This is a genomic window from Peribacillus sp. FSL M8-0224, from assembly GCF_038003055.1.
In the GTDB taxonomy this organism is placed as follows: domain Bacteria; phylum Bacillota; class Bacilli; order Bacillales; family DSM-1321; genus Peribacillus; species Peribacillus frigoritolerans.
This window is the reverse complement of record NZ_JBBOOJ010000001.1, coordinates 5,678,528-5,736,198: the sequence shown is the minus strand read 5'-3', so window position 1 is coordinate 5,736,198 and position 57,671 is coordinate 5,678,528. Positions and strand designations below refer to the sequence as shown.

Below are 57,671 nucleotides of genomic sequence, written 5' to 3'. Positions count from 1 at the left end.
GCTTCCCCTTTACGAAGTAATCCATGATCAACGAAAATACATGTCAGCTGATCGCCAATCGCTTTATGGATCAATACAGCAACAACGGATGAATCCACCCCGCCGCTCAATGCGCATAACACTTTTTTATCTCCGACCGTTTGGCGGATTTTCTCCATCTCGATTTCAATGAAGTTCTCCATTGACCAGTCACCTTTACAGCCACAAACGCCGAATACGAAATTTTTCAAAATGTCATTACCGTATACGGAATGACGGACTTCTGGATGGAATTGCACAGCATACAATTTACGAGACTCGTCACTCATAGCCGAAATTGGGCAAGACGGGTTCGTCCCATCTATTTGGAAACCTTCAGGCGTTTCCACCACTAAATCACCATGGCTCATCCAGACGATTTGTTCTTTTGGCAGGTCACTGAATAACTTGGACTCATTTTGGATGGCAAGTGTCGCTTTTCCGTATTCACGGTTCTTCGCTGGCTCCACCTTACCGCCAAAATGTTTGGTCATAAGCTGCATGCCATAACAAATACCGAAAATCGGAAGACCCATTTCGAATATGCGTTCATCACAACCAAATGCATTTGCATCATAAACACTGTTCGGGCCCCCTGAGAAGATGATTCCCGTTGGGTTCATTTTCTCAATTTCTTCTGCAGTAATTGTATGAGGATGAAGCTCACTGTACACACCAAATTCACGGATACGACGAGTGATCAATTGATTATATTGGCTTCCGAAATCAAGTACTACGATCATTTCCTGGTTTTTTTGCAATTCTGTTTTCCCCGGCACAAACGTCACCTCTATCAATGTAATTCACTCATAAAATCGAGTGATAATTCTTATAAAAAATATTATCATAAAAAAAGAAAAACTAAAAACCCACCCTCAAAAATACAGAAAAAGTACAGACGAAGGCAGATTTTCAGCTTTCCTGTTAAAATCCGCCTTCATAGTCAAATCATTTACGGTGATTCGGTAGAAACTTTCGATCCATATTATCGAGGATATATGAAGGATATATTAGTTTAAGTTAGTTTTTGTTATTGTATCAATATAATAAAAACCTGGTCAAGAGCTAGTTTTTCTCATTAAGCTTTCCCAACCCTTTTGAAAGTGTTTCCATTCCCCATCTTCCGCGTCTCCACGATATATCATTAACTCGTATCCAGCCGTCAATTCACTCATCTCATCTGTAGCGTACACTGCATCCACATAGGCGGCGTACTCCCTTAAGGTTTGCCCCTCCGGCCGAACTAAACCAGCCCGTTTTAATTGTTTCAATAATATTAAATAAGCTGTCGAGAAATGAGCATCGGTTTTCTTTCTATAACGAAGAATCTGCAGATGAGGAATCCACTTCCTTCTGAGGAAATAACCGATAGAAGCAAAAATCAATCCACCTGATAATGTGATTGCAGACCATTTTAAGAACCCTTTTATGTTCCCAAAACCCGTTTTCACGGAGGATTGAGTTTCCCTATCTGGTGTATCCTGGCGTTCCCTGGTCTCTTTCTTTGTTTGCTCTTCATTAGTCGGAGTTTCTTCAGGTTTCTTGATTGCTTCCTGTTTCAATTCCGAATCGTAAAATTCAACTTCCCCATTGAAACCCTTAGTCGGCTCGAAGGGAATCCAGCCTATCCCTGAAAAATAAACCTCGACCCAGGAATGTGCATTATTATTGGTCACTTTATAAACGGATTCGCCATCAAGGATGGATTTTTCCCCTTCGGTATAGCCCTTTACCCACCTTGCAGGTATATTGGCGGCCCTTAGTAAAACGACCATGGCAGTTGAAAAATTATCGCAATACCCTATCTGTGTCTCGAATAAAAATTGATCGACATAATCTTGATTGCTCTCTGGATACGGAATATCGTCCTTGGAATAAATGAATTCAGCTCCGTCAAAATAATCCTCAATGGCTTTTGCTTTATCGTACCAATTCGTTTCATTCCTTGTAAGCCGGGAGGCCAATTCAAATATCCGGTTTGGCAATCCCTCTGGAAGCTGAGTGTTTTTTTCCATTAATAAATCCATGGAATCGTCGGGTTCCGTCACCTTCCTTAACTCGGCTATATCAAAACTTGGCATATCATAAACCAGTTCATACTCTTTCATGGAAAGTCGTTCGCCATTACCCTGTTCGGAAATAAATTTGTCCCTCTCCTGATAATATTTGAAATCCTGCCCGTTTTTGCCCTCGATCTTTTTTACATACCCGGACTGCGGATGAAGGATATGCGAATATGATTCCGTCATGGATACTTTTGCCGTCATTTCTTCAGTCCTCACCCATTCAGGAACGTCGTAAATATCTAAAGTTGCCATATCCTGCCCGTTGGAAAAAGTGTGAAATTCCGTTTCCGGTTTGGAAACCCACCCTTTACCGGTATAAACATTCTTGTTCTCGACTTTCCAGTAATGTCCTGCAGGAGCATTATTATAAAAAACGATGGAACTATCCGGCTCTATCGAACCGCCAAGATCCGAATCGTCTTCATCATATCCGACACTTTTACGCTTCGAATCACCGTCTTCTTTCACAGCTTTATCAGAATAGGAAGTAATATAAGGCACCGGGTCCGGCCACTGCGGAGAGAGCTTTGGGGCAGCGAAACCGACAAGGACACTTACCAATATCATGCCGGTCAGCATCAAGATCCACTTATTGATGGAAGCCATCGGGAACTTAATCCTCTCCTGTATCGTTAGCCGCAGTAGGGAAAGCAAGCCGAGCATCAAAAACCCGATGATGATGATTCTTATCATTGCCCTATCCCCCGCATAAGGAGTGAATGTATCGAGTACAGATATAAAAATCACCGTTAACATAAAAAAGAAAAAGATGCTTTGCCTCACCATCACCCAGTAATGGATCAAATATGTCACAAGCCAAAGAAGGACAAAAAATAGAAACGTTCGAAATGGATTTGTGATCAACTCCCAATTCCCATCACATATAAAACCAAGATTGCCCTTAAAATCTGCTAGAAACCCTTTCAGCCATGACAATTGATATAAAGCCTCTTTTGAATGGAGGAACTGTAATGAAATCATTATATAAGCACTAATGAGAATAAATCGGATCGACCAATGTATGCGGAAATAATGCAGTAGCAGGGAGTAGAACAAAAATAAGATAAAAATGATGATATTACCTGTATCGGTAAGTCTATCGACAGGCCTTAACCATTCAGTAATCAACAACAAACCAAATACATACATGAGGACGTGCATGAACCTTTCCAATTTTTCGGTAGTGACATTCATTTCACCATCACCTCCGATCTGTCAAACTTTAGATGACCATGTTCCAAAAAGCTAATCTTTATCCCCCTCGAAACAGCTGTAGACATTGAAAACCTTTCCTCATCAGTAAGATCTGCCTGTTTCTTCACGCATAACATCAATCCCTGATTAGGCCGGAAAGCACTCAATAAGTCCACCTTTTCTAAGGTTAAGTCTGAAACGATGAATATCACAGCAGCGTTTGCCGGAAGAATTCCCTTCCGGACATTTTCGTTCAATGCGTTTACAACACCCGGCTCTTCTTTAGCAAGCCGGTAAAAAATCTTTCGTTTCTGTTTGTTGCCTGCTGCTGCCGGTATGATTAACCTCGACCCCATACTCACATACCCAATTTCCATGCCTTTCTTTAACATGGCATGGGCAATGGAAGCTGCCATTTCAATGGATTCTTCGAATAAATCAGAAGGCTTTTCATCAAGCATGATGAATACATCCCGGTTTTTCTGCACCTCGAATTCCTTCGTCATGATTTCACTCGTCCTGGCAGTCGCCTTCCAGTTAATCCAAGACAATTGATCGCCTGGCTGATATTCCCTTACACCGGAGACCACTGAATGTTCCCGTTGTGTTTTTTTTGTTGAAACCACTGCCCCCTGATTGAACACTCGATCAAGATCACTGTAGGCAAGCTCGTGATAACGAGGAAAAACGGTTATTTTCAAAGGTGAACTATATATCGCTTCCTTTTCGACCAGCCCGAAAAAGTCCCCAATCCAAAAGCGGATCGATTGAAACGAATGCTCTCCCCGCTGCAAGTTTTCCAAGGTATATGACATGCTGAAGGTACGCTTGAATCCCGGAAAGATAATTATTTTCCTTTGTAGTCCCCTATCTTCCATCTGCTGAGGAAATTCCTCCTCTACCACCATAAATAATAGGGGCAGCCGGTTTTCACGCGTAAACGTCAATGCTATCTCAACAGATTCACCAGCCTGGCATTCCCTTTTATTGACCTTTCTCTCAACGGTAAAATCATGCAGCGGATAAAACAGCAGGATCAAAGCGTACACAGAAAACGGCAAAAATGAATAAAAAATGAACCAACTGACAAAACCGCCTTGAAACATTGCATAGCAAAAGGAAACAGTCATGAGTAATATAAGTCCGATCACACTGATATTTCCCCTTAGAATGTTGATGAATCTTCGCATTAGGTCACAGCCCGCTTCACAGGCACTTTTGTTGTCGCGACAATTTCATGTATCACCATTCCAGCATCGAAGCCTTCATAATTCGCTTCAGGCTTCAAAATAAGCCGATGGGAAAATACGAAAGGCACTAAATATTGAACATCGTCAGGCAGAACATAGTCCCTGCCCTGGATCAGCGCGTAAGCCTGGGCTGCCTTCATCAATGCTATCGATCCACGAGGGCTCACCCCTAAGTAGACCCCTTCATGTGAACGTGTTTGATTCGCCAATTCAACAATGTACCGTTTTATTGTGTCATCCACTATCACCGCTTTTACCTCAGCCTGTAATTCTATCAATTCATCCAAGGTGATGACGGATTCCAATTCCTCTAGCGGTGCCGTGTATTGAGCCCTATGTAGAACCTCTATCTCTTCTTCCACACCTGGATAGCCCATTTTCATTTTTAATAGGAATCTATCCAATTGAGCCTCCGGCAGCGGATATGTTCCCTCGTACTCGATTGGATTTTGTGTCGCCATTACGAAAAAGGGCTTCTCCAATCCTCTTGTGACACCATCAATCGTCACACTTGCCTCTTCCATCGCTTCAAGCAATGCAGACTGGGTTTTCGGCGAGGTCCGGTTTATTTCATCAGCTAAAATAATATGGCCCATTATCGGACCTGGCCTAAAGATGAATTCTTGTTCCTTAGGATTGAAGATCGAAACGCCAGTAACATCCGAAGGAAGTAAATCAGGCGTGAATTGAATTCGCTTGAAGCTTGCACCTATTGATTTTGCCAATGCCCTTACCATGACTGTCTTTCCCACACCCGGAACATCCTCCAATAAGACATGTCCGCCGGAAAGGAGTGCCACGATGCTTAGTTCTGCTATATCCCGTTTTCCGATAATCACCTTTTCGATATTCCCCAGAACCATTTCCAGTTTTTGATTGACCTGCTTATAAATCATTCTCTACCTCCCGGGATTCACATTATCACTATTATTTCATGTCTTCTCTATATCACATATTTTACATTAAGACCCAATTGAACCTTACATTGTAAGTTTACTAGATTATCGGAAAACCATAAACGAATTTGTTCTAAAATATTAAAGCGGCTTACTGAAAAAGGCAGGGTTAACTGTTTGCTTAGTGAATATGAACCAATGATGACGTCCATTTGTTTATTGAAAAAGGTCCTATCACGCCATGACCAAGGATTGGGGAAGCTGTTGAACTCGCAGACTGTTCATCCTGACTTGTTCAAATAACTGATAGGATACGCCAATAAATCGGCGCATCGCAGTTTGTAGACAAAAGGGTTTCGGAATTAAAAAATTCCGAAACCCTTTTGAAATTCCAATTTTGGCAGTTAAGAGAATTGGGCCGGGAAAAGCGCGTTTAGGGAGACCCCGCAGGCGCAAGCCGAGGGCGGACCGCCCTCGGAAAGCGAGTGCCTGGAGCGGAGATCAACGTCCAAATTGTACAAGCCATAAATAAACGGCAGGCAAACTCCAATAAATCGTCCACCTTTTCATAATTTCCCGCTCCTGTCATCAGGGCAATGAAGCCATGGCCTTCCGATCTGTATATTCTTAAGTTAACTTCTATTCTGTCTTGTTTATGCTAAAATGAATGCAATCCACTCCTAAGATATAAGAGGTACTGATCATGTATAAAAAATTCTTCATTTTGATCTTCGCAGCCGCCCTTCTTTTAGGGCTTATTAAAACCGTTATGGATATGTAGTTAAAACAGCCCGATTCCTGAGGGGAATCGGGCTGTTTTCATTTTCGTTTAACCTCTCCATTCAGCTTCCCCATTTTCGGGATAAGGATAAAAAACAAACAAACGACCAAAAGTGCCAAAACGATGCCTAGCAATATCGTCAGGTCAAAATTAAGCGAAGGCTCTGTTTCTTCTTCGTTTCTCGTTGGAATGCGGACCTCCGAGAATAATCCAAGCTGTTCTGATTTTGAAGCGATGGTATTATTTTGATTCTCCATTACAGGAGACTGAAACAGTGAGTCCTTCACCGAGTCAATGGCATCATATTTCCCTCTTTCAAAAGTGAGGTCCTTTTGTTCTTCAGGCAGTTTCCGCTTCTGTTCCAACAATCCTTCTTCATGGAAATACTCCGTTTGAATATCAATATCGTTTTCTTGATATTCATTGGGCTCCACCATCGGTTCCTCTTCCGCCCCGCCATGAGGTGCATGGCTAAAAAACAGGATGAGCAAGACAGGCATTACGTATTTATTCCACTTCATGGGCCATTGCTCTTCTTTCTGCAAGACGCTTCACTATATATGGAATGACCGTTGCGATAAGCGTCAGTACAATCAAGATGATACTAGCCGGAATGAATGCCGACTGATTACCGAATTGAATGGACATGTATACGTCCGCAACAGGGTGGTCTACATTGAAATTAGGCATGATTAAATCCAATAATGGAATGGTAAAGAAACTGATCAAACCAATCACCAGGATAGCACCGACAAACGGCCCAATCGAGAAGGCAAGTCGGGTAAACGCTGAACAGAAGAATAAAAGCAGGACGGTGAAGACGGTCCATTTAATCTCCTGCATATCTCCCAGTGGATAGATCTTCAAGCCATACATGCTGATGATTAAACCTACGATCAGATTCAATAAGGTAAACAAGGCTGCATGGACCATCATTGGAATGGTTTCATAATGATGCAGGAAGAAACCGATCAATATCCCAGAAATGAGTATGATCACCAACATGACGATCGGCGGGATATTAACCTTTTCCTGATGAAGGACCTCCCCGCTGATTTGTACGGGATTCGCTAAATATTCGTACACATACCCGTTCTCCTGATCATCGACTAGAGTGTTGTTCAAGACGCTATATACGTCCGTCTTGATTTTTTCGGTTGAGTCTACATTTTGGGACCAATTATCATTAAGCTGATCGGCCCTTTCCTGCACGGACCCCACTTTCGCTTGCAGGTCTGCTGTATCCTTCGTGACCGTTTCCTGTCTTTCCGCTACAGAATTGACAAGCTCGGAAATGAAGCCGACAGTTGTTGACGTATTGTCTTGAAGTGATACAAACATTTCTCCATCAAGGTTAACTGGCGGTTCGGCCTCCATCTCAGGAACTTCCATATCACCCGACAAATTGGCAGACACTTCTTGAGCCTTGCCGGAAATTGCCGCCAATTCAGCTAAAGTGGCTTTTTGCCCCGTTTCAACGTTAGCATCATATTCTTTCATATAACCCATAATGGATTCCGAGAACATCCCGAAGTTCTCATTGACTCCTGCTAAACTGGCTTTAACGAGTTTCGCTTCTTCATCTACATTTCCGGAAACCCCATTTTTCAAGTTTTCCAATTCTTTTATATTGGCTGCAAATATCTTATCTACATTTGCTTCGGTGACTCTTTCAGCCAATTCACCATAAGATGAGAGTGAACCGTAATAGGCAAGGAGGGTAGTTGAATCCCGATTGATGATAGGATTCTCGAAGGCCTTCACAAGCACCGCTCGCCTTTCTCCCCCCACCTTTTCTAGAAGTGACTGTTCGAGAGTCTTGATTTCTGCGACGGCCTCTTCGATTGTCATACTCTGGATGTCCTGTAATTTTTGAATATCTTCCTGTGACTTTTTCCATTGGTCGCCTAAATCCTTATAATTCGTGCCGAGTTCATTATAATCAGCTTGTAATTGCGTAAACTGCGCCAGCAGGTCATTATATGAATCTACCAGTGTATTAAACTCCGTTATCACTTGGTTATAATTCCCCGTTCTGCCGCTTACCGTTCCGCTGAGATTATTGATTTCCGTTTGGAGTTCCGCTGTAAGGATGTTGAGTTGTTCAGCAGCTCCTTCACTTCCTTCTGCCGGCACCAAACTTTCAAGTGCCGTGTTGATCCCATTGATTTGATCCAGCAATACCTGCAGAGACAGTTCATCAACCGGGTCCTTCTTGTCAGGTGCAGCAGCTGATTCACCTTTTCCCGTTTCCGTTTCAATATCCTCTATAGGCGTCGTTCCTTCACCTATATCCTCCCCATCACCAGAGCTGCTTGCAAGATTTCCTCTTTGCATAAGCAAGGTTGACTGAAGGTTATCAAGACCCGCCTCTTCCGATTGTTTCAATTGTTCAATCGAGCTTTGTTGATCTTGGGTGATTTTCGTAATTTGTTCTACTTGTTTGTCTTTCATGCTTGTTGAAAATTGTTCCAATTCATTACTGCTGGAATCAAGTTTCTGCTGCATGATTCCAACATTTTCTCTAATGCCTTGATCATTAAGGCTGTATTTCGTATTCATCCCTTGCTGAATCTCTGGTATAGATTTATTCCCCTCATTCAGCACCTTGTCGTATGACTGCACACTCTCCATGACAAGCTGTTGATTTTGGGCAGAGGCCTTCTCAAAAAGGATACTTTGAGCTTTTTGATATTCCTCAAAAGAAACAACATCTTTCACAAATGAAGCCATTTGAGTCTTCGTGTCCCCTATTTCACCCATTGTTTCAGTACTTGTTTTGCCAGCATCTTTCGTCTCGGCAAAAACTCCTTCAAGCATGTCCTTATGCTGCTTGATTTCGCCTGCAAGACTTTCCGAGCTTGGAGTATAAAACTCATACATCGTGTTTTGAAAAGCGATTTCTTTAGCAAGGACATTATCGAACTTCTTACGGATGTCCTCGACCGATTGGGAAACATAGCTCCAATACTGTGTGGAAATATGCTTATTCATTTTGCTCTTTGTTTTCTCTAATTCCTTTTGTACCTTTTCCATGTTCTCTGCATTCAAACTGGGTTGTACCTTGTACTTTATCCCCGCCTTGACAGGCTGTTCATCATCGAACGTATAAATATTCTCTGAAAAATCGGATGGAAAATATATGACTGCATCGTACTTTTCATTTGCAAGTCCACTTTCCGCCGTACTTCTATTTACCACAAACCACTCATATTCAGAATCCTTGTCCAGTGTAGTAACAAGCTCTGAGCCCATGTAAATGGGGTTATTGTTAAATTCTGTCCCATTATCTTCATTTACAATGGCGATTTCGCGAGAAGCCGTTTCCGTCTTTTTCATTGGATTTTGGCCAATATAAGAAAAAAACAAGATTGGCAGCGCTAAGATCACCAGTATTTTACCGATTAACAGCATCGGTTTTATTTTTTCAGACACTCTCTTGCACTCTCCTTCTTTCTTCACTTAGCGGAATTTGGATTTTATACTCCTGGCCATTCAGCACAAAGTATCCGTAACCCGGCTGTATTTCTTCTTCTTTTCTGGAATAGGAGAGGGTGTACAAGCTTTGGTCCGATTTTTTAAGAAGCAAAACAGCCTGTCTGACTTGTTTCAGTTCGGTTGTCAACGAATCATACCCCTTCGTGAAGTCGTTGGCATTTCCAGCGACAATCAGACTAAACCCGAGATGGCTGTATTGTTTCATCAAACTGCTGATCCTATCCTGAATCCTGCCGTCTATCGTTTGTTGGATCCTTGAAATGCTATCTATGACAAATATGACCGGTGGGAATTCCAGTTGCTTCATCGGTGTCAATTCCAATGCCGCAAGATAACTTCGCTCACGTTCTTCAAATATTCCAGTGATATGATCGAGCCATTCGGTTATCCGCTCTTTTGTTTCCACATAGCTCACCTTCTCCTCAAAAGCATAAGAAGATAGGCCGCGATCCACTCCGTCAAATAATCCAATTTCGCCGACCGCCTGTGTAAGCAACGATTCCAGCAGCACTTTAAGGACATTCGTTTTCCCTTTACGTGACTGTCCTACGACAAGCAGGAATGGATTGGAATTCAACTCCACGAATACAGGTGTAACGCTTTCCTCTGAAAGCCCGATTGGAATGGTATCCTTCTTAATCGTTTGTGAGCAGTAACTCTTGAAGCTGCTGGAATCAAGACGTGCCGGTAACATCCGAATCGCCGGCGGTTTGTCCATTTCCTTATATTTAACCTTATGTTCTGCCACAGCTTGTTTCATTTCTTCCAAAACGGCTATATCATCCGCTCCATCGGCTGGTAAGTAAATCTGGGTGAGATAGGTTTGGTCCTTTTTCACCAACGCCCTGCCAGGAACAGGTTCATTTTCATAAGGGGTTCTCCCCAAAACTGAATATTTTTCCGAACTGTCCATTAAGTAATGGACGACCTTCGTCTTAAGGCTATTCATTAACGGCTGGCGAATCGCATTGATTCTCGTTGCCGTTAAAATCATGAAGATTCCAAGTGATTGTCCATCACGTGCAAACTGAACGAATTGGGCTTCCTGATCCTGCATCTCATCCTTCACTATGTCAAAATTGTCGACCACGATATAAATAATCGGCAATTTATCTTCCACCAATGCATTATAGAGCTTTATGTTACTAAGCTCCTTTTCTGAAAAAAGCTGCTTACGCCTTTCCATTTCCGCCTTCATGAATAACATGAATTTTTCGATTTTCCTTAACTCATCGAACCTAAAGTATTCCCCAGTATGAGGCAGCTGGCGCATTGGCAGTAAAGCGCTATTCCCGAAGTCGAAAATATAATAATGCAGTTCTTCAGGAGTGAATTGATCTGCAAAACTAAAGAGAAGTGTCAAAACGGTGGTTGACTTGCCGTACCCGGAAGAACCAAAAACCCCAATATTCCCATCGTCAATCCAGTTATAGACATAATTGGTCTGGCTTTGCAATTCGGGCTCATCCTTCATTCCCAGGTGGAATTGATTCATCGTCAGGCTTCTCTCAGGGTTTCTTGATAAACGATCTGAAAGAGGCGGCAGCCATGGGCTTGCCAACTTCTTAATCTCCATTTCTTCCTGTATCGCCACAATTCGATCCGCCACGGCTTCAATTTCACTAATCTTTTCTTTCCTCTTATTAGTGACCTGTTCCGATACATTTGAGATTTGAACAAGACCGAGGTCCGTGACAAGTGCCACTTCATCCTCAGATCCAACCGTATCCTCTAAATATGGGGCACCGCTCCACGCAGACTGGAACAATTCATAAACCTCGTTATTTCCTACCTGCAAATATCCCCGTCCGGTGACAGTAATATTTGCCGCATCGCTATTTTTAAGAATTTCCTTACTATCACTGGCATCCTGCACTTTCAAGGAAATTTTAAAACGGGCATTGCTCCAAATCTGGTTATCAATTACACCGCCCGGCTTTTGTGTAGCAAGAATTAAATGAACTCCCAAGCTCCGTCCAATTCGCGCAGTGCTCACTAATTCGCGGATGAAATCGGGTTCTTCGTTTTTAAGTTCCGCAAACTCATCTGATATCAAAAATAAGTGCGGTAACGGTTCATCCGCTTTGCCTTCTTTGTATAAGTCCGTGTAATCGTTGATATGATTGACTTCGTATCGATCAAACATGCGCTGGCGTTTCTTCAATTCACTATTGATGGATGCTAGTGCCCTGGCACTGAAGTTCTTGCTTCCCTCAATATTCGTAATGACTCCCAGCAGATGCGGAATCTGCCTGAATGGCTGTGCCATTCCACCGCCTTTATAATCAATGAGCAAAAAGGCAACTTCATGTGGATGATAATGAACGGCTAATGATAGGATGTAGGTTTGCAGTAATTCACTTTTCCCCGATCCTGTCGTTCCGGCAACCAATCCATGGGGGCCATGCGCCTTTTCATGCAAGTTCAATTCAACCCTATCCGTTTTCCCTTTCAATCCAATCGGAACTGCCAAGGATTTGGAAGACAGATTGGTCCGCCAGTTTTGGCTGATGGGCAGATCTTCCACTTCACGAGCTTTCAATAATTCAAGGAATGAAACCGTTTCTGGTATGGAATTGTTCATGCCTTTTTGATGATCTAATGAACGGAGCGTACGTGCATAACGCTCATTTCCTTCTTTTGAATGTGCATCAAGTTTAAAAGGAGTATGAACGGCCTTCGTTTGCTGGATGAGAATCTCACCCTCAAAATCATTAATGTACTTAACAAGCGTATGGACATTTTCTGTCAAACTTTCTTTTGCATCCGCTGCAAAAATCGTCGAGATGCCTAAATCGTCCGTTTTGCCTTCTAAATATTCCAATATGACATGCTCAGCAATTAAATTACGATCCGTGACAATAAAGACAAAGTGGGGAGTGAATCTCACTTTCCCTTTGTTCTCATCCAAATCTCTTTCCCTTAATAGCTGATAAATCGAGGTCAGCAGCTGGTCACGTGATTGCTCATTATATATGAATCCTTTTGCATAGGCATGCGGCAATTGAAAATGAGGGAGCCATTTCATCCATTCCCATTCCTGATAATCCTTTTCCGGAAAGATGGCGACAAATCGAACATCATGATAACTGTGAAAAAAGGCCAGTTGCCCAATCAATTGCTGCAGCTCCCGTTTAACAATCGATTCCTTTCCGACCAGGCCCATCGATCCGTTTGATAAATCGATCGATAACGGAAGATCTTCCAAGTTTTTGTACACATCCACAAGTTCCTGCGACTGCTCAAGTAAATCATCTATATCCCGATTGGACATATCGCTGCTATTTACCGACACCTGATAACTTGAGGGTATGGTCGCCGTTCCGATCTTAAAGTGCAGAGCATCTTCACTTTCCAGAGTTCGTTCCCATATACGATCGCTAATACCATCAGTTAGAAGCTTCATCCTTTCAAAGGAGGGGTAATGATAGAACAGCACATTCTTTTGTTTTTCAGACAGCTCTTGAAGTTCTTCCCTCTTCTGCTCTAGATACCTGGTATATACACGTTGGCGTTTTTCTTCTCTGAATTTTTGCTTCTTTTTGTCTTTAAAGTATTGTACCGTCGAGGTAACTAAAGTCGTCGTGAACATCACAATCGATATGATGATGAAAATGCCCCGCGGCTGAATGACCGTGATGACCCCCATGACGATCAGCATCATTAAGGGCGGCATAAGGATTAACCATAACCCTCTATTATTATCTTCCGCTTCTTGGCTCGGAAAAGATATCGTCACTTTCTCATCCGGCAATTCGTAGATCATCCTTGGTGTCCGGCGATACTGTGGATAGTTTTTTTTCATTTCAGAGATTGGCTTCTTCATTTTAGCTAATGATGTTTCATAACTTTCGGCGCTATGAATCATCAATAAGTCGCCTTCAATCAACCTCAGCACCATATGCGGCCAGCAAACCAGATCACCATTTTGGATGGGAACAGCCTTCGTTACCCTTTCACCATTCAGGAATATCCTGCCATTTTCCTCTGGCATGAGGTGCCACTGCCCTTTATGCAGCACAAGGGAAAAGTCATTGCCGGAAACGGGTCCTTCTTTACGAATGGTCGCTCCCGCCTTGTCCGATAAAGTGATTTCTTTCAAGTTGCCTATATAATAGAGGCTTTCTTCCAATTCCCCTGACGTATAAAAAATCTCGACCGTTTCTTCTCCTTCTTGAAAGGTGAAGCTATGGAATGGCTTTACATCGCCAAGCTTCTTGCCCTCTCTAAACACCTCATATTCATCAAGTCCCTCATTTTTTTTCAGCTTGATAGGACCTTGTTCAAAAGGAATGGAATAAACGGTGATCGTATCCTGTTTTGATGGCCCAATCGAAATTGGACCGTTATGATTATCCTTGATCGTAAAGGATTGGTAGGTCCCACTAGAATAAATCCATAATAAACTCATTAAATCTCACCTCCGCAAAAGGCCCATTGCTCACTCTTTGCTTTTCTCTTTTTCTTCAGTTGATTTTTTGGAGGAATCCTTACTTTCTTCTTTTCCCCCAGAAGCAGGTTCGTTTTCCACTTCTTCTTTTACAGCAGGTTTTGCTTCCGCTGCGCCTTTATCCTCTACATTCGAATCTGTTGCAGCAGGGTTCTGACCTTGCTGTTCCTCCATTTGCTTATCCAATTCCTTTTTTTCCTTTTCATATTGGGACAGCTCAGTATCGACTTCTTTAATTTGCGTTTCCTTTTCTTCCCCAGATAGGCTATCGTCCAACTTAATCTGTTCTTTCTGGTTTACCAGCCCATACATAATCAATTCGCGATCCTCCATGATTCTCGCCAAATCGATCGCTTCCTCGCTCATGCCCCTGCCTATATAAATCCAATATAGGAGATACTGACTATCCGTTTGCAACGTGATTGCATTTTCCACGTTTTTCCTGGCTACTCCCTCTAATGGTTCATAAGTGACGTAGGACTTCGCCAGTTCATATTGAACCACATACGGCATCTTTTTCGGATCGTAGTTTTCCAAACGGTCAATGACTTCACTGTATTTTTGTTTTAAGAAGCTTTCACCGCTTTCTACATATGCTTCCTGCTTAGGGTGGGAGAAGAATAGTGTGTAAATCGTAAACAATAGCAGTGGTACGAGAACGATCACCGTACCCCAAAGTGTATAACGGCCCGTTTTCCATTTCTTTTCAGGGATATGTACAAATGCCTTTTCTTCCTTCTCTAGAGCTTCTATCCGGTTTTGAATGACCGTGGAAAGTTCATCCCAAGTCCCCGATGACAATATACTTTGTGATTCGTTCGATAGTTTCAGTGTTTTATGGTAAAGCAGATACTCCTCGAATGTATGCTGCCCATCCACAAGCGCCGAAATCGTTGCCTTCGTTTCTTTAAATAACTCATCTTGATTATGCTCATAAGGAGGCAAACTGTCTTTTACGCCATAATGCAGGAAATATGGGGTTAAGCTTGAATCAAAAACGATATTTTCCGGACAGACGACTAGTTGCAGGCGATTCAATTCATGATTCCTTATTTTCTTCAGGATTTGATAAGACGATAACCATTTACTCAATGGATTTTTATCTTTAGCTTTGGAAAAAACAAAAAAAGAGGCTGGTGGATTTACTCTGATCTTCACCTCGTCCTCTGTCACTTCTATATGTTTCTGGAGAGCATCATCCGCTTCATGAATAAGCTGTAATTCCAGTGGGTCCTGCATCGATAGTTTTGCCCGTTGGAAAACGAACGAATGCCCCTTATCATCCTTCATCATTGCAGCTTCTGTTTTTTTCTCCAGATATGGTTTCTCATCCATTTTATGTAACTCCTTTACCCCTGCTAAAGGGCTTTAGACTTTTTTCCTATAAAGAGTCCACACCTATCCATTAGAGGATCTCAAGGCGGTCCCCCGTCGTAATTCCGCTATCAAGCAGGGTTTCATAACCTGAACATACGAACTCTTTATTCTGAACCCGCACCCAATAGCCTTCTTTAGGTGCACTGGCAATATCCTTTACCTGCCATATTATCTCCACAACCTTCTTGATGGAGCGGTAATTCGACACTTGCAAATCAAATACTTCCCCTGTATACCTGTTTAAATCGATCGTTAGTTGAATATATATGGAAACCACCTCTTTTAAAGCAAAAAAGCACCACGATCTTCAAAAAGAGTCGCGGCGCTTTTTCCTAGAAATTCTTTTTCTCATTTACCTAATGATTATCCGCGAATTTGACTAGCAATCTGATTATCTGTGTCTTCAAGGATTTGAGCTGATTTATTCAATTGTTGAGAAACTTCATTCAACAAGCGAGCCATATCCATGAATGAAGGCTTTAATTCTTCGTACTGACCTACGAAAGCCTCACTGGAGGAACCTTCCCAAATACCAGTTAAATGATCTCTCATTCTATCTAAACGACCAATCATATCCGTTACTTGTTGGCTCTCATTATCATATTGTCTAGCTACATCTTTCAGTTCTGAAGGTGTTACGCGAATTTGTGACATAGAAAAAATCCTCCTTTTATCTTATATAGTACATTTTAATAGAACCATACATTTTCTGCCATATAAATAAGCGCAAAGTCGAAAAATGGTAAATTATAATTATGCAAAAAAACCTAAATATGGCATTATGAAAGTCTATGTACCTGTTTTCCCAAACCTTTAAACCCATTTTTTAATTAATTTTTAATATTTTACTTTTTTATGGTAAAAAAAGTACCTTATACCCAATATTTCTGAACCGTTATCCATTAATATGGTTTTCACCATAATAATAGTGACTTTCGACTTTCTTTTCTACGAAATTAATCAAACGTTTGATTAAACTCTGAAAAGCAATTTTTATAATTGATCGAATATAAACCATTTACAAAAGGACATCAGAATGAATGGAAGACCATTTGTACCATGCTATTTTCAACTTTATTCTGACAGGAATCCTTGTCATATAGCGAGAATCGATATATCCAACAGAAACAGGCCAGCTTTTCCCAATGATTCAATTACGTTGCTTAGTCATATAACCCGTTCCAAAAAATGCTTCAAAAACCGCTCACTTTCCACATTCGTACAGACACGGATTCTAGGTTCGCCATCCTTTTGACCGATTGTCCTGCCTGCTTCTTCACCCTCGGTCACCACCTTGACGCTCATCCATTCTGTCCTGACAAAACTTGAATCAATCGCAACCCCGACTGCAAGCGGATCATGAAGGGCGCAACCACCCAAACCTGGATGGGAGTTTTCATATGCTTTCATATAATAATCGGTCATTTCGGCTAAAAATTCGGCGCTTTCCTTACCAGTGGCACGCCAATCATCAAGCTTCGATTTCAGTAGGTATGTTTGCAGGGTCACATCAAGCCCCACTAGGGTGATCGGCAGTCCTGAAGTCAATACCTGATGGGCCGCTTCTGGATCTGATATTATGTTCGCTTCAGCATAAGGGGTTACATTTCCTGGTACGTTTACGGCACCGCCCATAATTACGACCTCTTTTACAAGCGACATGATCATCGGCGCTTTATTGATCGCCAATGCGATGTTAGTCAGTGGCCCAACTGCAATGACCGTAATTTCATGCGGTCGGCTTTGCACTTGATCGATAATGAAATCTGCTGCATTTCCTTGTGATGCTTTGATGGTTGGTTCAAACCGAAGGGTATTTCCTAACCCGTCTTCCCCATGAACATGCTTGGGATACCGCTTCTTCCTTCCGCGTACCAAAGTTTGGTCAGCACCTTCATATACTGGTATGCGCCTATTTAATTTCTCCAAGACGGCAAGTGTATTACGGGTCGAATCAACAACGGGCACGTTACCAAAGCAAGTGGTGAATCCGAGCACTTCCAATTCAGGGGAATTTAAAGCATATGCCATCGCCATGGCATCATCTATCCCCGTATCTACATCAAATATGATTGGTTTCAATTTTTCCACACCTTCCAAAATCACTTTTTGCTTTAACAACTCATTGCTTCTCTTATCTCTTCCTTATGTATAAAGAAACACTGTTTTCCAACTGAATTTTAACATTCAACGATAGCCCAGTTCCACAGAAAGTTAGGAATACTCATAATTCACGATAAGTACAGGCGGTACTTGTATCTACCAGTAAAAATAGTTGACCGCCCATAAATATCAATGATATAAAAAGTGAAAAGAAGAAGTTGTACCACGAATTAGTTATGAATACATGCGTACGAATTTATGATATCCAAGGTGGAAAAAGGATGAAAATGTTTAAGTTGATAGAAGATGTCCCATCTGCGTATAAAAAAGGAACAAAATTCTTTTTAATATCGCATTCTGAATTCATTGGCGTGAAAAGCTATGTATTACTGGCAGAAGATTTGAAAGGAAAGATCGAAGTAACGGAAGAGGAATTGAGGAATAAATTCGTTTCCATACATTGATTCCTATATAAACTAAAAAAAGAGGAATTCCATTACTGGAATTCCCTCTTCTTTCTTATTTTAAGTCTTCAATCGAATCAATATCGACGTAATCCGGTACGACCAGACCATTCTTTGTTCCTTTTAAGTTTGGTCCAAGGTCAACCATTTCAGCTTTGTACTTATTATAGTATTCAAGATGTGTTCCCGGGAGCCATGCGGCCACCATGGCGTCCGCACTTCCGTTTGCAACGCCGGCAAACATCGGTCCCACTTCAACCTGACTTAATGTTACATCATAGCCATTCTGCTCCAGAACCTTGCCAATCACATTTGTGCTGGCAATTTCAGTGTCCCAGGCAACATAAACCAGTTTGATTTTTTCACCATTTCCTGTTTGTGCACCTTGAGTCCATTTGGATACTTTGTCCTGATTTTCCTTTATCCATTTTTCTGCTGCTTCTGAAGGAGACATCCCTTCAGAAACTTGGACCATTACATTTTCCATATCTTTAGTATCCCAGAAGAATTGATCAAGGATTTTATAAGCGCCAGGGGCATCCTGTTCAAGTCCTTTTCTGGCAATCGAATTAATATTTTCAGCCCCGCCAAAGGATTCATTCGGGTCTTCAAGATATTTCAAGTCATATTTCGAGAACATCCAATGCGGTGACCATCCTGTAACGACGATTGGTTCTTTTTTATCGATTGCTTTTTTCAATTCAGCAACCATTGCCGCCGAAGACCCTTCAACCAACTTCCAATCATCCAGTTTATAATCATCTATAGCCGTTTTAGTCAACTTCATCAATCCTGCTCCAGGTTCAATACCGATGATTTCATAATCGGCCTTGGCAGCAAAACTATTTTTATCCCCGTTCACAGCCGTATCTTTTGTAAAAGTACCGAATAGCGCAGTACCCACAACTAGTAAGGCCAATATTGTAAAAATGATTTTCCTGCTTACGACATGCTCGTAAGCTGGTTTACGAAGGTTTTGCGTGATACGATCGAGTATGATTGCAATGATTACGATGGATAATCCTGCTTCAAATCCTTGCCCAACATTAATTTGGCTGACAGCCCGGTAGACATCCGCCCCAAGTCCGGGTGCTCCAACCAATGAAGCTGTAACTACCATGGATAGTGCCAGCATGATGCTTTGGTTAACTCCTGCCATAATCGTAGGAGTGGCCAACGGTATTTGTACCTTGAATAACTTTTGGCTGCTGGTTGAACCAAAAGCATCAGATGCTTCTATCAAATCATTAGGCACTTCCTGAATCCCAAGATTGGTCATTCGGATTGTCGGTGCAATCGCGAAAATGAATGACGCGATGATTCCAGGCACTACCCCTATTCCAAAGAATAAAATCGAAGGAATCAAATAAACGAATGCAGGCATCGTTTGCATGAAATCCAAGATTGGGGTAACGATCTTACGTACCGTGTTATTTTGGGCACACCATATTCCGATCGGTATCCCGATCACTATCGTTAAGACTCCTGACAATATAACGATTGCCAGTGTTTGGATGCTTGATTCCCAATAACCAAGATTATCGATCAATAGTAAGCTAATTAATGTAAATAATCCTAATGGCCATCTGCTTGTATAGGTAACCAGAAGGGTCAGGACTATGATTAACACGATGGAAGGTCCAGCACTCATTACATCGACCAGGATATCCAGTAGTCCCTCAATCACATTCGTAATAAGTGTAAATAATCCAGCAAATACAATAGTTATCCAATCCACTAAAGAATCGACCCATGCTCCTAGTGGGATTTTCGGCATATTCATTGAATTATTCACTCTCCATTTCATTCAAGGAATCTTTATTTCCGGCCAAAGCACCGATGACGGCACCGCGAAGAAGAATTCCTTTAATTCTGTTCTGATCATCAATCACTGAGATCGGCAAGCTTGAAGTCGCCATCACATCCATGAGGTTTCCAAGTAATTCATCCTCTTTTACAGTTGGGATATCAGTTGTCATCACTTCAGAAATCGATTGGTTATTACTCATTGCCTGACGTGCCTGTTCAGCAGTCACGGCCCCCAATAACTTCTGCTTCCTATCCACAACGAAAATGCTGGAATACCCTTGTTTGCGCATGATTTCCAAGGCAACCCTCGGGCCTCTGTCCACCGCAATCTTCTCTGGGCGTATCATCACATGAGACGCTGTCAATACTTTTGATAGATCAACATCTTCCACAAACTTCTCGACGAATTCATTGGCTGGATTCATCATGATTTGTTCAGGGGTACCCAATTGAATGACGCTTCCATCTTTCATAAGGGCAATTCTATCCCCGATTCTTAATGCTTCATCAAGATCATGGGTAATGAAAATGATCGTTTTTTTGTATTGATCTTGGATTTGAATCAGTTCATCCTGCATATCCTTACGAATCAATGGATCAAGGGCACTGAACGCTTCATCCATCAGTAGGATATCCGTATCACTGGCGAGTGCCCGGGCTAACCCAACCCTCTGCTGCATACCGCCGCTAAGCTGTGATGGCAGCTGATTTTCGTAGCCTTTCAATCCAACGGCCTCAAGAGCCTTCATCGCATTTTCATGACGTTTCGCTGGATCTACTTTTTGAATTTCGAGCCCGAATTCAGCGTTTTCCAATATCGTTTTATGCGGGAATAAAGCAAAGTTCTGAAATACCATGCTTATTTTCTTTTGTCTGACTTCCCTTAACCGGGAAGCATTCATCTTCACGATATCTTCGTCATCAATTAAGATTTCCCCCAAAGTGGGATCGATCAAACGATTGAACATGCGGATTAAAGTTGATTTCCCGCTTCCGGATAGGCCCATGATGACAAAAATTTCGCCGGGATAAATCTCGAAATTAACATTATTCACTCCGACCGTTTGTCCCGTTTCTTTCAAGATTTCCTTTTTCGATTTGCCTTGCTTCAATAAGTCTGTTGCTGCTTTTGGAGATTTGCCAAAAATTTTCGAGACATTTCTGACTTCTACATACGGCTTCATCAAGTCACCTCATTCTAATAGTTGCCCATATGATATTCAGTTTTGCTGAATTCCCCCGTTTTATGCGAGTGATGATTATTAATGCACAAGTATCTTGAAATAACCGAAATTCTACCCCTTCAAAAAAGCGGAAGTGACACTTATTTAGTGGCACAGGGCATACGTGTATAGAAAAATAATCTATATTTATTATTCCCAAGAAGCAATTCTTTACTTGGATTATATTTTGTGTGATAAATTGAGCATTTCAAGTAGGAAAAAAGAGGTGCAATCACAACTGAGGAAACTAGCAGGCACAACATATACCAACTGTAATATAAACGATTTCCACTTAGAGTTTTGTCCTGATGATGGACTTACGACTACCCTCTAAAGTACTTCATTTCCTTTACCAGGTGGAATGATACTTGCAGTGCAGTATAACACCAAAACGCATAGAAATATGATTATGGGATTCCCAATAGGTCTAATGAGCTTTGCAGGGAAAAGAGGTGCAATACAACTGAGGAAACTAACAGGCACAGCATATACCAACTGAAATATAATGGTTTTTTATTTTAGAGTTTTGTCCAGTCCCAACACACGGAATGAACCTGTATCCCTAAAGTACTTCATTACCTTAACAAAGAATGAATATAAGTTCAAATGATGCGGGACGGAATTCTTGCCTAAAAAGCCCATTTTCCCCATCGATTCTAAAGGTTACGGAAGACTCCAAAAACCTTGATATACCAACACTTCGACTTCCTATAATCATAAACTCCCAACATCGGCCGCAATTTTTTTTCAGTTTTTTTTAATTCTAAAATCATCCAAAAAGTGGGAAAGGTGCTTTTCCGCTTAAAAATCACATGGCAAGGTTGGGATTTCACACATTTTTTTATTGGTATGTTTTATGCAGCCATATTTGAAAATGTGTCACATATACAGAAAAAAAACCTTGAAACAACCATTTCATTTCAAGGTTCATGCATATCATCGATACAAACTATTTAGCATTCCTATGTTCATCAAAATCGATTTGGCATTCCTCTAGCGGAGTTACTTTCGTTTTCTTTATGAACTTATAACCAAGCCACATTACCAAAAAGAACGGGATGCCAAGATAGGCAGCGAACACACTGGCCCAGTTAATGTCATCGCCAATAAAGGCTTGATAGTTTTGCGCCAATAATACGAAGAAACAAAGGGCAAAGGAAAATATCGGCCCGAAAGGAAACCATTTTGATTTATAGGGAAGATCGTCCAGTGAATGCCCTTGAGCAATATAAGCTTTTCTAAACCGGTAATGGCTTGCCGCTATACCGAGCCAAAATATAAATCCAGTGACTCCAACCGCATTCATAAGCCAAATATAAATGACTCCATCACCGAAAATGGAAGCAAAAAAGGCCAACATCCCTACAAGTGAAGTGACAACCAATCCCCAAATGGGAACGCCGCGTTTGTTAAGCTTGCCAAAAATACGCGGTGCCAGCCCTTCTTTTGCCATGGAGTACAACATTCGGCTTGTCACGTAAAGACTCGAATTACCTGCGGATAATACGGCTGTCAAAATGATGGCATTCATCACGGAAGCAGCGAATGCCAGTCCCACTTTTTCAAACACCATCGTAAATGGGCTAACCATGATCGTGTGTCCCTGCAGACTGCCATTCGTATAAGGAACGATCAATCCGATAACCAATATGGCCAGGATATAAAAGAGGAAGATTCTCCAAAAAATGCTGCGAACTGCACGTGGTACATTTTTTGCCGGGTCTTCACTTTCACCGGCTGCAACACCGACTATTTCTGTACCTTGAAAAGAAAATCCAGCAGCAATGAAAATACCCAATGTTGCCAAAAAACCACCGGCAAACGGAGCGTCACCTACTGTGAAGTTTTTAAAACCAATCGCCTCTCCGTTCATGATCCCGAATATCATCAATATTCCGACAACAATGAAAATGATGATGGTCGCCACTTTGATGAGGGAAAACCAATATTCCCCTTCGCCATATCCTTTAACGGATACGTAATTCAATAAGAATATCAAAACTAAAAACAAAGAACTCCATAAAAAAGACGAGCTGTCAGGAAACCAAAACTTCATAACCATCGTTGCGGCAGATAGTTCCGCGGCAAGAGTCATTGCCCATGTGAACCAATAGTTCCAACCAAGCGCAAACCCTAATGCCGGGTCGATGAAACGTGTAGCATAGGTACTGAAAGCGCCGCTGACCGGCATAAATGATGCCAGTTCTCCAAGGCTTGTCATAATGAAATAAACCATTATGCCTATTACGGTGTAAGCGACCAAAGCACCGCCAGGCCCTGCAGAGTGAATGGCTGGCCCGCTTCCGAGAAACAGCCCTGTTCCAATTGCACCGCCCAGCGAAATCATCGTAAGGTGGCGTGCTTTTAGCTTCCTTTGTAAAGTATTTGAAGGCTGGTTTTTTTCATTTATGACAGGTGGTTGCAATTGCCGATTTTCCAAATTAGATTCCCCTCCAAAAATGCATATTTAATCTAGCACGAATAGGTAAAGTCGATCATTCCATCAATAGTCATTTCCTGCATATATTACTATTTCAAGGTCATTTTCTCTAATGCTTAGACCTTTTTTGGATTTCTGGGATCTATGTAGCATTTACATAAAGATGTTAGGCTTAAAACCCAAGTCATAGGGCTATAAGCCTAACGTTCATTCGGGTATTCCGAGCTTCATATTAAGTTGTAGGTAAACTCCTATGAATAAATGAATTCCAGTCAATTTGCAGTAACCAGCTTGCCGTTGCTTCAATATCCTTTGAAAAGATACGATCTTGTGTAATGCTTGGAATGAGCTTTCTTGCTTCCGTATAAAACTCTTTTGTAAACGGGGCCATCTTCTCTATTCCACGGTATTCAACCGCTTGTAAGGCACAAATGAGCTCAATCGCCAAAACACGGCGAACATTTTGAATGATTTGATGTGCGTGCCGTGACCCAATCGTTCCCATACTTACATGGTCTTCCTGGTTCGCTGAAGATGGAATGGAATCAACACTTGCAGGATGTGCGAGTGTTTTATTCTCAGAGACTAGGGAAGCTGCACAATATTGCATGATCATCGCTCCAGACTGCAAGCCAGGTGACGGACTCAAGAATGGCGGTAAATCATTCAGCTGAGGATTGACGAGTCGCTCAATCCGGCGCTCTGAAATATTCGCAAGCTCGGCAACAGCGATTTTCATGAAGTCCATCGCAAATGCAATCGGCTGGCCATGGAAGTTCCCCCCTGAAATAACCTTTTCCCCATCGTCAAAAATAAGCGGATTATCCGTCGCGGCATTCATTTCAATTTCCAATTTTTCTTTTACATAATCAAGAGTTTGCCATGACGCCCCATGCACTTGCGGGATGCAGCGGAGGGAATAAGCATCCTGAACCCGCAATTCTCCTTGCTTGGTGATGAGCTGGCTGCCGCTGATCATGCGGCTAATCCGTTCAGCGACCTCTGTTTGCTGGCGGTAACCGCGTGCTAGATGAACATCCGGATCAAAGGCATCTTCAATGCCGCGTAATCCCTCTAAAGTCAGTGAAGCAATCGCTTCAGTTTGATGGGCCAGCTGTTCGGCTTCAATATAATTTACGAGGCCCATCCCCGTCATGGCCTGTGTTCCGTTAATTAACGCAAGACCTTCTTTTGCTTTAAGTGTCACTGGAAGAATGCCTTCTTTCGATAAAGCTGCGATGGCCTCCATTCGCTCTCCTTTATAAAACACTTCCCCTTCTCCCATCAATACTAGCGCCAAATGCGAAAGCGGCGCCAGGTCCCCGCTTGCCCCAAGAGAACCTTGCTGAGGGATGACCGGGTGGATATGAGCATTCAAAAGATCGATCAAACGTTCAATGACGATAGGACGGACGCCGGAAAACCCTTTTAATAGCGCGTTGGCACGGAGAAGGACCATAGCTCTCGAAACCACCTCTGGAAATGGTTCCCCGACTCCGCACGCATGGGAATGAATTAAATTCCACTGTAGCTGCTCTGCGTCCTCTGCATCAATCAAAACATCGCTGAACTTTCCAAAGCCTGTTGTGATGCCATAGACGACTTTCTTTTGTTTCACGATATTTTCAACCGCTTCGCGGCTTTTTTCCACTTTCTTAACACTCTCGGCTGAAGCAGAGACAAATGCTTCTCCATACAATACTTTTTTCGCTTCTTCAATCGTTAAAGTTTGACCCGTTAACATAATCATTTCCTGCACCCCTATTCTTTTTTAAAACACACAAAAGGAGGCCATATTGACAGACTTATCCAGTCTATCAATACAGCCCCCTATTTCACTAAATAACTATAGGCTTTTAATTATTTAAATGTGGTTAATTCCCAAGCCGACGGCTTCATGTTCAAATCCCCGAACCGGTGCTCCAATCGTTCCATACACGGCGACAGCAATCCATTCACCTTCGGCCCCGTTTTTAAACGGCCTGCCCCGAACGATTGCAAACCGAAGGCCCGCAGTCCTCAAAAGACCGCCAAGCTCGACTTGGCCGCGTGTCACTCCTTGGAGTGCTTCGATGATCGCATGATACAGCGCATGCATTTCACGATACATATCGGGATTGACCAATCCAAGTCTTTTCGCTGATGTCTCAATGGCCGCAACTATTTTCTGCAGCTCCATTGAACCGACTTTACCTTTTCCATAAAGCCAATCCATCCGCTTAAGTTCATTCGTCAATATGACTTCTTCCTCTTCGTCCGCAAACGCGTACATGATTGCATGGCGCCCAATTCTTCTGTCGAATTCCTTTGTCATGCAGGTACCTCTTTTACAATTTTCTAAATACACTAATAACTAAATATCATTGTAAGCGGATACAAGCTGTTCGGTCAATATATTTTTTAAAATAGTTCTTTTAGGGGATGATTCATCACTCCCGAAAGCAGCCGTACAGCCATCATCTATATCCTTTCTAAGGAACAACCATTCCTGCAAAAAAGCCCATCTTCACTAGCGTCCTGGAAAATGGGCTTTTTTCTGAAAACTATAATTAAATGTTTTTCACGAGTAAGTAGATAAAATACGGCGCTCCTAAAATCGAAACGATAATCCCCACCGGCAATTCCATCGGTGCCATGATGACTCTTCCTAATGTATCGGCAGATAACAGCAATAAGGAACCTAAGATTGCAGTCAGTGGCAGTAGTTTTGCATGTCTCGCCCCAACTAATCTCCTGGCTATATGCGGGGCGATCAGGCCTAAGAACGTAATGCCTCCGCCCACCGAAACGCATACACCTGCCAATGCGACTGAAATCAGCAATAAAAGCCTGCGTTCCTTTTCTATCTGTACACCAACTCCAATGGCAATCGGGTCACCCAAGCGCAAAACATCCAATACTTTGGATTTATAAATCGCTAGAGGAATCAATACGACCAACCACGGCAATAACGCCCATACAAAGGTCCAATTCGTCCCCCAGATCGTCCCGGATAACCAGATTAATGCCTTCATGAAATTGTTCGGTTCCATTTTCATCTGGAAGATGACCAGACCTGCACCGAAAGCTGCATTAATTCCTATGCCTACCAATAATAGTCTCGCAGGCGTCACCTGCCCTTTTTTCCAAGATAGTGCATAAATTAAAAAAGCGGCAAGGAATGAACCCACTAAAGCAGTGAAAGGCATGATGAATACCGATGACCATCCATTGAAAAATGCAGTGCCTTGGAAGAAGAACATATATAGTACAACTGTGAACCCTGCTCCTGCATTGATGCCAAGGATCCCAGGGTCAGCTAGGGGATTTTGAGAGATGCCTTGCAAAATGGCCCCTGAAATGGCGATTCCCATACCAACGAGAATAGCTAAAACGATTCGTGGTAAACGAAATTCCAACATCGTCAATTCGTTTTGAGCAGTGCCATTTCCCGATAATGTGCTTATGACGTCAATCAACGGAATCTTAATGTAGCCTGCATTAATACTAATGAAAAAGACTATGACGGTTAAAACGCTAGTTAATAAAAGCAGCTTCTTGAACATTCCCTCTTTTGGGTCTGAATGCTTGGGCATCATAATCCCCTCCCTTCCTTACGTGCTAAATAAAGGAAAAAGGGGACGCCGATAACGGCCGTTATCGCTCCAACAGGCGTCTCGAACGGGGCATTCACCATCCGCCCGACGATATCGGCCACAATCAATAGAACGCCACCCAATATTGCAGAACATGGAATGATCAGTCGATAATCATTCCCTACCAAAAACCTTGTAATGTGGGGGATGACCAAACCTATGAATCCTATCATTCCCGCTATCGATACTGCAGCCCCCGTCAGCAACAACACTACAATCGTTCCTATCAGTTTCACTATGCCTGTATTTTGTCCAAGACCTTTTGCCACTTCTTCACCTAGGCTGAGAATGGAAATAGAACGGGAAAGCGCTAAAGCTAACAATAGTCCAGCCAATATAAATGGAAGCGTAAATAGAATATGCTGCGGCTGCACACTTGAAACTCCCCCAGCAAACCAATAGCTTATATCCTTTGAAATATTGAATTTAATCCCTACTGCCGTAGATAGTGAGCTAAGCAAGGATGTAATGGCCGAGCCGGCCAAAGCAAGCTTTACAGGTGTAACGCCACCTCTACAGGGCATTTAGTATCCAAGATGACGAATGATTTAATGGACATCGGGGAAATCGCACACCATGGTCCAGAGGATTTATTCATAGCGTTCATGACCATTTTTGGCGCCTTCTTCGTCATGTTCCAAATTAATTGGCAATTAGCCATTATCGTATTTACGGTTGTTCCCTTTTTAATAGTCTTATCCGTTTATTTCAGCCGTAAAATGACAAGGGCGTTCAAAAGGATGTTTGGTGATATCGCGAACTATAATGCCCGGATCGAAAACAATATTAGCGGCATCCGTGTTGTCCAATCCTTTACTAAAGAGGCTCATGAAATCCAGCTATTCAATCGCAGCAACTCAGAATTCCGCCTGACAAAGCTCATGGCTTATAAAATCATGGCGTGGAGTACGTCGATGAATTTCATTCTCATGAAATTGGTCGCCTTAACCGTGCTGGGCTGCGGGGCTTGGTATGTCATCCATGGAAAAATGACCTATGGGGAATTCGTGGCATTCATCATGCTTTCCAATATTTTCATAGCACCCATCAAACAAATCAGCTCGATTCTGGAAACCTTGCCGAAGGGTTATGCAGGGTTTAAAAGATACCTGGAATTGGTTGATATGTTCCCGGATATCCATGATGTCAAGGACGCAATCAAAGTTGATTCCGTAAAAGGTGATGTCGTTTTCGAGAATGTTTCTTTTGGCTATGAAGCGGACAGAACGATCCTAAAAGATATCTCATTTTCAGTAACGGCAGGTAACACGATAGCATTGGTAGGTGCTTCAGGTGGTGGTAAAACAACATTATGCAGCCTGCTGCCCCGCTTCTACGATATCCAGTCAGGCAGTATTAAAATTGATGGCATTGATATCAGGGACTACAAATTGACTTCATTAAGAAAACATATCGGGATCGTACAACAAGATGTGTTTTTATTTGATGGAACGATTCGGGATAACATCATGTACGGCAATACCGAGGCAACCGAAGCCCAATTGTACCAAGCCATTGAAGATGCTCAATTAAATGACTTGATCGAACAATTGCCCGAAGGCTTGGAAACGTTGATTGGAGAACGTGGAGTGAAATTATCGGGAGGGCAAAAGCAGCGTGTCTCGATCGCTCGTATATTCCTGAAGAACCCGCCGATATTAATCCTTGATGAAGCCACTTCAGCTCTGGACACCGAGACCGAAAAAGCCGTGCAGAAAGCATTGGAGCGACTCTCGATAAATCTGACTACACTTGTCATTGCACATAGATTAGCGACAATTAAACATGCCGATCGCATCATCGTTGTACAAAATGGGGAAATCATCGAACAAGGTGCACATGATAATTTGCTCCATCAAGACGGCGCATATAAAAACCTGATTCTTGCCCAAACTGTATAGAATAAAGCTTCCAGACATTCTGATAGAACAAGAAAAAAGGCCTCCCGACATTAATGGGAGGCCTTAGATTTTATGGAGATATCCATTTATTCATTCGTTTCCAATGCTTCATAAATCGCAGTTACAACACTTCCATAGCTTCCTGTTTTGAAGAGGTCGCCAAAAAACTGATTGGAATTGGCTACAGGATTGACGAGCGGAGAGTGCTTTTTATTAGTAAGTAAAACGATCCCTAAATCTATTTCCGGATCAATGATCGTGACCGTCCCGGTCCATCCAGTATGACCGTAGGCACTGTGGCTTGCATGAGGACTGAACATCCACTCCATGCTAGCATCGCCATTCCGTCTCCACCCAAGACCATATGTAGGATTCATCTCGGAAGGTGCGACGAATTCATCGATTGTTTTTTGATCAAACAACGTATGTTTACCGTATCCCCCGCCATTCAGCATCACCTGCAGAAGGACGGCCATATCTTTCGTATTGGAGAAAAGGCCGGCATGCCCTGAAACGCCCCCCATCGAATAAAAGGCTTTTTCATCATGCACTTCCCCTTGAAGTGTGTATGTGCGAATGTTAGGGAAATCTATCACGCCATCCCGGGTGTTGCCAAGCAATTCGGTTGCGGCAAAATCCTTTGGCTTAAAGCCCTTTCGCAGAGGATTGAACTTAGTATTTTTCAACCCAAGCGGCTTGTACAATTCATTTTCAACATAGACATCAAGCTGCTGACCCGTTATTTCTTCAACAATGGCACCAAGCAGCATATAATCGACATCACTGTAGACATTCTGTGTTCCAGGTACATATGTCAGCGGTGTCTTGGAAATGAACTCGATGGTTTTATCCCGCTCCTGGGAATAAAGTTCTTTCGAAACCTTTGGATTATGGTATTGCGGATCGGGTCTAAACCCTGCAGTATGATGCAGAACATCAATAACCCTCAGATTGTCCTTTCCTTTGATCACATCCTCCTCCGTGTCTTTGAATTCAGGAATGTATTGCTGCACTCTTGCCTGGGTATCCAGCTTGCCTTCGCTGACTAATTTCTGAATGGCAAAATTGGTTGCATACATCTTCGTGTTTGAAGCAAGGTCAAATAACGTGTCATTTTCCATTTTTCGGAACTTCTTAAGAGGTGTATGTTCATTAAACTTCTGTTTGTACCCGTAGCTTTCATTTTTAACGATCTTTCCGTCCTTTATGACAATCAAGGCAGCACCGGGGAAACCGGCCGTCACTTCCATTTCAATGAGCTGATCCACTTTTTCCAGCTTTTCAGACGAAAATCCCGCTTCTTCCGGTTTATTTACTTTCTTTAATATTGAATACTGACTGGCAGTCTCCTTACTCACAGCGGCTTCATGATTTGAGTTTTCATTAGCAAAAGACACGGAAGGTGCTAATAAGGAAAGTGCCAGAATTGAACTCAGTGTGCAGCTTGTCCATATATTCATCATTTTCCACTCCTTTGAAATCACTTTAAAAAATAAAGAAAAACTTAACCGAAAGATAATATTCTCATTCATTCCGTCCTTTTTTCACCAGGCTTTACAATTCGATAATATGTTCCGGGTTGCGATTCGGATCTCTTATTCTAAGTTGATTAATGCAGATATTTCCCAAAATCGGATAATATTTACAAATAATTCTCAATTTTCAGTATATGTTATTTCGAACATCATTTCAATTTGATCTTGATATTTTTAAAATTATATTTCAAATCTTGATCATAAGTCATCCCCCATTCAAAGAAGTAAAGCCTATGTTCATAAAAGCTCACTATAATCAATGAGCCATTCGAATAAGTCCCAGACATCGATTTCTCCTCTACTAGATTAAAATCACTTTTTCCACAAGGTAAATGTGAAGTATAAATTGATGCAAAATTCGGCTAATGGCTTTTAAGTTCATTGCATAATAAACACAGAAGATATTAATACTATTTGAGAAATAAAGGAATTTCAGCTGCTATCTGAGACAAGTATAGGGTGATGAAAATGTGGAAAACGATTGTTTCCTACCTTCCAGAATGGCAGGTTTTTATACAAGCTTTCATTGTGTTTGTTATTCCGTATCTAATCAGCAAATTGTTTAATTTGCTTCGCACCTCAAAGGATGAGTGATGATGATGAAAGAGTGGCTATCAAAGATTGGTAATAAAGGAAAAGGTACCGATAAAGACAAAGAACAAGCAAATACCTCACAAGATACACCGTGTCAGTTTACCGATAATCTTCCTTTCAATCTTGAATGTATCAAGCAAGAAATTGGCCATAATTGGGATGTCCATTTTCGGGAATTTAATCTAGGGCGAACCGGTATACGGTCAGTTATCATTTTTGTGGATGGACTATCGGATAAAGATCTCATTGATCAGCATATCATGCCATCATTGATGGTTGATTTTTCAGCAGAATATAAACAGAACCTTCCCTACCTCAAGGGAAGCATTTCAAAAGAATTCATAAAAAATGAAGTGTTATCCATTAGTGAAATAGAAGCTGTCCGTTCCATTAAAGAGTTAGCATCTAAAGTGCTAACAGGTTCTGCCGCCCTTTTAATTGATGGATCATTGGATGCGCTGATCCTAGGAACTGCAAAACATAAAACAAGGGCGATCGAGGAACCGGTATCAGAGGCATTAGTCAGAGGTCCACGGGTCGGTTTCACTGAATCATTGAGTGATAATACATCCTTTTTAAGGTGCAGTGGTGAAATTGAGAATTTATCGTTAGTAAAATTCCAAGTAGGAAAGCGTTCAAAAAAAGATTTGGTTGTCGCTTACATAAAAGATATTGTTGATCCCGAATTGGTGCAAGAGGTGGAAAATCGAATTAAGAAAATTGATATCGATAGTGTGCCGGAATCAGGTTATGTAGAGCAACTTATCGAAGATAATTACCTTAGTCCTTTTCCGCAGGTACAGAATACAGAGCGTCCTGATCGGGTGATCGCTGCTTTGATGGAAGGTCGAGTGGCCATCTTGTTAGATGGGACGCCATTCGCTTTGATCGTTCCGGTTACATTGAGCATGATGTTGCAATCACCGGAAGATTATTATGAAAGGTGGATTCCTGGCACATTCATTCGTATGCTTCGTTACCTCGCAGCTATTCTGGCTCTTTTTACACCGTCTTTGTATATAGCTTTCATCTCATTTCATTCAGGGTTGATTCCGACCAAACTGGCCATCTCCATTATCGGAACCAGGTCCGGGGTTCCGTTCCCGGCACTTATCGAAGCATTATTCATGGAAATAGCCATCGAAATTTTGAGGGAAGCAGGACTGCGATTGCCTAAGCCAATCGGTCCCGCAATGGGAATTGTCGGCGGTTTAATCATTGGGGAAGCTGCTGTGCAGGCAGGGATCGTTAGCCCTGTTTTGGTCATTGTAGTAGCCTTAACCGCCATTTCATCATTTTCCATTCCGCACTATAGTATTGGGATTACATTACGGATTCTGCGTTTTCCAGCTATGATTTGTGCTGCTACATTTGGATTATACGGGGTCATTCTCTTTTTTCTTTTAATGGTCAGTCATTTAGTGAAATTAAAAAGCTTTGGTGTGCCTTACTTGAGTCCAGCCGTTCCTTATCGCTTAAGTGAGTGGAAAGACCTGATAGTGCGAATGCCACTTATGATGATGAAACGCCGTCCAAAGATGTTGCATACAAAAAACCCCATACGTAAAGGATAACCTATCGGTGAAAGGGTGGTTAAAGAATGATTCTCAGCCCGAAAGACAAAATTACAACTCCACAAGCAGCTGTCATTGTCATCAACTTCATACTCGGCACAGGATTACTCACCCTACCCAGATCATCTACGGAGAAGGTACAAACACCAGATGCATGGATAAGCGTTATTTTAGGCGGAGTTATCACTATAACCGCGGGACTGATCATGGTCAAATTAAGCCAACAGTTTCCCGAAAAGACCTTCTATCAATACATCAATGAAATTGTAGGAAAATGGCTGGGCGGGTTACTAAGTTTAGTTGTAATATGTTATTTTCTTACCACTTCCAGTTTTCAGCTCCGCGCAATGGCGGAAGTAATAAGGTATTTACTTCTGGAAGGTACGCCTACTTGGGCAATTATTATGATTTTCATGTGGGTAAGTCTTTATCTTATCATCGGCGGCATTAACCCGATTGCCCGTCTTTTTGAAATTATTTTACCTTTGACAGTTATCCTTTTTTTGGTTGTTACCTTCATGAGCTTTAAAATATTCGAGATCGATAATCTGCGTCCGGTATTAGGAGAAGGAATAGTCCCTGTACTAAAAGGAGTAAAAACAACGGCTCTCGCTTTTTCAGGGCCTGAAATCATGCTACTGCTTATTCCATTTATGAATTCACCAAAAAAAGCAGGAAAAGCCCTGCTTGTTGGAGTATCCATTCCATTGATTTTTTACGTGATAACGGTCGTAATGGTTATCGGGGCATTATCTGTTGATGGAGTGGTCATGAGAACATGGCCGACACTTGATCTTATCCGAAGTTTTGAAGTCGCCGGGTTGATCTTTGAACGGTTTGAATCTTTATTGCTCGTTGTCTGGATCATGCAAATATTCGCCACATTTACGATCACATTTTTTGCAGCCTCTTTAGGGCTAGCTCAAATTACGAAAAAAAGCATTCACCCATTCATGTTTGGTTTGCTTCCGATTCTCTACATCCTTGCCATGATTCCGAAAAATATCAATGACCTATTTAAGCAAGGAGATTTCGTCGGCAATATCGCCATGTTTTTATTTGGTTTACTCCCCCTTCTACTGCTTATCATCTCAAGAATAAAGGGAGGGAAAAAATATGAAACAATCACATAGCAATACACGCCCCCTCTTCATTTCCCTCTCCATTCTTTTGTTCTTATCCCTTACAGGATGCTGGAGCAGTCATGAAATTGAAGAGCAAAGTTTAGGTATAGGTTTGGCATTCGATAAGGCCAAGCAGTCCACCATCGAGAAAAAGTTAAACGAACAAGGGGGGGGTTATTCAAAAAGGAACCTGATTACTGCAACCTATCAATTTATCACTCCACAGGTAGCGAGTTCGACAACGAAACAATCCGGACCACAACAAAAATCTTATGTTAATGTTTCTGAAACTGGAGACTCCATGCATCAAATGGTTCGTGAATTATCACTGAGAAGTGAACAACCCGTAACCGCGCACCATATGAAAGTGGTTGTTATCGGTGAAAACCTTGCAAGATCGTATAAGTTGGAACAATTACTTGATCAAAATCTACGGGAAAGTGAGCTTAGACCAAGCTGCCTTGTGCTCATCAGTAAAGGAAGAGCAAGCAAAACACTGGAAACAAAGAAGGCAGGAGAAATTCCAGCGTTCCGTCTCGCTGGCATTGTAGAAAATGAATATCGAACAACGAGGATTTTGCCCCCCATGTCACATATTAAAGTAGAAAGCAAGATCAAATCAGGGTCTAGTTTTCTGATGCAAAAAGTTCTATCAGCAGATGGGCAAGTCAAATTTGCAGGGGCTGCCGTAATCAATGGAAAGACGCACAAAATGACTGGCACTTTAAATGAAGAGGAACTGGAGGGCGTAACATGGATAACAGGTAAGGGAAAAGGCGGTGTAGTGAAAAGCTTTGATAAAGAAACCGGTGAGCCGATTGTATATGAAATAGAGACCATGAAAAGCAGTATTATACCACGTGTTAAAGGAGACAGCATCTCTTTTGATGTAAACATTGAATCAGTGGGGAGACTATCTGAAAACTGGGTAGTTTCAGGAGATACTTTTAAAAATGAATTTCTAAAAAAAGCAGAAAAATCATCTGAAAAAGAAGTGAAACGGTTGGTGGGGAATGTATTGAAAAAAATGCAAAAAGAATACAAAACGGACGTTGCCGGCTTCGGAAATCGATTGAGAATTGAGCACCCCAAAGTATGGAATAAGGTCAAAAAGGATTGGGACCAAACATTTAGTGAAGCTCCGATCAACTACGATGTAAAATTAACTCTTAATGATTATGGAACAACAGGAGGATCAAAGAAGTGAATCCACAGGTGAACACCTAGCTGTGAATAACGATGAGCATGAAAAGGCCTCCCACAGTATACTGTGAGAGACCTTTTCAAAAATTTTTTCATCGAAAGATCAGCTTAATTCCACTTTAGTAATTTCACTTAAATAATCCCCACTTATAATCGAGCCTTCATCTGCAACAACATATTCGATGACAGTCGGGCTTATGGTCCGAATATAAACAAAAGCTGAATCATCTACATGCTCAATCCGAAGCTTTTTCCTCTGTGCCTGCTTAATTTCAAGCTGATTGGTACTAGCTTCCGGCAGGCTTGTGTAATAAATTTCAAAATCTTCTTCTGACGCATCAATGAAAAGATGCCAAATGTTATACTCTTCTTCTTGATCAATCATTGTTTTTAATTTCCCTTTTCTCCCGATGCCAAGAAAATACTTGAACTTTGATTCCCCATTCACCATATCGCGGTCAATAACTTTTATACTTCCGCCTTTTCTGCTTTGTACAAGCCCAAAGGCAACCCCTGTTTTTCCTGTAGGGGCGGTTATTATATCCCGGTTAACCACTCTGTTTCTCTCTTCTTGCTTTAAATAAGCGCCTTCTGTCCCCAGTGGCGGGAGAATCTCAAAAAGATCACCAGACACTTCTCCCCAGTTTTGAGTGTTCTGCACTTCCCTTTCAATCCACTTATTAAATAGATTCATGACGACCGGGGATTTACTTGAATTACCCGCAAGCAGTATATTCACTTTATTAATTTTGCTGTGTTCTGACCGGGCAAAAGCGCGCCGTAATGACTCAAAGAAATTTTTAATGCCTTTGTCGATTCTTTCCTCAATCTGTTGTTCCATTTCATCTTGATCGATCAAAAGTTCCACATTGAGTTTAGCGTGGCCGGCTTTGTCAAACAAATCCGCCCGGATCATTCCTTTTCCAAACTGTTCTTCATACCGTTCATGTCTTTCCCAAAGCGGCCTTAATTTTTCCACCAATTGTTTCGTATTTAAATAGGCTTCTTGTGACTCATTAATCAGTGTTTCACTTCCGGGAAACTTCACACATTCCGCTGGGAGGGTAAAAGGAATGTTTAGCTCACGCATTGTTCTTTGGTTGTTTTTAAACACTTGGAACGCCAAAAGCTCCAGCATGTTCTCACCGCCTAAATACCGGTCCCCGCCTGCTGCAAAATGCTCAATGACATAATCATATCTGCTTTCTTTCAAGCCCGCTTCACGCCAAATCCCAAAATCAAAATCTGTCGTTCCTCCACCAAAATCAAACACACCATAGTACGTTTTTTCATCTTCTTCCGGTTCAAACCCGTATTCCTGTAACGCACAAACGGCATAGGCTGCAGGTTCACTCGCCCCAGCGGTGACACGAAACTTTTTCATTAATTCTTCATCCTGCTGAATCGGCATAGGAAGCGTCTTTTTTAACCCGCGTTCAAAACACTTTAGAATTTTTTCCCTTACCTCTTTTTCATACGTCACCGGGAAAGAAAGGGTGTAATCGAGGTAAATCCCATTGTTCTGGTTATTGATGTACAAACCGAGGTAGTAGGCGTATAACTCGATTGGGTTGATTTCCTGATCGGTTAAGTCCAAAAAGGAACGCAGTACAACGGCATAGCCCCTCTTGTCTTTTAATCGGAGTTCGTTATTCTTCTCTCCAGCCCACTGCTTTAGATTATTCAATATGGAATAATAATGGTCACTCTTTCCATTCATCAAGTTGTTAAGAGCATTGTGGGAAACCGTCACATCCTGCCACCTTGTATCTGGTCTTCCTTCTTTTTCTTGATAAAGCTCCAGGAAATGCTCTAAATCAATAAATTCAATCACGGTTGGATTTTCATAATGCCAGTCTTGTACTTCCGTGTTATGGTAGCCAACCCCAATACGCATGGGAAGAGTAAAATCACTTTCTTCTTGATGAACGACCACTGTACTTTTCGTTCCAAAATCAATGCCGACTATGCCGTCCTCCCTAATATCCATTTTAGGGTTTCTGGCCATTATTTCCTCGTTCAGCTTTATCGTTAAAGGTTTTTCATCAGAGGTGACAGGCCATAAATCCCAATGTCCCCTGTTTGGATCTGTTAGCATCTTTTCATCATATGTATCAATATCAGCTCTTACTTTTTCAGAGTTTAAAAGCTTCTCATAAAACGTGTTGGAATCGATAGCGATCGATGGCAATTCTTTAAGAAAACTTTCATGATCTAATTCCTTTAATCGATACAATTCCAGCAAATAACCATACTCCTTCTGGCGTTCTGCGCTTAATCCGCTTGGAACTAACCGGTTTTCCAGCCAGAGATGGAGAGCCTTTCGGTCATTGATTTCAAAAGCATTTTCCCCATTTAAACGGAAGACGGGAACGAAAAATCCTTTTCCCAGCAAATTGTTTTTTTGATTTACTACATCGTAGCTTTGAATGTCGTACCCGTTGGATTTAAACGCTATCGATTTAGAAGAGTTAGCCGTTTGATTGGCAAATATCCTTGAAATCGAAGGATTTTTATTCGCGGAATAATCGTCTAAAGTTAATATTCTCTTATATACAGGGTGATCGGTTGTATTGAAACTTTTCGCAGCCTCTTCCCGTGTCATGGCATCACCTTTAAAACCGGAAACGTCCAGATGCTTTTTGTAGTCAAAATCCTCGTCCATTAATTCATAGTATTTTCTATAAGGAAATACCGCTGCGATGTTGTGATCATATATCATATTCCCATTATTCATGTAAACCCATCTGGAACGGAGCATTTTTTTAATGTCTTGAAAGAAGCCCGCTTCATCCTTGAAGAAGGTTTCTTCTGCACTTTGATATAAATGGCTGATTAACGATCTCACTTCTTTATAAGTCATTGAAATGGCAGAGACCGGAACGGTTTGGGAATCAGGTGAGAATAGAACCTGCTCTTCGTTCTTATTCATTAAGTATATGGAACTGTCTATGTTATTTTTTTCAGCTAAGCTTGTTACGCTCTCAATCGGCTCTTTATCTTCCATCGTTTCTTGTTTTTCAACTTCTTTTAATAATTCTTCAGAAATTGCATCACCAGAATCCAAATAACATATCAGGTCACCAATCTTGACTATAGTGTCCTCCGCTACGTTCAATTCTTTAAGGGTACCTTCTTTTTCTGAAAAGAGGTCAAATTCGATGCCCTCACAGCTGAATTTGGCTAAGCTTTCGCCCACCGTAATATAATCGCCTGGCTGTTTATACCATTGCACAAGAAGGATTTTTTCAATGCCTTCTTCAATCTCTGGGATAATAATCGATGTCATTGTATTTCTCCTTTACTATCATTCTCTTTTTCGCCTGCTAGATTCTCACAACGGATTTTTTAATGGTTTTACCATTAATGCTTATATATCCTGGCAGCAGGACGTCCATGATGTTCCCGGATATTTTGCTATTGAGGGCCCTTATGTACAAGTCCTCCCTGAAGACCTCATTCATTTTCACTTGCTGTATTTTATATAAAGGGGTATCGTATGTTTTACTGTACTCTTGAAAGAAAAACAGAAAAAGAGCGAGCAAAGTCTCTCTTTCCTGCTCCCGTCCTTCCATAATCTCGTTTTTGATAAAATCCCACAAAGATGAAATGTTTTCATATTGCACGCCACAGACTATAAATTCCTGCACGGAACCGCCCTTGAAGATTCCTTTCAAGGAACTTTTAGTGGTTTCGGATAATTGTTGAACAGCTTCGTAAAGTTTTTCTGCTTCCCGATAGTCCGCTCTTCTCTTTTGCAATTCATTGTAATAGGATTCCATTTTCTCATTCAGATGGTGGATCATTTTTTGGTACTCACTAATTTCTGTTTTTTTCGAGGCAAGCTCTTGTTGAAGTTTTGCTATTTCATTTTCTTTTTCTTTCAGCAGCTCCTTATGCTCCCCCAATTGACTAAACGAGCCCGCTTCTGCTATTGCTTGTATCTTTTCAATGACTCTATCGTCTTGAAGGGAAACCATTAATGCCTCAATAAAACCATCATCCCATTCTTTATTCATCTTTACACTCCTTTCAAAAGTGTTAACCAACCATACTCGCTCTGTATATGTATGAAAAGGTTTGCCCTTTTTTTCCATAGAAAAATCCCCTCCCAGATAGACTGTTAGGAGAATACAAACATAACTTATATTCCAGGATATCAGTAGTGAGATTACTTATTTCTTATCAAAAATACGTATATAACGTATTAAAGATGTATGAATAATATGATGCCTACTTTCACTTTTCACGATAAAATACTCACAGTGTTCCATCCTTTTCAAGACTTCTTGTAAAACATCCTCTTTTTTACTGCTCAATCCTTTTTTTATTTTCTCCCACTTAACATCAGCGTCAAGAGTATAACAAACATAGAATTCCTTTAACAGGTTAATCTTCCCCTTAAATGCTTAGTTTCTTTAACTGTTTTTATTGTTTATATCTAATCCGAATTCATATTTTTCCTCAATCCGATATACTACCTTATGAGTACCACTTAATAATATTCGGTATGATTATTTTGTTTAAGTGGGTTGAAATAACTAGGGTAAACCTCCGGATTACTTGATAAGAAAAGGCCTCCCCTCAGTAAACTGTGGGAGGCCTTCAACTTTAAAGATATTCACTTGCTAGGTGAGCACCGATGATTACAAGGCCTCCCCCTATACAAATCTGAACAAAAAAAGCCCTTCTCGTTTGAGATGGCCTTTCGTTACGCTGTTCCAGCACACTCGCTTAACTATTAAATCGCATATCTTGATGCTAGTGGATTCTTGATGGTTCGCATGCATGTTTGTATGGGAGCTTAAACAAATTATCCATAGCAGCATTAACACAATCTTCACAATAATAATTGACGAACTCTCTACCTTGTTCAAAAATTGGTGTCATCGTATCTATGTCAGCCCATTTAAAACAGTAAATACACATTTGCCTCATGATATATCACTCCTTTTCCACGCGGAAATAATTTGGTAATATCCAAAAGAAGAATATGTGCCACTTGCCGACATTATTCAAGAAACGTTAGTGAACCCTGACTATAAAGTTAAGGTAGCAGGGGAATTAAATGCTATAAACCGATATCATTTATATACCACTTAACCTGAGTATTAAACCTCCCCCAAAAATATTATTTGTTGCCCATCACTCTTTTCCTATTTATGATGTTCACCCATGGTTCGAAATAACGCAATCAATCTTTTTTCCCTAACTAAAATTCCTTTATCCACTACCTGCACCTTTTGTTACATAAGAAAAAAGAGCTGCCAAAGCAACTCTTTTTTGAAGTAAAATACCTGTTTCAACTTCATGAACGGTATTACAAATGACTATTTCTTTTGTCACTTTCCATCACTGCCAGTTCGTGTGGAAAACCCCCGCTAAATCACGTCGTTCATAGGTATGCGCACCAAAATAATCACGTTGTGCTTGCAAAAGGTTAGCATTTGAGATGCCTGTTCGATAACTATCATAATAAGTAAGTGAAGAGCCTAAACATGGAAACGAGATGCCGGAATTTATTCCCTCACAGACTACCTTTCGCAATCCCACCTGGTACTTTGCTACCTTTTCAGCGAAATATGGTGAAATCAATAAATTGGCCAGATTTGGCTGCTCTTGATAGGCTTCGCTAATGACGTTTAAAAATTCTGCCCGAATGATGCAGCCGCCGCGGAAAATAAGCGCAATATCCTTCAAAGGCAAATCCCAGCCGTTAAGTTCAGAACTCATTTTATATTGAGTGAAACCTTGCGCGTATGCACAAACCTTTCCCATATATAATGCTTGCCTAATATAGTCAATCCACTCATTTTTATCTAATTTTTGCTGAACGTTCTCAGGCCCTGTTAGAATGTTTTCCGCATGAACCCGTTCTTCTTTTAGAGCGGAAATGTAGCGCGCAAACAAAGACTCTGTAATGATCGATGCTGGAATTCCGTTATCAATCGCTTGCATGCTGGTCCATTTTCCCGTGCCTTTTTGTCCTGCTTTATCAAGAATCACATCGATCAAGGGTAAGCCCGTCACTTCATCTTTCTTCCTTAAGATTTCCGCTGTGATTTCGATTAAATAACTTTTCAGTTCGCCTTGATTCCATGTTTCAAAGATGTCAGCAATTTCATTAACCTCTAAATGCAATTTTTCTCTTAAAAACGTATATGCTTCGGCGATTAATTGCATATCTGCATACTCAATCCCGTTATGTACCATTTTCACAAAATGACCTGCCCCTTTTGGGCCGATATAGGTACAGCAAGGAGCATCATTTACTTTAGCTGCGATTTTTGTCAGGATTGGAGCTACTTTTTCATAGGCGTCCTTATCTCCGCCTGGCATAATTGAAGGTCCTTTTAACGCCCCGACTTCCCCACCGGAAACCCCAATTCCTACATAACTGAATCCTTTAGATTTCAATTCATCATATCTGCGTTCAGTATCTTCGTAATGGGAGTTACCGCCGTCCATGATAATATCGCCTGATTCAAGATGAGGAAGTAATGAAGTGATCACCGAGTCGATCGGTTTACCCGCAGTCACCATCAGGAAAATCTTTCTTGGCGTTTCCAGTGACTGAACGAAATCTTGGATTTCGTAATACGGATGGATTGACTGACCGTCCAATTCAGCAACAAGCTGATCCGTTAAATCTCTTGTGTAATTATAGACAGCTACTTTTTCCCCTTTACTAGCCATATTTAATGCGATATTACTGCCCATTACCCCTAAACCAATGACACCAATTGTATTGAACATTATTTCTGCTCCTTCTTATGTAAGAATAATAGGCAGTAAATCCCTGCCATAAGTCGGGGATTTACTGCCGGGAAAGCCTATACAAATAAGCTTAGTAATAGAATGAATCCTAATCCAGCTACTGATATGATCGTCTCAAGCAAAGTCCATGTTGCGAATGTTTCTTTCATGCTTAAGCCAAAATACTCTTTAAACATCCAGAAACCAGCATCGTTAACGTGTGAAGCGATTAAACTTCCCGCTCCTGTAGCAAGTACGACCAGAGCAAGATTAACGTCCGTCTGACCTAACATCGGAATAACCAAACCAGCTGTCGTCAAGGCAGCAACTGTAGCAGATCCCAATGAAATACGCAGGATTGCCGCGATGATCCAGGCAAGCAGGATTGGTGATAATGATGTTCCTTTGAATAATTCAGCTACATAGTCACCTACACCGCCGTCGATCAATACTTGTTTGAAGGCTCCGCCGCCACCAATGATCAAGAGCATCATTCCGATATGCAGGATTGCTGATGTACAAGATTCCATGATATCCTTCATTGGAATCTTTCTTGCCACTCCCATTGAATAGACCGCAAATAATAAGGAAAGCAACATGGAAGTACCGGCTTCACCAATGAAACGGATAGCTGCCAGTAAACCATTATCTTCAAATCCCATCGTTTTTTGCATCAAAGTGATGATCGTAGCAATTGACATTAATATAACCGGAAGTAATGCAGTAAATACACTGATTCCAAATCCAGGTGTATCTTCAAGTTTAAAAGATTTTTGTTCCCCTAATGAAGCAATGCTGCCTGTTTTCGTAAATGATTCAGGTACTAATCTTTTAGCTATCTTCGTAAATATCGGTCCAGCTAAAATAACGGTTGGAACCGCAATGATGAAGCCGTAAAGTAAAACCTGACCAATGTCTGCGCCATATTCACCAGCGATGACGGTCGGTCCTGGGTGCGGCGGTAAGAAACCGTGTGTTACGGATAAAGCCGCCACCATTGGAATGCCAAGATACAATATCGAGACTTTTAATTCTCTTGAAATCGCAAATACGATTGGAATCAATAATACTAATCCCACTTCAAAAAATAATGCGATACCGATAATGAATGATGCTGCCACGACTGCCCATTGAATATTCTTTTCACCGAATTTCTTAACGAGGGTCATGGCAATGCGTTGCGCTCCGCCTGAATCTGCGATCAGCTTACCTAACATCGCCCCAAGCCCAAAGATTAATGCTAAGTGGCCAAGTGTTCCGCCTAATCCAGCTTCAATGGTTTTGACAATTCCGTCAAGCGGCATCCCAAGTGCTAAAGCCACTCCAAACGATACAATGATCAAGGAAATAAAGGTGTTTAATTTTAAGCCCATTATTAAAATTAATAAAGCGACAATTCCTATAGCGACAATGACTAATGGCATTGTAATCCCCCCATGTCTTTACTTTGCAGCATTTATTAAGTTTCTTTGATAATTCGCAATCTGTGTATATTCGTTTTCCAATACCCTTGATAGGTTAATGAAAATCGGCAGCAGCTGCCTGTATTCATTTACAGAATCAGCTTTCGGTGTGTGCTTGTGGGTATTGCCTATCATTTCAGAAACCACTTCGAAGGAATCAATTTCCCCAGTTGCATATAACCCTAATATACAAGCACCCAGGCACGAACTTTCGTAGCTTTCTGGAACCACGACTTCCGATTCGAAGATATCGGACATCATTTGCCGCCAAACAGCCGACCTTGCGAAGCCTCCCGTAGCTTGAATTCGGGTCACGGGACCGTCCATGCATTCGGTTAAGGCCAAAAATACGGTGTATAAATTGTAAATGACTCCCTCTAGAGCCGCTCGAATCATATGTTCTTTCTTATGCGACAGTGTTAACCCGAAAAATGAACCCCTTACGTCCGGGTTCCATAATGGTGCACGTTCACCTGCAAGATATGGATGGAATAACAATCCATCCGCGCCCGGTCTTACCCGTTCGGCAATCTTGGTCAAGACTTCATAAGCGTCGATTCCGAGTCTTTTAGCTGTTTCCACCTCGGAAGAAGCAAATTCATCGCGAATCCAGCGAAGGACCATCCCGCCATTGTTTACCGGCCCGCCAATCACCCAATGCTTTTCCGTTAAGGCATAGCAAAAGATTCTTCCTTTTTCGTCTGTTTTCGGTTCGTCAATAATTGTCCGAATCGCACCGCTTGTCCCGATCGTGACAGCGATTTCACCTTTCCGGATAGCGTTTACACCAAGATTTGAAAGGACACCATCACTTGCCCCAATGACAAATGGGGTTTTTGGGTCTATCCCGATCTGTTTGGCTAAATCCGCATCACAGTTGTTAAAGATCTTTGTTGTCGGTACAAGTTCAGATAATTGATCACGCTTTACTCCAGCAATTCTTAGGGCTTCCTCATCCCAATCCAAGTTTTTAAGATTCAACATGCCCATGGATGAAGCAAGGGAATAATCGACAACGTATTGGCCAAAGAACTTTTTAAAGATATATTCTTTAATCCCGATATACTTTTTAACATTGGTTGCGATCTCCGGGCGATCATTCACGATCCAGGTGATCTTGGATAATGGTGACATCGGGTGAATCGGTGTTCCGGTTCGCTTGTAAACTTCATGCCCATCTAATTCATCCTTTATTTTATGGGCCCAAGCTTCACTGCGATTATCTGCCCAAGTGATGCAAGCGGTTAGCGGCTGGTCATTTTCATCCATAGCTATAACACTATGCATCGCACTGCTAAATGAAATAAATGATGGTTTTTTATCTGGATGCTGCTTCGTTATATTTGAAAAGGCTTTCAGAACAGCCTGAAAAATCTCCTCAGGGTCTTGTTCCGCCGTTGTCATATCCGGTGTGTAAAGAGGATAGCCAATATTCTCTTGCTGGATGACATCGCCTTTTTTCGTGAATAATACAGCTTTTGTACTTGTTGTACCGATGTCTACTCCTAACATATAGCTAGTCATTTTCTTGTTCGACTCCTTTTGAAAGCATCTGTTGAGCCATCCATAAGTCTTCAACTTTTCCTTGAACATCATCAAAGTTTTCATGTAACGACTTAATCATGATGTCTCGATCCTTTGTTTTGATCGCATCAATATAAAGCTGATGATTATTTATGATCCGTGTAAAGTCTTCATACTTTTCTTTAAAACGACTGCGCATGGATAGAAGAATCAAACTTTCCATTACAGGTTTTAAATTATCCCAGATCATCAGGATGTAGGAATGATCGATGGAGCGAATGATCGTTTCGTGGAATAGAACATCCTGATAGGAAAACTCATCCGCATCCAGGTATTTTATGGACACTTTCATCATTTCCAATATTTTACTAAGTTCCATTACTAATTCATTCGTGTTCATCCTCACTAGACGTTCAAATACAAACGTTTCGATGAGAATACGTACATCATAAATTTCCGCATACTTTTTTTCTGTTAAACCAATGACAACCGCACCCATTCTTTCTAACCGGATGATATTTTCAGAGGCCAGTATTTTTAACGCTTCACGAACGGGTGAGCGGCTTACACCGAAATCAGCAGCTAATTTATTTTCAGAAAGGATGGCACCGCTTTCAATCATCCCCGAAATAATACGCATTCTAAGCTCGGATGTAACGCGATCACCGGCTGAAGCTTTTGATAGCCATTTTACAGGATAAAGAAATTCCTTTGATTCAGCCATAAATTCACCTTCTTATAGAGTTCAAGTACACTTGTATACAAGTATTTTATAATAATAATAATAAATAATGCAAGCTTTTTGAATTCAACCGGATTTTCGCCAATATAATCAAAGTTTGTTAGGAGTTTAGAAGGTTCTGGGGCAAAAATAACTTATGAATGAATACCTGGTATTATTTTTTTCACTGCATTTCCCACCTTGCGCTTCACTCCTTTTTCAGAAATTTTTTAAAGCCTTCCCTCTGATACATCAAAAGAGATGTAGGTTCCTTCAACTCGAGGTTTAATACTGCTTTTCATAGACTCCATCTCATAAACGATCAACTGACCAGTCTATTTATTGAAGCTGTTCAATGCCCCCATTTTTATCTCACTAGAAGCTTGGACCTACGGTCTTAGCTTCTTCCATTGCCCCTCGGGATCAAAGCATCCTTGTTCACCTAATAATTAAATTATTTCAATTCTTAAAATTTAATATTTTTAGAAAATTGTAAATTTAATTCTTGATATTTAGTTTCCCTATGATAATATTAAATCATCAAATCACATACAGGATTTCAAATCATATATGTGATTTAAAGGAGATTAAACAAATGTCAGTTAAATCTGCAGAAAGAGTTTTAAGAGTGTTTGAATTATTAAGCCAGAATCAGAATGGTTTAACGATCAAGGAAATTAGTGAATCCTTATCTTTTCCACAAAGCAGTACTTCTGGTCTCATTAGAACGTTGTTAAATGAAGGGTATCTCTCTCTCGATTCCTTTAATAAATATAAGTTAGGACCAAAGCTGATTCAAATTGGCAGCGCTGCTATGGATTCGTTGGATATTTCCTCTCAAGGGATGCCTTATTTAAAAAAATTGATGGAGGATGTTCAAGAAACGGTATTCATGGCCGTGTTATCAGAGAATGAACTGGTATATGTTGCGAAAATTGATAACAACCGTTCCATTAGAACTACTGCACAGCCTGGAAGTCAAAAACCCTTATATTGCACAGGTCTCGGAAAGGCTTTTTTGGCCTTTTTACCTCAGCAACAAAGGACCACTATCCTGGATAGTCTTGAATTACACCCTATCACCGAGCACACCATCACAGACAAAAAGCGGCTTGAGCAGCAGCTAACATTGTTTAATGAGCTTGGTTATTCGATAGATGATGAGGAAAATGAAGACGGTTTATTTTGTCTTGCTGCTCCGATTTATGGAACCAACCATACCATTCAAGCAGCCGTCAGTGTTGCAGGTCCAAAGGATAGGATGATTAAGCAAAAGGATTTTATCGTAGAAAAATTGATTACTACGGCAAAAGACGTTGCAACCAGTATTGGAAATGCAGGGAATAGTCAGTTTTAATGAAACGGGGTGTTCATATGGATGTTGTAAGTTTAGGGGAAACGATGATCATATTTTCTGCTGAAGAAACAGGTCAATTACGATACAACCGGAATTTCACTTCGAGAGTTGCCGGTGCTGAAACAAATACACTTATTGGATTAGCGAAACTTGGCTATCAAACGGGATGGATGAGCAGAGTAGGCAAGGATGAGCTTGGAAAACGTATCCTTTCAAAAATACGGGGGGAAGGCGTAGACACTTCTTTTGTAAAAGAAGATGAAAGCGCACCCACGGGTTTGTTTTTAAGAGAAAGAACGACTATCAATAGTTCAAGAGTCTTCTATTACCGAAATCAATCTGCTGCAAGTAAAATGGTCCCTGCAGATATGGAAGAAAGCTATTTAGCCAAAGCAAAGTTCCTATATCTTACTGGAATAACACCTGCACTTAGTGATTCTTGTAAAAACACCGTTTTACATGCAATAGAGCTTGCCAAGAAAAATGGTCAAAAAATCGTATTTGACCCCAATGTACGAAAGACGCTTCTTGATGATAAAACTGGGAGAGAAACGTTATTGGAAATAGCAGCAAAGTCCGATATCATTCTTCCAGGAATCTCGGAAGGATACTACTTATTCAAGTCAACAGATTGTGAAGAGATAGCGAAAGAATGTAAACAATTAGGTGCCGAAATGGCAATAGTGAAACTGGGAGAAAAGGGAGCATACTATTCCACTTCTGATACTTCTGGTTATGTTCAGCCTTATCAAGTCGAAAGGGTAATCGATCCCATTGGAGCTGGCGATGGATTCGCTGCCGGCGTAATATCCGGAATATTGGATGAAATACCCATTCACGAAGCGGTAAAACGTGGTTGTGCGATAGGAGCAATTGTTACATCTGTAGATGGTGATATTGAAGGGCTTCCAGATAAAGAAACACTTGAAGAATATATGAACCAAACCAATAAAGAGGATGTAATCCGTTAAAGGAGTGTTCAGAATGAATACGCTTACTCACATTTTTGAAAATAAAATCATATCCATTGTCCGAGGGGCAAAGCCAGAGGATACATTAAAAATTGCAAAGGCCTTACGGGATGGTGGTGTCAGATTAATTGAGATCACTCTTAACTCTCCTAATGCACTAGAATCTATTGAACTAATTTCTCAAGAGCTTGGCGAGGAAATGGTGGTGGGCGCTGGTACGGTATTAGACCCTGAAACAGCCCGGGCAGCCCTACTCGCAGGTTCAAAATTCATCTTATCTCCAACCGTACATCTAGAAACCATTAAAATGACGAAAAGATATGGTGCAGTTAGTATACCAGGGGCTTTCACCCCTACGGAAATTCTAACAGCATATGAAAATGGAGGAGATATTATCAAGGTTTTCCCGGCAAGTGTCGGTCCCAATTATTTTAAAGATATTCGTGGTCCGTTATCTCATATCCCTCTTTTACCTACAGGGGGAGTTACTTTAGACAATATAACCGAGTTCCAAAAAGCTGGAGTTGTTGGTTTCGGAATTGGCAGCTCGCTTGTCGACGCAAAACAGGAAGTAAATGAAAAGTACTTAACGGCATTGACGCAAAAAGCTAAATCATTTGTTTCTGCTATTCGATCTTAAAATCATAGATGTCTATCAATCACAGCAAAAACTACTAAGGAGAGATTAACAATGAAAATTAAAAGCTATGAATTATTCCAAGTACCACCTCGTTGGTTATTTTTAAAAATTGAAACAGATGAAGGCATTGTTGGCTGGGGAGAACCCGTAATTGAGGGAAAAGCGGCAACTGTAAAAGCTGCAGTTGATGAATTAATGGAAAATCTAATTGGTAAAGATCCACTTGATATTGAAGACCATTGGAATCTCATGTACAGAGCAGGATTCTATCGTGGAGGCCCAATCCTAATGAGTGCGATTTCCGGGATTGATCAAGCTCTTTGGGATATCAAAGGGAAATATTATAACGCCCCGGTCCACCAGCTACTTGGAGGAAAAGCCAGAGATTCTATTAAGGTTTATTCTTGGATTGGCGGAGACCGCCCTTCCGATGTTGGTGAAGCAGCTAAGGAAGTTGTATCTAAGGGATTCACAGCGGTTAAAATGAATGGGACTGAAGAACTCCAATATGTGGACTCTTATGAAAAAATTGATCAGGTGATGGAGCGAATTGCTGCTGTACGTGAATCGGTAGGCCCTCATATTGGAATCGGAATTGACTTTCACGGAAGGGTCCATAAACCAATGGCCAAAATCCTTGTAAAAGAGCTGGAAGCATACAGACCGATGTTCATTGAAGAACCTGTATTACCAGAGAATAATGAAGCTTTGCGGGATATTGTGAATCATACTGCGATTCCGATTGCAACAGGTGAAAGAATGTACTCTAAGTGGGATTTTAAAAAGCTGCTTACAGATGGATATGCTGATATTATTCAGCCTGACTTATCGCACGCTGGGGGAATAACAGAATGTAAGAAAATCATCTCGATGGCTGAGGCTTTTGATGTGGCAGCTGCTCCTCATTGTCCATTAGGACCGATTGCTTTGGCAGCCTGTCTACAAGTGGATGCTACTTGCCATAACGCATTTATCCAAGAACAAAGCCTAGGCATTCATTATAACCAAGGTAGTGATTTGCTGGATTACATAGTTGATAATCAAGTGTTCAAATACGAGGAAGGCTATGTGAAAATTCCAGATGGGGCAGGACTGGGAATTGAGATAAATGAGGACCATGTGAGAAAAATGACGGAGATTGGTCATAATTGGAGAAACCCTGTTTGGAGACACAAGGACGGTAGTATCGCGGAGTGGTAAAAGAAAATCCCAAATGAAAAAGGTGAGTACAGTGAATAAGAAAATGACAAAAGTTCGTTACGGAATTGTAATGATGCTATTTTTCACCGTAATTATTAACTACATGGATCGAAGCAATATTTCCATAGCAGCACCTTTTATTTCAAAAGAACTAGGATTGGATTCCGTAAGTATGGGGTTAATCTTTTCTGCGTTCGGCTGGACTTATTGTGCTTTGCAGATTCCAGGCGGGTGGATTTTAGAAAAACTAGGGAACCGCAGAACTCACGCATACGGAATTGCGGGATTTTCCATCGCAACGCTTCTACAGGGATTTGCAAGCGGGTTTTCAGGGTTTTTCTTGTTACGGGTCGGACTTGGGGCGTTCGAAGCTCCAGCCTTCCCGACCAACAGTAAGGTTGCGGCAAGCTGGTTTCCAGAAAATGAACGAGCAAGAGCCATCTCCATCTACACATCTGGTCAATTTGTAGGCCTGGCTTTTTTAACTCCAACATTAGTGTTTCTCCAGCAGTCCGTAGGCTGGCGTGGGCTTTTTATTATAACAGGGATCATAGGGGTGGCTTGGTCCATTTTATGGTATGTTTTATATAGAGATCCACAGCATAGTAAGAGCATAAGCAAGGCTGAAATGGATTATATCAAAAAAGGTGGAGCAATCATTGAATCTTCTTCTCGAAAAGATGATTCACCTGTCAGAAAAATAGGTAAAAAAGATTTCTTGGCTGTTCTGACGAGCAGAAAACTATGGGGAATATATATAGGACAGTTTGCAGTAGCCTCCACACTATGGTTTTTCTTAACATGGTTCCCTACTTACCTTGTTGAATACAGGGGCTTAACATTCATTAAGTCTGGTCTTCTGGCTTCCTTACCATTCTTAGCGGCATTTGTCGGAGTTTTACTAGCAGGCTTCCTATCTGATTTCCTTGTTAAAAAAGGAGTATCTGCAGATATTGCAAGGAAAGTTCCTGTAATATCAGGATTATTGCTTTCCACTTCAATCATTGGAGCGAATTTCGTTGACAATACTAATCTAGTTATTTTATTCATGTGTATCGCCTTTTTTGGAAACGGTTTCGCTTCAATCACCTGGGTGTTTGTTTCATTGCTTGCCCCAAAAAGGCTGATTGGGATTGCTGGAGGTACCTTCAACTTCATTGGTGGTACAGCATCAATTATTATACCGATTGTGATTGGCTTCCTGGCAAAGGGCGGTGATTTTGCTCCTGCACTTACCTTTATTGCTTGTATAACCTTTGCTGGAGCCATGTCCTACATTTTCTTGGTTGGTAAAATCGAAAGGGTTCAGGATTATGCGGATTTTGATTTAACGAATGATAACAAGTTATCGAGCTAATGATGAATGCGTAGAATACTACAAAAAACAAAGCAGTGCACCCGAAAATTGGGATCACTGCTTTGTTTTTTGTCATTCAAAGGAGCAGGAAAGAAAACTTCTTATACCCTAGAGGCTCGGGTGCCTGTCAATTGATAAGGCTAAATAATATAGAAGCTAAATGCAGTAATTTTTGCTAAGGCTGGCTTTTTGCAAAAATCCGATAGTGAGTATTATGTAAATCGAATCCCCAATTCAATTTTTCCCCATTTTCACAACCGTTATCCCACAGTATTAATGAAAAAAACAGCTCAATTGGTAACACCAATGCGTTAACTTCATAAATATTAAACTCTTCGTTATGCTCGATAAGGAATCCTCTTTTGCAACTTGTATATAAGTTTTTTAAAAAACTCCATAGATATCAATTTTACTCAATAAGCGCTTCTAATTTTGTCGATATCCGCTCAGAATTTGTAGTTATTTCTCGGGAAATTGTTGAAATTTGAATGTGACATATCGTTTGTCAGGTAGATGCTCATTTCACACGTAGCTGCAAGTTTATTGGTTAATAATCTAGCTCTCTTTTAATTGAATGAGAACATGGGTTAATGGGAGTTGAGAAGGTTAAGAACTTATACTCAAAAACAAGAGTCAACCTTACTAGAGTTCCTCCAGAACAGGGATTGACCGGCACTTTTTTTGTCTCATATCGTTGTACGATATAACTTGCAAATGAATTTTTTTCATATGTATCGGGTATCGCTATCTGTGTTTCACTGGATCCTTCTAATCTTTCTTTTTGTTGATATACAAGGTCTTTAGCTGTATCGTCTAGGGGTTTGTCCGTATCGCGTAGCGCTATAAGCGCTCCGATGTCAGATTGAACAAAGATACGTCGATCTTCATCCTTCAAAAACTCATATCCATTCCGCTCCAAGATTTGACCATACTTTCGAACAGTTTGAGTTGCAATCCCCACTTCTTCTGCCACTTCCTTGGAAGAGAAAGCTCGTTCATTCAGTTGTATATCACGTCGCATATCGGGCCTCTTTTGTATAACTCGTTGTATCTGTAGTAGTCTGACCTGAAATTTTGTGTCTAGATGAGTATAGCCTATCCTTAAGTTGTTAGGGATAGCGATAAGATTTCCTTTTCCATTCTTCTGTTTCCCATATAGAATTAGATCATCTATTCGCTTACCTTCCTTTTCTTTCATAGCCCCTATCTACAAGATAACGACATATCAACTTTGGCTTAACCATATACGCGATTGGCTAATACCAGCTTGATGTTACCTATTATGGTCTGCTATGTCCAAATATCCCATTTAATTGTGGCTTCGTTACCATTTTCATACACATTTTCTGTTTATCATCGAGTCAAATGTTTTTCGCCCCTTTGCACCAGCACTGCTAATTTGAACAGTTAGTAACATGAAGCTTTTTACTAAAGAATCAAGGACACACGCGCCTACTTAGTTTTAGTTAAATGTATTTTAATTTCATTGCCAACTTCAAGATTGCAATCTTGACGATCCTTAACTGGGGCTCGAGTAAAATCCAACTCCATTCATGATACCTTAACTCCTTTTTTTATTAATTCGTCTTTTAATTTCATAGGCTCAGCTAATTCAATGCTCCAAGGCACTTTTTGCATACCATGTACCTTTTAGTCAACCCACTCTTCCACTCTATGTCCATTTATGTAATAATTTGTGTATGCCAAATTGACAATCACTGTTAAATCAATGGTTGCACATCGTTTATCATATTTAAAGTAGTTTTAAGTTATCTCTGTTCGAGGCAAATTAGACTAATCGATTTTTATAAACCAAAAACCAGTCAAGAGCACGACAGTTTTAGGGTGTATAAACTCTGAACCTTAAGACAAAAATGATACTTGAAAGGTTGGGAGATTATTATGATGTTAAAGAGCAGATAATGGCGATGTTTTCACTTAAAGTAGGCGTCCAGTAGAGGAAACGCTACTACGGCTATTCTGGCTGCAATCCTAGGGGGAAAAAAATTGAATACCGAACAAAGAATACTTCGAGTCTCCATTGGCGTTACCATCTTCGTTGCTTGCTTTGGGATCATTTTCGGCCTGCTATCAGGTTCGTTCTCTATCACCTTTGATGGGTTCTATTCTCTGACCGATGCAATCATGAGTGTCTTGGCGCTCATTGTCTCAAAGTTGATTACCTCGTCCACTGCACCGAATAAGCAGAATGGTAAATTGAGTGAACGCTTCACAATGGGATTTTGGCACTTGGAGCCAATCGTCCTTGGTCTCAACGGTGTCATGCTCATGGGAGCGGCCGTTTACGCGTTGATTAATGCAATTGGTAGTCTTCTGACGGGCGGTCGCAATCTCGAATTCGGTTTCGCCATCGTCTATGCCGTTGTGACGATGATCGCATGCTGTTTTATGGCGATTTTCGAAACACGCTTAAACAAGACACTTAGCTCGGATTTTGTTGCCCTTGACGCTAAGGCCTGGATGATGACCGGTGGCATCACCGCTGCGCTCTTGATCGCTTTTTGCATCGGATACGCTTTTGAAGGAACGAATTTGGAATGGCTTACACCCTATATTGATCCTGCAGTACTTGTGCTGATCTGTTTGGTAATTATTCCGCTGCCGATTTCAACGGTAAAGCGGGCCTTGGCGGATGTCCTGCTGATCACCCCTCAATCACTCAAGCAGCATGTGGACGAGGTCGCACAGGACTTTGTGAAGCGCTACGGCTTCGTTTCTTACCGAGCTTACGTCGCAAAGGTTGGCCGGGGAAAGCAAATTGAACTATACTTTATTGTGCCTGGCGGGTGGCCGGCAAAATGCCTTGAAGAGTGGGACGCAATCCGTGATGAAATCGGTAATGCCATCGGCGAGGAAAGTACTGATCGATGGTTAACAATTGTGTTCACGACCGATGTTGAATGGGCGGACTAAAAACAGGGTAGTGAGCAGGCTTGACCAGGCCAGATCGCAGCGGCGGCCTGGTCAAGCCTGGCGATATGCTCGTACGGCGGCAGTATGTTTGTTTAAAGAGCCACGGACCTCATGGGCATTAGGGGTAGCCACCAGCAAAAATCAAGTCCATACCTCTTTAAAAACCCAGCTATCTTCACATGAGTAGAATAGCTGGGTTTCTTTATTATATACGTCCAAGCACTAAGCTATTTCGTGCAGCTTCTACTACTTCGGTGGTAATCGATCTAAGGTGATTGATTTCGAGGATACTTAAAATGCTTTTGAGCTTTTATCTTTCCTCGTTAATAAATCATTCTTTGTCAGTAAGGTATTCAATTTTTCTGAACTTAGGAGCATTGCTGCAACAAAAACAGCAATACAAAATGGAAAGATTCCTATTGTTGAATGAGATGCAATGAAGCCAAGAAGAGGTGGTATGAAAGTACTGCCTGTATAAGCAACAGCCATTTGATACCCCATAATTGTCTGGGAATGCTTCTTCCCAAAACGTGTTGGAGTTTCATGCAACATACACGGAAATATCGGTGCTAATCCTAGTCCAACCATAATAAAACCTACAAGCGAAAAAGTGGAAGGCAATGGTAGGAATAGAAGTGTGGCACCAGCTAAAGCTATTATTTGCCCCACCCGAATGAGAGTACGGTTACTCATTTTAAAGGTAATGAAGCCTGTAATAAATCTACCCATTGTTATCCCTGCGTAATATAAGGAAACCCATTGTGCAGCAACCGCTACGGGTAACTCTTTGACATTTACCAGAAAGCTACTTCCCCAAAGACCCACTGTTGATTCAACCCCACAATAAAACAAGAAGGAGATCAGAGCCAGTTTAACTCCTTTAATCTGTAGAGGTTTTACATGTTTAGCATCTTCATTATAAAATACACCTTTTGAATCTTCCTGCTCTTCATTTAATTTTATATTGCTGTTTTTTTTCACTCTATTCCATAAGGGTAAAGTGAAGAGAAGGATTATAGTTAACGTGAACTGAATTCCAGAGATTGCAAGATATCCATTTCTCCAAGAATGTTGTTCTGAGATAAACTGAGCCATAATGATAGGACCAAAAGTAGCCCCGACTCCCCAAAAACAATGTAACCAACTCATATGGTGTGCCTTATACTGTGTAGCAACATAATCGTTTAATCCTGCATCAACAGATCCTGCACCTAATCCAAGTGGTATGGCACATACAATTAACCAAACAAGCGATGGAGCAAAATGAAATCCCAACAAAGCACCAGCAGTCAGTAAGCAACTGACAAATGTAACATTGCCGGTTCCAAACCGTTTAAGTACCATTCCGCTAGCTAAACTGGAAATAATTGTACCACCAGCTATCGTCATAAAAAGTAATCCAGCAGTCTCAAGCGGGGCTCCATAGTCCGATTGCATCACAGGCCACGCTACCCCCAACAATGAATCAGGTAAGCCTAAGCTAATAAAAGCCAAATAAATGATGACTAAAAGGAATGTTGTCATATTCAAACCTCGCCTTTAATTATTTGGTACTCAATTGCACTTTCCAATTTATTTTACTTGCTTGTTCCATTCATCATGAGATCAGGTCCAAGACTTTGTACTCCATATAAACAATCCACTCATTGAAGATGTTCTGACGGGAGCTACCTATAGTAATTTTGTCTAATATTCCTTTAACAACTTCATTGTTACAAAAAATGATGGAATGGGGTTAATGATAGCTACAAACAAGGCTACACCTGCTAATTACATCAAGCTCATAATGCTCATATTGCCTCCTTTCGGTTTCATTATATTTCTAGAAAATTTGAATAGAAAGCTTTTTATTCAAATTTTGAAAGAAAGGAAATCGATAAGTAAATAAATATGAATATTAAGCGTAAAATTGAAATGACAAGTTTTTTGTCACCGAATCTGAAATTTATGGGAATAATAAACTCTATCATCAATTGAAAAAAGAACTTCGAATAAAAAAACATAGGGAGATTTTAGTCTTCCTATGTTTTCATTCATATTATTTATCTGTTTGTTTTTGCTTCTTTTTCAAATACTCTGCACGTATTTTTTCAAGTTGCTGCTTTTTATCAAATTTGGCAGGCTTCTGTTTTTCATGAAACTTTGTCACAGCTACCTTACCTTTGGTATCCAATTGATATTTTCCCACTTTGTTCACCACTTTTCTTGTCTTTAAAGAGATCTATTCAACAAATATAATATACCTTATTTTACTGAAGTATACCTTATTACTTTATTAGTGTACTGCTAACATTGCATATATCAGTAAAAAAATTAAAAACTTAGTAATATAATTAATCGCCAAATGGTATTCATTTCAATGCTATAATCAAAATAAAATCCCTTGCCACTCTGCATAAGCCTCAATAATTCTATTTCTTGTTTGTTCGTCTCTCTTCTAAAGGTCCAATTGTTCGGTAAATAAGATTTACAATATTAAAACAATCTAAGTCTACTCCATCTTTTAAATGGTTCTTAATGCTAATAACCATTACGTTCTCGATGATTTCAAATTTAGGTTTCTAAGGGGAAATATTGTTTTTTTTTGCAAAGTCTTTTTACTACTTAGTTAAAAAAAAAATCTACATTCCCAATATTTTTCTTCAAAAAACACCACCCCTTGTTATTAACTTTTCTACTTATATCTATCTAAATCTAAATATTACCATATTCAACTAAACTGCCTCGATGGTTCCATAAGAAAAAGCTGCCTTAAAGACAGCTCGAATCTTCACCTAAAGCACCTCATACGCAGACATTTAAAATTAATCATTTGGATTTATTATGGCTAAAACCCTGATGATTTTCCCAACGATCATTTATTTTTATATTTTGTTTTGCGATTAACAAGTTAAATTGCACGTAATAGGCCTTTAATGTTTGTGGAGAATAAACCTTGGATTTGCTTATCTGCCTTATATAAACCCCATACATCAGTTAAGATTATACCTGTTTCTCTCCAATCTATACCATATTAATAGGCAGTATAGACAATAAAAAATACCCCCTGCTAGTTAAAGAAGAAAAAGCTGCCTTAAAGACAGCTCCGATCTTTAGCTAACGCACCCGTTCGTTGCATTAATCGAGTAATCTTCTATTGATAAATACGTACGTAATTGTTAATAAAACCAACATAGCAATTATAAGAACCGTTCCTTCATAAGGATAGTCAATGAAACTATTGATAACTGCTAACAATCCAAAAGGAAGAAAAAAAAACCCACCTGTTACTGTACCTAACAAAGACTTATTTTTAATCATTTTTTCATTAAATCCAGCTAACAACCAGGTTTGTTTTTTCACAGCTACTAAGTAAGACACAAGTAAAAGAGCTATACCAATAACCAATAATCCGTAATCCACCTTTACACCTCCCAAGGACAACTTTGTTTCTTATTATTTTTTATACGAATAATAAAGGAAAAAGTTTCCTTTAGTTCAACTATCCTGCCCCTTTAGCTCCATAACAAAAAGAGCTGCCCAAGCAACTCCCTTATTGAAGTAAAGCACCCATTAGTTCGATTCACTTATTTCTAGTATATTCCGGAGTATCACAGAGTGGACGTTCCTCATA

The 57,671-nt window shown here is 40.9% G+C and carries 39 protein-coding genes, 2 pseudogenes and 1 riboswitch (1 of these 42 cut by a window edge); of the genes and pseudogenes, 11 read left to right on the top strand and 30 right to left on the bottom strand.

What is annotated here, in order from left to right:
* The 11 genes from guaA to MKX49_RS27880 all read right to left on the bottom strand — a co-directional run.
* Positions 1-797, bottom strand: the 5' portion of a protein-coding gene (guaA, locus tag MKX49_RS27930; protein ID WP_048689550.1) for a glutamine-hydrolyzing GMP synthase. Its footprint begins 760 nt before the window's first position; 797 of the gene's 1,557 nt are visible here — the first part of the coding sequence; the start codon lies at positions 795-797; its stop codon lies beyond the left edge, outside the window.
* 141 nt (positions 798-938) lie between these two features.
* A riboswitch (purine riboswitch) is annotated at positions 939-1,040 on the bottom strand.
* 36 nt (positions 1,041-1,076) lie between these two features.
* Positions 1,077-3,278, bottom strand: a complete 2,202-nt coding sequence (locus MKX49_RS27925; RefSeq protein WP_340878420.1) for a DUF4129 domain-containing transglutaminase family protein — start codon at positions 3,276-3,278, stop codon at positions 1,077-1,079.
* Positions 3,275-4,429, bottom strand: coding sequence for a DUF58 domain-containing protein (locus MKX49_RS27920; RefSeq protein ID WP_340878419.1), 1,155 nt, complete (start codon positions 4,427-4,429; stop codon positions 3,275-3,277). Before MKX49_RS27920 ends, MKX49_RS27925 begins: the two co-directional genes overlap by 4 nt.
* Before the next feature lie 38 nt (positions 4,430-4,467).
* Positions 4,468-5,424, bottom strand: a complete 957-nt coding sequence (locus MKX49_RS27915; protein ID WP_063595380.1) for an AAA family ATPase — start codon at positions 5,422-5,424, stop codon at positions 4,468-4,470.
* A gap of 819 nt (positions 5,425-6,243) precedes the next feature.
* A complete protein-coding gene (essA, locus tag MKX49_RS27910) occupies positions 6,244-6,726 on the bottom strand; it encodes a type VII secretion protein EssA (RefSeq protein WP_052137216.1) in 483 nt (160 codons plus the stop codon).
* Positions 6,713-9,640: a type VII secretion protein EsaA gene (esaA, locus tag MKX49_RS27905; RefSeq protein WP_340878418.1), complete on the bottom strand. Its 2,928-nt coding sequence runs from the start codon at positions 9,638-9,640 to the stop codon at positions 6,713-6,715. The genes essA and esaA overlap by 14 nt, the downstream gene beginning before the upstream one ends.
* A complete protein-coding gene (gene essC / locus MKX49_RS27900) occupies positions 9,633-14,114 on the bottom strand; it encodes a type VII secretion protein EssC (RefSeq protein WP_340878417.1) in 4,482 nt (1,493 codons plus the stop codon). The genes esaA and essC overlap by 8 nt, the downstream gene beginning before the upstream one ends.
* Positions 14,115-14,144: 30 nt before the next feature.
* Positions 14,145-15,488 (bottom strand): type VII secretion protein EssB, encoded by a 1,344-nt coding sequence (gene essB, locus MKX49_RS27895; RefSeq protein WP_340878416.1) that lies wholly within the window; start codon positions 15,486-15,488, stop codon positions 14,145-14,147.
* A 70-nt stretch (positions 15,489-15,558) separates the two neighbouring features.
* A complete protein-coding gene (locus MKX49_RS27890) occupies positions 15,559-15,798 on the bottom strand; it encodes an EsaB/YukD family protein (protein ID WP_053537134.1) in 240 nt (79 codons plus the stop codon).
* Positions 15,799-15,893: 95 nt separating this feature from the next.
* Positions 15,894-16,184: a WXG100 family type VII secretion target gene (locus MKX49_RS27885; protein ID WP_034306171.1), complete on the bottom strand. Its 291-nt coding sequence runs from the start codon at positions 16,182-16,184 to the stop codon at positions 15,894-15,896.
* 513 nt (positions 16,185-16,697) lie between these two features.
* Positions 16,698-17,612, bottom strand: a complete 915-nt coding sequence (locus tag MKX49_RS27880; protein WP_340878625.1) for a nucleoside hydrolase — start codon at positions 17,610-17,612, stop codon at positions 16,698-16,700.
* A 302-nt stretch (positions 17,613-17,914) separates the two neighbouring features.
* Here MKX49_RS27880 and MKX49_RS27875 point away from each other — a divergent pair, with 302 nt between their 5' ends.
* Positions 17,915-18,097, top strand: coding sequence for a hypothetical protein (locus MKX49_RS27875; protein ID WP_048689530.1), 183 nt, complete (start codon positions 17,915-17,917; stop codon positions 18,095-18,097).
* 55 nt (positions 18,098-18,152) lie between these two features.
* On the opposite strand, the gene MKX49_RS27870 is transcribed toward MKX49_RS27875, so the two are convergent.
* The 7 genes and pseudogenes from MKX49_RS27870 to MKX49_RS27840 all read right to left on the bottom strand — a co-directional run.
* Positions 18,153-19,880 carry a glycine betaine ABC transporter substrate-binding protein gene (locus MKX49_RS27870; RefSeq protein WP_340878415.1) on the bottom strand — a complete coding sequence of 576 codons (1,728 nt, stop codon included), beginning with the start codon at positions 19,878-19,880 and terminating at the stop codon, positions 18,153-18,155.
* A 4-nt stretch (positions 19,881-19,884) separates the two neighbouring features.
* Complete coding sequence (locus MKX49_RS27865) at positions 19,885-21,090, bottom strand: quaternary amine ABC transporter ATP-binding protein (RefSeq protein WP_340878413.1); 1,206 nt, start codon at positions 21,088-21,090, stop codon at positions 19,885-19,887.
* 988 nt (positions 21,091-22,078) lie between these two features.
* Positions 22,079-23,476, bottom strand: a complete 1,398-nt coding sequence (locus tag MKX49_RS27860) for an amino acid permease (RefSeq protein WP_081088805.1) — start codon at positions 23,474-23,476, stop codon at positions 22,079-22,081.
* A 325-nt stretch (positions 23,477-23,801) separates the two neighbouring features.
* Entirely contained in the window at positions 23,802-25,319 is a 1,518-nt protein-coding gene (hutH, locus tag MKX49_RS27855; protein ID WP_034306584.1) for a histidine ammonia-lyase, read from the bottom strand.
* 114 nt (positions 25,320-25,433) lie between these two features.
* A complete protein-coding gene (gene hutP, locus MKX49_RS27850) occupies positions 25,434-25,883 on the bottom strand; it encodes a hut operon transcriptional regulator HutP (RefSeq protein ID WP_054398152.1) in 450 nt (149 codons plus the stop codon).
* A gap of 235 nt (positions 25,884-26,118) precedes the next feature.
* Positions 26,119-27,147 carry a FecCD family ABC transporter permease gene (locus MKX49_RS27845; protein ID WP_340878412.1) on the bottom strand — a complete coding sequence of 343 codons (1,029 nt, stop codon included), beginning with the start codon at positions 27,145-27,147 and terminating at the stop codon, positions 26,119-26,121.
* Positions 27,144-27,719, bottom strand: a pseudogene (locus MKX49_RS27840) (FecCD family ABC transporter permease); the annotation flags it as partial. The gene MKX49_RS27845 and the pseudogene MKX49_RS27840, both read right to left, overlap by 4 nt.
* Between MKX49_RS27840 and MKX49_RS27835 the strand changes: the two are divergent.
* A pseudogene (locus MKX49_RS27835) lies at positions 27,720-29,105 on the top strand (ABC transporter ATP-binding protein); the annotation flags it as partial.
* A gap of 86 nt (positions 29,106-29,191) precedes the next feature.
* Here the strand turns inward: MKX49_RS27835 and pbp4b are convergent.
* The gene (gene pbp4b, locus MKX49_RS27830) at positions 29,192-30,565 is read right to left on the bottom strand and encodes a penicillin binding protein PBP4B (RefSeq protein ID WP_340878624.1); all 1,374 of its coding nucleotides are present in this window, start codon (positions 30,563-30,565) and stop codon (positions 29,192-29,194) included.
* A gap of 674 nt (positions 30,566-31,239) precedes the next feature.
* On the opposite strand from pbp4b, the gene MKX49_RS27825 reads away from it, so the two are divergent.
* Genes MKX49_RS27825 through MKX49_RS27815 form a run of 3 tightly spaced genes read left to right on the top strand, consistent with a single transcriptional unit; the run spans position 31,240 to position 35,139 of the window.
* The gene (locus MKX49_RS27825) at positions 31,240-32,808 is read left to right on the top strand and encodes a spore germination protein (protein ID WP_406594458.1); all 1,569 of its coding nucleotides are present in this window, start codon (positions 31,240-31,242) and stop codon (positions 32,806-32,808) included.
* A 26-nt stretch (positions 32,809-32,834) separates the two neighbouring features.
* Entirely contained in the window at positions 32,835-33,941 is a 1,107-nt protein-coding gene (locus MKX49_RS27820; RefSeq protein WP_340878411.1) for a spore germination protein, read from the top strand.
* On the top strand, positions 33,925-35,139 hold the full coding sequence (locus MKX49_RS27815; protein ID WP_340878409.1) for a Ger(x)C family spore germination protein: 1,215 nt from the start codon (positions 33,925-33,927) through the stop codon (positions 35,137-35,139). Before MKX49_RS27820 ends, MKX49_RS27815 begins: the two co-directional genes overlap by 17 nt.
* 99 nt (positions 35,140-35,238) lie before the next feature.
* Here MKX49_RS27815 and MKX49_RS27810 read toward each other — a convergent pair whose 3' ends face one another.
* The 7 genes from MKX49_RS27810 to MKX49_RS27780 all read right to left on the bottom strand — a co-directional run bounded on the left by MKX49_RS27810 (position 35,239) and on the right by MKX49_RS27780 (position 45,602).
* Positions 35,239-38,424, bottom strand: coding sequence for a biotin/lipoyl-containing protein (locus MKX49_RS27810; protein ID WP_340878408.1), 3,186 nt, complete (start codon positions 38,422-38,424; stop codon positions 35,239-35,241).
* Between the two features lie 37 nt (positions 38,425-38,461).
* Entirely contained in the window at positions 38,462-39,154 is a 693-nt protein-coding gene (locus tag MKX49_RS27805; RefSeq protein ID WP_340878407.1) for a hypothetical protein, read from the bottom strand.
* A 1,204-nt stretch (positions 39,155-40,358) separates the two neighbouring features.
* Complete coding sequence (locus MKX49_RS27800; RefSeq protein WP_318292634.1) at positions 40,359-40,481, bottom strand: hypothetical protein; 123 nt, start codon at positions 40,479-40,481, stop codon at positions 40,359-40,361.
* A gap of 6 nt (positions 40,482-40,487) precedes the next feature.
* Positions 40,488-41,891, bottom strand: coding sequence for a decarboxylating NADP(+)-dependent phosphogluconate dehydrogenase (gnd, locus tag MKX49_RS27795; protein WP_214809747.1), 1,404 nt, complete (start codon positions 41,889-41,891; stop codon positions 40,488-40,490).
* Positions 41,892-41,968: 77 nt separating this feature from the next.
* Positions 41,969-43,315, bottom strand: a complete 1,347-nt coding sequence (locus tag MKX49_RS27790; RefSeq protein ID WP_340878404.1) for a GntP family permease — start codon at positions 43,313-43,315, stop codon at positions 41,969-41,971.
* A gap of 18 nt (positions 43,316-43,333) precedes the next feature.
* A complete protein-coding gene (gene gntK, locus MKX49_RS27785; protein WP_340878403.1) occupies positions 43,334-44,878 on the bottom strand; it encodes a gluconokinase in 1,545 nt (514 codons plus the stop codon).
* Positions 44,871-45,602: a GntR family transcriptional regulator gene (locus MKX49_RS27780; RefSeq protein WP_048687535.1), complete on the bottom strand. Its 732-nt coding sequence runs from the start codon at positions 45,600-45,602 to the stop codon at positions 44,871-44,873. The genes gntK and MKX49_RS27780 overlap by 8 nt, the downstream gene beginning before the upstream one ends.
* A 592-nt stretch (positions 45,603-46,194) precedes the next feature.
* Here MKX49_RS27780 and MKX49_RS27775 point away from each other — a divergent pair.
* Genes MKX49_RS27775 through MKX49_RS27755 form a run of 5 tightly spaced genes read left to right on the top strand, consistent with a single transcriptional unit; the run spans position 46,195 to position 51,124 of the window.
* On the top strand, positions 46,195-46,956 hold the full coding sequence (locus MKX49_RS27775) for an IclR family transcriptional regulator (protein WP_202316477.1): 762 nt from the start codon (positions 46,195-46,197) through the stop codon (positions 46,954-46,956).
* Between the two features lie 17 nt (positions 46,957-46,973).
* On the top strand, positions 46,974-47,927 hold the full coding sequence (locus MKX49_RS27770) for a sugar kinase (RefSeq protein ID WP_340878402.1): 954 nt from the start codon (positions 46,974-46,976) through the stop codon (positions 47,925-47,927).
* 13 nt (positions 47,928-47,940) lie between these two features.
* The gene (locus MKX49_RS27765) at positions 47,941-48,567 is read left to right on the top strand and encodes a bifunctional 4-hydroxy-2-oxoglutarate aldolase/2-dehydro-3-deoxy-phosphogluconate aldolase (protein ID WP_249596695.1); all 627 of its coding nucleotides are present in this window, start codon (positions 47,941-47,943) and stop codon (positions 48,565-48,567) included.
* Positions 48,568-48,618: 51 nt separating this feature from the next.
* Entirely contained in the window at positions 48,619-49,767 is a 1,149-nt protein-coding gene (gene dgoD / locus MKX49_RS27760; protein WP_340878401.1) for a galactonate dehydratase, read from the top strand.
* Positions 49,768-49,798: 31 nt separating this feature from the next.
* On the top strand, positions 49,799-51,124 hold the full coding sequence (locus tag MKX49_RS27755; protein ID WP_323599183.1) for an MFS transporter: 1,326 nt from the start codon (positions 49,799-49,801) through the stop codon (positions 51,122-51,124).
* A gap of 547 nt (positions 51,125-51,671) precedes the next feature.
* On the opposite strand, the gene MKX49_RS27750 is transcribed toward MKX49_RS27755, so the two are convergent.
* Positions 51,672-52,145 carry a hypothetical protein gene (locus tag MKX49_RS27750; protein ID WP_340878398.1) on the bottom strand — a complete coding sequence of 158 codons (474 nt, stop codon included), beginning with the start codon at positions 52,143-52,145 and terminating at the stop codon, positions 51,672-51,674.
* A gap of 986 nt (positions 52,146-53,131) precedes the next feature.
* On the opposite strand from MKX49_RS27750, the gene MKX49_RS27745 reads away from it, so the two are divergent.
* Positions 53,132-54,058, top strand: a complete 927-nt coding sequence (locus MKX49_RS27745; protein WP_323599181.1) for a cation diffusion facilitator family transporter — start codon at positions 53,132-53,134, stop codon at positions 54,056-54,058.
* Between the two features lie 291 nt (positions 54,059-54,349).
* Here MKX49_RS27745 and MKX49_RS27740 read toward each other — a convergent pair whose 3' ends face one another.
* The 3 genes from MKX49_RS27740 to MKX49_RS27730 all read right to left on the bottom strand — a co-directional run bounded on the left by MKX49_RS27740 (position 54,350) and on the right by MKX49_RS27730 (position 57,460).
* Positions 54,350-55,582 carry an MFS transporter gene (locus tag MKX49_RS27740; RefSeq protein WP_340878396.1) on the bottom strand — a complete coding sequence of 411 codons (1,233 nt, stop codon included), beginning with the start codon at positions 55,580-55,582 and terminating at the stop codon, positions 54,350-54,352.
* A gap of 514 nt (positions 55,583-56,096) precedes the next feature.
* Positions 56,097-56,246 carry a hypothetical protein gene (locus MKX49_RS27735; protein WP_048680414.1) on the bottom strand — a complete coding sequence of 50 codons (150 nt, stop codon included), beginning with the start codon at positions 56,244-56,246 and terminating at the stop codon, positions 56,097-56,099.
* A 929-nt stretch (positions 56,247-57,175) separates the two neighbouring features.
* Positions 57,176-57,460, bottom strand: coding sequence for a DUF3784 domain-containing protein (locus MKX49_RS27730; RefSeq protein WP_048687533.1), 285 nt, complete (start codon positions 57,458-57,460; stop codon positions 57,176-57,178).
* Positions 57,461-57,671 lie beyond the last annotated feature (211 nt).

Bases quoted from the DNA above. Each gene is read 5' to 3' on its own strand.
- hutP (WP_054398152.1), bottom strand. From the start codon at position 25,883: ATGACAAAGGAATTCGACAGAAGAATTGGGCGCCATGCAATCATGTAC.
- MKX49_RS27770 (WP_340878402.1), top strand. From the start codon at position 46,974: ATGGATGTTGTAAGTTTAGGGGAAACGATGATCATATTTTCTGCTGAA.
- gntK (WP_340878403.1), bottom strand. From the start codon at position 44,878: ATGACTAGCTATATGTTAGGAGTAGACATCGGTACAACAAGTACAAAA.
- MKX49_RS27825 (WP_406594458.1), top strand. From the start codon at position 31,240: ATGAAAGAGTGGCTATCAAAGATTGGTAATAAAGGAAAAGGTACCGAT.
- MKX49_RS27925 (WP_340878420.1), bottom strand. From the start codon at position 3,278: ATGAATGTCACTACCGAAAAATTGGAAAGGTTCATGCACGTCCTCATG.
- MKX49_RS27750 (WP_340878398.1), bottom strand. From the start codon at position 52,145: ATGCGACGTGATATACAACTGAATGAACGAGCTTTCTCTTCCAAGGAA.
- MKX49_RS27815 (WP_340878409.1), top strand. From the start codon at position 33,925: ATGAAACAATCACATAGCAATACACGCCCCCTCTTCATTTCCCTCTCC.
- MKX49_RS27790 (WP_340878404.1), bottom strand. From the start codon at position 43,315: ATGCCATTAGTCATTGTCGCTATAGGAATTGTCGCTTTATTAATTTTA.
- dgoD (WP_340878401.1), top strand. From the start codon at position 48,619: ATGAAAATTAAAAGCTATGAATTATTCCAAGTACCACCTCGTTGGTTA.
- MKX49_RS27810 (WP_340878408.1), bottom strand. From the start codon at position 38,424: ATGACATCGATTATTATCCCAGAGATTGAAGAAGGCATTGAAAAAATC.
- MKX49_RS27865 (WP_340878413.1), bottom strand. From the start codon at position 21,090: ATGAAGCCGTATGTAGAAGTCAGAAATGTCTCGAAAATTTTTGGCAAA.
- MKX49_RS27805 (WP_340878407.1), bottom strand. From the start codon at position 39,154: ATGAATAAAGAATGGGATGATGGTTTTATTGAGGCATTAATGGTTTCC.
- essC (WP_340878417.1), bottom strand. From the start codon at position 14,114: ATGAGTTTATTATGGATTTATTCTAGTGGGACCTACCAATCCTTTACG.
- hutH (WP_034306584.1), bottom strand. From the start codon at position 25,319: ATGATTATGTTAACGGGTCAAACTTTAACGATTGAAGAAGCGAAAAAA.
- essA (WP_052137216.1), bottom strand. From the start codon at position 6,726: ATGAAGTGGAATAAATACGTAATGCCTGTCTTGCTCATCCTGTTTTTT.
- MKX49_RS27740 (WP_340878396.1), bottom strand. From the start codon at position 55,582: ATGACAACATTCCTTTTAGTCATCATTTATTTGGCTTTTATTAGCTTA.
- MKX49_RS27915 (WP_063595380.1), bottom strand. From the start codon at position 5,424: ATGATTTATAAGCAGGTCAATCAAAAACTGGAAATGGTTCTGGGGAAT.
- MKX49_RS27780 (WP_048687535.1), bottom strand. From the start codon at position 45,602: ATGGCTGAATCAAAGGAATTTCTTTATCCTGTAAAATGGCTATCAAAA.
- pbp4b (WP_340878624.1), bottom strand. From the start codon at position 30,565: ATGAATATATGGACAAGCTGCACACTGAGTTCAATTCTGGCACTTTCC.
- MKX49_RS27870 (WP_340878415.1), bottom strand. From the start codon at position 19,880: ATGAATATGCCGAAAATCCCACTAGGAGCATGGGTCGATTCTTTAGTG.
- MKX49_RS27845 (WP_340878412.1), bottom strand. From the start codon at position 27,147: ATGATGCCCAAGCATTCAGACCCAAAAGAGGGAATGTTCAAGAAGCTG.
- MKX49_RS27775 (WP_202316477.1), top strand. From the start codon at position 46,195: ATGTCAGTTAAATCTGCAGAAAGAGTTTTAAGAGTGTTTGAATTATTA.
- MKX49_RS27860 (WP_081088805.1), bottom strand. From the start codon at position 23,476: ATGATTTCGCTGGGCGGTGCAATTGGAACAGGGCTGTTTCTCGGAAGC.
- MKX49_RS27820 (WP_340878411.1), top strand. From the start codon at position 32,835: ATGATTCTCAGCCCGAAAGACAAAATTACAACTCCACAAGCAGCTGTC.
- gnd (WP_214809747.1), bottom strand. From the start codon at position 41,891: ATGTTCAATACAATTGGTGTCATTGGTTTAGGGGTAATGGGCAGTAAT.
- MKX49_RS27885 (WP_034306171.1), bottom strand. From the start codon at position 16,184: ATGTCACAAATTCGCGTAACACCTTCAGAACTGAAAGATGTAGCTAGA.
- MKX49_RS27875 (WP_048689530.1), top strand. From the start codon at position 17,915: ATGAAAATGTTTAAGTTGATAGAAGATGTCCCATCTGCGTATAAAAAA.
- essB (WP_340878416.1), bottom strand. From the start codon at position 15,488: ATGGATGAGAAACCATATCTGGAGAAAAAAACAGAAGCTGCAATGATG.
- MKX49_RS27765 (WP_249596695.1), top strand. From the start codon at position 47,941: ATGAATACGCTTACTCACATTTTTGAAAATAAAATCATATCCATTGTC.